At 49.2% G+C, this 57,671-nt stretch carries 48 protein-coding genes (2 of these 48 only partly in view); 23 read left to right on the forward strand and 25 right to left on the reverse strand.

Annotation, left to right across the window (positions count from 1 at the left end; all coding sequences use genetic code 11):
* From ACYVJQ_RS06515 to ACYVJQ_RS06565, 11 genes are all read right to left on the reverse strand, one after another.
* Window positions 1–1,125, reverse strand: partial view of a UxaA family hydrolase gene (locus tag ACYVJQ_RS06515; RefSeq protein ID WP_460892261.1) — the 5' portion only. It extends 522 nt beyond the left edge of the window; only the first 1,125 of its 1,647 coding nucleotides appear in the window; it begins with the start codon at window positions 1,123–1,125; its stop codon lies beyond the left edge, outside the window.
* Window positions 1,126–1,472: 347 nt separating this feature from the next.
* Entirely contained in the window at window positions 1,473–2,462 is a 990-nt protein-coding gene (locus tag ACYVJQ_RS06520) for a Gfo/Idh/MocA family protein (protein WP_460892262.1), read from the reverse strand.
* Window positions 2,463–2,586: 124 nt separating this feature from the next.
* Window positions 2,587–3,015, reverse strand: a complete 429-nt coding sequence (locus ACYVJQ_RS06525; RefSeq protein WP_460892263.1) for an HD domain-containing protein — start codon at window positions 3,013–3,015, stop codon at window positions 2,587–2,589.
* Window positions 3,016–3,039: 24 nt separating this feature from the next.
* The gene (locus ACYVJQ_RS06530) at window positions 3,040–3,219 is read right to left on the reverse strand and encodes a hypothetical protein (protein ID WP_460892264.1); all 180 of its coding nucleotides are present in this window, start codon (window positions 3,217–3,219) and stop codon (window positions 3,040–3,042) included.
* Window positions 3,220–3,239: 20 nt separating this feature from the next.
* Window positions 3,240–3,872, reverse strand: a complete 633-nt coding sequence (locus tag ACYVJQ_RS06535) for a carboxypeptidase regulatory-like domain-containing protein (protein ID WP_460892265.1) — start codon at window positions 3,870–3,872, stop codon at window positions 3,240–3,242.
* Window positions 3,859–4,446 carry an RNA polymerase sigma factor gene (locus ACYVJQ_RS06540; RefSeq protein ID WP_460892266.1) on the reverse strand — a complete coding sequence of 196 codons (588 nt, stop codon included), beginning with the start codon at window positions 4,444–4,446 and terminating at the stop codon, window positions 3,859–3,861. Before ACYVJQ_RS06540 ends, ACYVJQ_RS06535 begins: the two co-directional genes overlap by 14 nt.
* Before the next feature lie 473 nt (window positions 4,447–4,919).
* Window positions 4,920–5,813 carry a universal stress protein gene (locus ACYVJQ_RS06545; protein ID WP_460892267.1) on the reverse strand — a complete coding sequence of 298 codons (894 nt, stop codon included), beginning with the start codon at window positions 5,811–5,813 and terminating at the stop codon, window positions 4,920–4,922.
* A 21-nt stretch (window positions 5,814–5,834) separates the two neighbouring features.
* Window positions 5,835–6,842 (reverse strand): universal stress protein, encoded by a 1,008-nt coding sequence (locus ACYVJQ_RS06550; RefSeq protein ID WP_460892268.1) that lies wholly within the window; start codon window positions 6,840–6,842, stop codon window positions 5,835–5,837.
* Window positions 6,843–7,152: 310 nt separating this feature from the next.
* Window positions 7,153–8,304 carry a L,D-transpeptidase family protein gene (locus tag ACYVJQ_RS06555; RefSeq protein ID WP_460892269.1) on the reverse strand — a complete coding sequence of 384 codons (1,152 nt, stop codon included), beginning with the start codon at window positions 8,302–8,304 and terminating at the stop codon, window positions 7,153–7,155.
* Between the two features lie 92 nt (window positions 8,305–8,396).
* Complete coding sequence (locus ACYVJQ_RS06560) at window positions 8,397–9,278, reverse strand: universal stress protein (protein ID WP_460892270.1); 882 nt, start codon at window positions 9,276–9,278, stop codon at window positions 8,397–8,399.
* Window positions 9,279–9,547: 269 nt separating this feature from the next.
* Window positions 9,548–10,387 (reverse strand): universal stress protein, encoded by an 840-nt coding sequence (locus ACYVJQ_RS06565; protein ID WP_460892271.1) that lies wholly within the window; start codon window positions 10,385–10,387, stop codon window positions 9,548–9,550.
* 223 nt (window positions 10,388–10,610) lie between these two features.
* Here ACYVJQ_RS06565 and ACYVJQ_RS06570 point away from each other — a divergent pair, with 223 nt between their 5' ends.
* The 6 genes from ACYVJQ_RS06570 (at window position 10,611) to ACYVJQ_RS06595 (ending at window position 16,863) form a co-directional block, all read left to right on the forward strand.
* Entirely contained in the window at window positions 10,611–12,155 is a 1,545-nt protein-coding gene (locus tag ACYVJQ_RS06570) for a PAS domain S-box protein (protein WP_460892272.1), read from the forward strand.
* 11 nt (window positions 12,156–12,166) lie between these two features.
* Entirely contained in the window at window positions 12,167–12,622 is a 456-nt protein-coding gene (locus ACYVJQ_RS06575; protein ID WP_460892273.1) for a response regulator, read from the forward strand.
* Window positions 12,623–12,896: 274 nt separating this feature from the next.
* Entirely contained in the window at window positions 12,897–13,436 is a 540-nt protein-coding gene (locus ACYVJQ_RS06580; RefSeq protein ID WP_460892274.1) for a GNAT family N-acetyltransferase, read from the forward strand.
* Window positions 13,437–13,795: 359 nt separating this feature from the next.
* Window positions 13,796–14,254 carry a GNAT family N-acetyltransferase gene (locus ACYVJQ_RS06585; protein WP_460892275.1) on the forward strand — a complete coding sequence of 153 codons (459 nt, stop codon included), beginning with the start codon at window positions 13,796–13,798 and terminating at the stop codon, window positions 14,252–14,254.
* Window positions 14,255–14,572: 318 nt separating this feature from the next.
* Entirely contained in the window at window positions 14,573–15,805 is a 1,233-nt protein-coding gene (locus tag ACYVJQ_RS06590) for a sensor histidine kinase (protein ID WP_460892276.1), read from the forward strand.
* Window positions 15,802–16,863: a response regulator gene (locus tag ACYVJQ_RS06595; RefSeq protein ID WP_460892277.1), complete on the forward strand. Its 1,062-nt coding sequence runs from the start codon at window positions 15,802–15,804 to the stop codon at window positions 16,861–16,863. The genes ACYVJQ_RS06590 and ACYVJQ_RS06595 overlap by 4 nt, the downstream gene beginning before the upstream one ends.
* Window positions 16,864–17,379: 516 nt before the next feature.
* On the opposite strand, the gene ACYVJQ_RS06600 is transcribed toward ACYVJQ_RS06595, so the two are convergent.
* Both ACYVJQ_RS06600 and ACYVJQ_RS06605 read right to left on the reverse strand, forming a co-directional pair.
* Window positions 17,380–17,538, reverse strand: coding sequence for a hypothetical protein (locus tag ACYVJQ_RS06600; RefSeq protein ID WP_460892278.1), 159 nt, complete (start codon window positions 17,536–17,538; stop codon window positions 17,380–17,382).
* A gap of 69 nt (window positions 17,539–17,607) precedes the next feature.
* Window positions 17,608–19,251 (reverse strand): amidase, encoded by a 1,644-nt coding sequence (locus ACYVJQ_RS06605; protein WP_460892279.1) that lies wholly within the window; start codon window positions 19,249–19,251, stop codon window positions 17,608–17,610.
* 209 nt (window positions 19,252–19,460) lie between these two features.
* On the opposite strand from ACYVJQ_RS06605, the gene ACYVJQ_RS06610 reads away from it, so the two are divergent.
* Together ACYVJQ_RS06610 and ACYVJQ_RS06615 are read left to right on the forward strand one after the other, a co-directional pair.
* Window positions 19,461–20,597 (forward strand): DmpA family aminopeptidase, encoded by a 1,137-nt coding sequence (locus ACYVJQ_RS06610; protein WP_460892280.1) that lies wholly within the window; start codon window positions 19,461–19,463, stop codon window positions 20,595–20,597.
* Window positions 20,581–21,429, forward strand: coding sequence for an aminotransferase class IV (locus tag ACYVJQ_RS06615; protein ID WP_460892281.1), 849 nt, complete (start codon window positions 20,581–20,583; stop codon window positions 21,427–21,429). Before ACYVJQ_RS06610 ends, ACYVJQ_RS06615 begins: the two co-directional genes overlap by 17 nt.
* A gap of 82 nt (window positions 21,430–21,511) precedes the next feature.
* On the opposite strand, the gene ACYVJQ_RS06620 is transcribed toward ACYVJQ_RS06615, so the two are convergent.
* Window positions 21,512–22,564 (reverse strand): aldose epimerase family protein, encoded by a 1,053-nt coding sequence (locus ACYVJQ_RS06620; RefSeq protein WP_460892282.1) that lies wholly within the window; start codon window positions 22,562–22,564, stop codon window positions 21,512–21,514.
* Between the two features lie 589 nt (window positions 22,565–23,153).
* Here ACYVJQ_RS06620 and ACYVJQ_RS06625 point away from each other — a divergent pair.
* The gene (locus ACYVJQ_RS06625; protein WP_460892283.1) at window positions 23,154–24,041 is read left to right on the forward strand and encodes a DUF3078 domain-containing protein; all 888 of its coding nucleotides are present in this window, start codon (window positions 23,154–23,156) and stop codon (window positions 24,039–24,041) included.
* A gap of 20 nt (window positions 24,042–24,061) precedes the next feature.
* Here the strand turns inward: ACYVJQ_RS06625 and ACYVJQ_RS06630 are convergent, their stop codons facing one another.
* Both ACYVJQ_RS06630 and ACYVJQ_RS06635 read right to left on the reverse strand, forming a co-directional pair.
* Window positions 24,062–24,826 (reverse strand): oxygenase MpaB family protein, encoded by a 765-nt coding sequence (locus tag ACYVJQ_RS06630; RefSeq protein WP_460892284.1) that lies wholly within the window; start codon window positions 24,824–24,826, stop codon window positions 24,062–24,064.
* Window positions 24,827–24,990: 164 nt separating this feature from the next.
* A complete protein-coding gene (locus ACYVJQ_RS06635; protein WP_460892285.1) occupies window positions 24,991–25,347 on the reverse strand; it encodes a SpoIIAA family protein in 357 nt (118 codons plus the stop codon).
* Window positions 25,348–25,652: 305 nt separating this feature from the next.
* Between ACYVJQ_RS06635 and ACYVJQ_RS06640 the strand changes: the two genes are divergently transcribed.
* The 3 genes from ACYVJQ_RS06640 (at window position 25,653) to hemA (ending at window position 28,797) form a co-directional block, all read left to right on the forward strand.
* Window positions 25,653–26,558 carry a S66 peptidase family protein gene (locus ACYVJQ_RS06640; RefSeq protein WP_460892286.1) on the forward strand — a complete coding sequence of 302 codons (906 nt, stop codon included), beginning with the start codon at window positions 25,653–25,655 and terminating at the stop codon, window positions 26,556–26,558.
* 70 nt (window positions 26,559–26,628) lie between these two features.
* A complete protein-coding gene (locus tag ACYVJQ_RS06645) occupies window positions 26,629–27,351 on the forward strand; it encodes an N-formylglutamate amidohydrolase (protein ID WP_460892287.1) in 723 nt (240 codons plus the stop codon).
* Window positions 27,352–27,528: 177 nt separating this feature from the next.
* On the forward strand, window positions 27,529–28,797 hold the full coding sequence (gene hemA / locus ACYVJQ_RS06650; protein ID WP_460892288.1) for a glutamyl-tRNA reductase: 1,269 nt from the start codon (window positions 27,529–27,531) through the stop codon (window positions 28,795–28,797).
* 280 nt (window positions 28,798–29,077) lie between these two features.
* Here hemA and ACYVJQ_RS06655 read toward each other — a convergent pair whose 3' ends face one another.
* From ACYVJQ_RS06655 to ACYVJQ_RS06675, 5 genes are all read right to left on the reverse strand, one after another.
* Window positions 29,078–29,935, reverse strand: a complete 858-nt coding sequence (locus ACYVJQ_RS06655) for a universal stress protein (RefSeq protein WP_460892289.1) — start codon at window positions 29,933–29,935, stop codon at window positions 29,078–29,080.
* A gap of 256 nt (window positions 29,936–30,191) precedes the next feature.
* The gene (gene pbpC / locus ACYVJQ_RS06660) at window positions 30,192–32,534 is read right to left on the reverse strand and encodes a penicillin-binding protein 1C (protein WP_460892290.1); all 2,343 of its coding nucleotides are present in this window, start codon (window positions 32,532–32,534) and stop codon (window positions 30,192–30,194) included.
* Window positions 32,535–32,972: 438 nt separating this feature from the next.
* Window positions 32,973–38,408: an alpha-2-macroglobulin family protein gene (locus tag ACYVJQ_RS06665; RefSeq protein ID WP_460892291.1), complete on the reverse strand. Its 5,436-nt coding sequence runs from the start codon at window positions 38,406–38,408 to the stop codon at window positions 32,973–32,975.
* Window positions 38,409–38,767: 359 nt separating this feature from the next.
* Window positions 38,768–39,235, reverse strand: coding sequence for a hypothetical protein (locus ACYVJQ_RS06670; protein WP_460892292.1), 468 nt, complete (start codon window positions 39,233–39,235; stop codon window positions 38,768–38,770).
* 341 nt (window positions 39,236–39,576) lie between these two features.
* Complete coding sequence (locus ACYVJQ_RS06675; protein WP_460892293.1) at window positions 39,577–40,059, reverse strand: ankyrin repeat domain-containing protein; 483 nt, start codon at window positions 40,057–40,059, stop codon at window positions 39,577–39,579.
* Between the two features lie 199 nt (window positions 40,060–40,258).
* On the opposite strand from ACYVJQ_RS06675, the gene ACYVJQ_RS06680 reads away from it, so the two are divergent.
* The 9 genes from ACYVJQ_RS06680 (at window position 40,259) to ACYVJQ_RS06720 (ending at window position 50,602) form a co-directional block, all read left to right on the forward strand.
* Complete coding sequence (locus tag ACYVJQ_RS06680) at window positions 40,259–40,642, forward strand: hypothetical protein (protein WP_460892294.1); 384 nt, start codon at window positions 40,259–40,261, stop codon at window positions 40,640–40,642.
* 184 nt (window positions 40,643–40,826) lie between these two features.
* Complete coding sequence (locus tag ACYVJQ_RS06685) at window positions 40,827–41,684, forward strand: glycosyltransferase (protein WP_460892295.1); 858 nt, start codon at window positions 40,827–40,829, stop codon at window positions 41,682–41,684.
* 308 nt (window positions 41,685–41,992) lie between these two features.
* Window positions 41,993–43,120 (forward strand): glycosyltransferase, encoded by a 1,128-nt coding sequence (locus tag ACYVJQ_RS06690; RefSeq protein ID WP_460892296.1) that lies wholly within the window; start codon window positions 41,993–41,995, stop codon window positions 43,118–43,120.
* A 29-nt stretch (window positions 43,121–43,149) separates the two neighbouring features.
* Complete coding sequence (locus tag ACYVJQ_RS06695) at window positions 43,150–43,524, forward strand: hypothetical protein (protein WP_460892297.1); 375 nt, start codon at window positions 43,150–43,152, stop codon at window positions 43,522–43,524.
* Window positions 43,521–44,411, forward strand: a complete 891-nt coding sequence (locus ACYVJQ_RS06700) for a glycosyltransferase (RefSeq protein WP_460892298.1) — start codon at window positions 43,521–43,523, stop codon at window positions 44,409–44,411. Before ACYVJQ_RS06695 ends, ACYVJQ_RS06700 begins: the two co-directional genes overlap by 4 nt.
* A gap of 77 nt (window positions 44,412–44,488) precedes the next feature.
* Entirely contained in the window at window positions 44,489–46,891 is a 2,403-nt protein-coding gene (locus tag ACYVJQ_RS06705) for a glycosyltransferase (protein WP_460892299.1), read from the forward strand.
* Complete coding sequence (locus ACYVJQ_RS06710) at window positions 46,891–49,059, forward strand: glycosyltransferase (RefSeq protein ID WP_460892300.1); 2,169 nt, start codon at window positions 46,891–46,893, stop codon at window positions 49,057–49,059. Before ACYVJQ_RS06705 ends, ACYVJQ_RS06710 begins: the two co-directional genes overlap by 1 nt.
* A gap of 6 nt (window positions 49,060–49,065) precedes the next feature.
* Window positions 49,066–49,863: an ABC transporter permease gene (locus ACYVJQ_RS06715; protein WP_460892301.1), complete on the forward strand. Its 798-nt coding sequence runs from the start codon at window positions 49,066–49,068 to the stop codon at window positions 49,861–49,863.
* 145 nt (window positions 49,864–50,008) lie between these two features.
* Window positions 50,009–50,602: an ABC transporter ATP-binding protein gene (locus tag ACYVJQ_RS06720; RefSeq protein WP_460892302.1), complete on the forward strand. Its 594-nt coding sequence runs from the start codon at window positions 50,009–50,011 to the stop codon at window positions 50,600–50,602.
* Between the two features lie 23 nt (window positions 50,603–50,625).
* On the opposite strand, the gene ACYVJQ_RS06725 is transcribed toward ACYVJQ_RS06720, so the two are convergent.
* The 3 genes from ACYVJQ_RS06725 to ACYVJQ_RS06735 all read right to left on the reverse strand — a co-directional run bounded on the left by ACYVJQ_RS06725 (window position 50,626) and on the right by ACYVJQ_RS06735 (window position 54,029).
* Entirely contained in the window at window positions 50,626–51,771 is a 1,146-nt protein-coding gene (locus ACYVJQ_RS06725; protein ID WP_460892303.1) for an O-antigen ligase family protein, read from the reverse strand.
* A 499-nt stretch (window positions 51,772–52,270) separates the two neighbouring features.
* Window positions 52,271–52,702, reverse strand: coding sequence for a hypothetical protein (locus ACYVJQ_RS06730; protein WP_460892304.1), 432 nt, complete (start codon window positions 52,700–52,702; stop codon window positions 52,271–52,273).
* Between the two features lie 208 nt (window positions 52,703–52,910).
* Complete coding sequence (locus ACYVJQ_RS06735; RefSeq protein ID WP_460892305.1) at window positions 52,911–54,029, reverse strand: acyloxyacyl hydrolase; 1,119 nt, start codon at window positions 54,027–54,029, stop codon at window positions 52,911–52,913.
* Window positions 54,030–54,626: 597 nt separating this feature from the next.
* Between ACYVJQ_RS06735 and ACYVJQ_RS06740 the strand changes: the two genes are divergently transcribed.
* Both ACYVJQ_RS06740 and ACYVJQ_RS06745 read left to right on the forward strand, forming a co-directional pair.
* Window positions 54,627–54,869 carry a hypothetical protein gene (locus ACYVJQ_RS06740; RefSeq protein WP_460892306.1) on the forward strand — a complete coding sequence of 81 codons (243 nt, stop codon included), beginning with the start codon at window positions 54,627–54,629 and terminating at the stop codon, window positions 54,867–54,869.
* 337 nt (window positions 54,870–55,206) lie between these two features.
* Window positions 55,207–55,569: a hypothetical protein gene (locus ACYVJQ_RS06745; RefSeq protein ID WP_460892307.1), complete on the forward strand. Its 363-nt coding sequence runs from the start codon at window positions 55,207–55,209 to the stop codon at window positions 55,567–55,569.
* A 224-nt stretch (window positions 55,570–55,793) separates the two neighbouring features.
* On the opposite strand, the gene hrpB is transcribed toward ACYVJQ_RS06745, so the two are convergent.
* Window positions 55,794–57,671, reverse strand: the 3' portion of a protein-coding gene (gene hrpB / locus ACYVJQ_RS06750) for an ATP-dependent helicase HrpB (RefSeq protein ID WP_460892308.1). 561 nt of this gene lie beyond the right edge of the window; only the last 1,878 of its 2,439 coding nucleotides appear in the window; its start codon lies beyond the right edge, outside the window; it ends in the stop codon at window positions 55,794–55,796.

Raw genomic sequence — 57,671 nt, forward strand, 5'->3', positions numbered from 1 at the left:
CATCAAAGACACAAAGCGGTCTGCGGACTCCCCGCGCTCACAACGGTTGATCAATTCCTGCTCCACACCGCACAGCTCCGGGAACTCAGAAAGAACAGTTTTACCGCCCAATGCCACCAGAATATCTGAAGTGTGGCCAATGGCCGGGTTGGCCGAAATACCAGAGAATCCGTCAGAACCACCGCACTCCAGACCAATGGAAAGCTTGCTTAAAGGCGCCGGCTTTCTGGTTTGTTTGTCAGCCTCTATCAGACCCAGGAAGGTCTGGCGGATAGCTTTTGACATCAGTTCCTCTTCGGTGCCTTCCTTCTGCTGCTCCAACACAATCAGGGGCTTATTGAAATTAGGGTTGAGGGCGTTGATCTTGCTTTCCAGAATACCCACCTGCGCGTTCTGGCATCCCAGGCTCAACACGGTGGCACCGGCCACGTTAGGGTGATGGATATACCCGGCTAACAGGGCGCACAGCATATCAGAATCTTGTCTGATACCGCCGCAACCGCCGTCATGGGTCAGGAACTTGATACCGTCTACGTTTTCAAATACGCGGCGCTGCACAGGGGCAGTGGTTTTCTGCAGGGTAAGCGTGCCAATGGCCTCGGTATTGCCTGACTGGTACAGGTCAACCATCTGCTGCACGTAAGACTTGTACACATCGCGCTGCCCAAAGCCCAGTTCATCCAGGAACGCCTGCTTGATGATGTCCACGTTGCGGTTCTCGCAGAACACCAACGGAATCACTAGCCAGTAATTGGAGGTACCTACCTGGCCGTCTTCGCGGTGGAAACCATTGAAGGTTCTGTTCACCCATTTAGACACGTCTGGCGCGGTCCAGCCAATGGTTTTGGTTTTGCCGGTGAAGCCGTTTACCTGGTGCTTCACGTTGGAAGTGCTCAGGACGCCGCCCGCCGGAATGTCATACACCGCCTTGCCCACCAGGGAGCCGTACATCAAAATCTCATCTCCGGCGGCCAGCGGTTGCTGGGCAAACTTATGCTTGGCCTGGATATCATCAACCAACACAATGGCGCTGCCGTTGTAGTCAACGGCCTCGCCCTTTTTCAAATCCGTGAGTGCTACCAGCACATTGTCGTTCGGATGGATCTTTAGGAATCTGTGTAACATATCTAATTAATAGGCAGAATGTGCAATCGATTGCGCAAGATATCAATATTTGGCATAAATTGGAAAAATTACCAACATTTCTTTTTTAAAATGCGAGAACGTCAAGCGACTTGGTTTTAAGGTAGTCGGATTTCCATTTTTGAAAATGAAAGCCGGCAAAATCTGGGGTTGGGGGAGGTTTCTTTCTGATGATTAGCCTAAGTGTTGCACGATGCCCATAAGGCCGGGAAACAGGAGTTTCATTCTGTTGGAGGCAAAAAGCAAAATCCTGTTTTAGGCCTGTTTTCTAAAAAACAGGCCTAAAACAGGATTTTGCACGAAGGAATAAAAGCTAGTGCTAAACTTATTTACCGCCCTACAATCTGATCCATCACCCAAGCGGTTCTGGCGGCAGAAACCCCAGTGCTGGGGCAAGTACCGGTGCCGGTCAACTCCTCCACTATGGTCTGGATGAAAGGCTGCTGCACGTGCGCCGGCGGCGGAAGCCAGAACTCCTCTAAGCCCGCACTGGTCTCCAGTTTGATGGGTTCGGGCGCGAAGGCTGGGAACGTGATTCTGCCCTGGCTACCTATGATCTCCATCTCGTCTTTGAATTGCGCAGGGTCCACGGTGAAGCACCAGACGCCGGTACCCAGGGCACCGCTGGCAAAAGTGAACTGGGCAGTGACCAGATCCTCGGCGGGGTAGAGGCCGGCCTGGTTGGCGGTTTGCCCTGTGGCCTTTGAAATAGGACCCAGCAGGAAATCAAGGTAATCTAATTGGTGGGAGGCAAGGTCAAAGAAAAGACCGCCGCCGGCAATTTCGGGCTGCACCCGCCAGGGCAGGTTGTCTGGCTGGAGGTCTTTCTGCACCGGGTGAAATAGCTTGATGTTCACGCACCGTATGTCCCCGATGGCCCCGCTGTCCACCAGTTCTTTCACCTTTAGAAAGGAGGGAAGGCAGCGGCGGTAATAGGCTACAAACAGCGGGACCCCGGCTTCGGCGCAAGCCGCTACCATTTCCTGGCACTGCGCGTGGTTGAGGGCCATGGGTTTCTCTACGTACACGGGCTTGCCGGCGGCGGCCACCTGCAGCGCGTACTCCAGGTGCGAGCCGGGCGGGGTAGCAATGTACACGGCGTCCACCTCAGGATCGTTTATCAGGTCTTGGGCCTGGTCATACCATTTAGGTACCCCATGCCGATGGGCGTAATCCTGGGCTTTGGCCCCATCGCGGCGCATGACGGCTACCAATTTGGAGTGAGGTACTTTCTGAAAGGCGGGCCCGCTTTTTACTTCGGTGACGTCACCGCAGCCGATGATGCCCCAGTGGATGGTTTTAGTAGATGTATTTGCCATAGATAGGTGGTGCCAATTTGCCCTGTGATGGGAGTAATTTTGCCGTTCTTTTAGGAGTCCAGCCGCAAGGTAGTAAATCTTGTTTTAGGCTTGTTTTCTGGAAAACGTGCCTAAAACGGAAAAATCACTCCCGGTACAGCAACTCCATTTCTTTTTCCATGTTTTCCCTGGCAGACGCCTCTAACCGGGCCGTAAAGTCTGGGGTTTTGAAAATGCTATCTTGATGCAGGAAATGCTGAAGGACTTTCTTGCGGCCATTGCGGTAGAGATAGTCTGAGAACTGGCGGTATACTTTCCTGATCTGGTGGGTGTACGTGAGATACTCAGGCCAGGGAACACCCAGAATAGACAGGTCAAAATCAAGCAGCAGGTTTACGTCTTGGCTAGCGGAAGGCTGGTGGCTTTTGGTGGCCAGAATCATCTCTGTGACTGCCGCTATTTCCGGAGCGGGAATCCCTAAGGTAGACAGGCGGTCGTGGGCCAGCTGGGCACTTTTCTCCTCATTGTCAGTTCTGGTGGTCACGTACACCACGTCATGGTAGAAGATGGCCAACTTGAATGCGGTGGGTTGGGCAATCTAGGGCAGGTACTGGTCTGCCAAGTGCAACAAATGGGCCACGTGGTGCAAGGTGTGGTAATGCCGGTCGGGGTTTGTGTAGGCCTTTTGCAGTTCTTCCCACAGGTGCGTGGCCATCTGCGGGTCCTGGGAGTAAGGTGCGGTTATTTCTTGCCAGGATTGTTTTAGAAAAGTGTCCATTCACACACAACTAAGCGTTTTTAATGAGCCCTCTCCAGGGTGATGGTTAGGGGGGTAGCACTTGGCTTTACCGTAATTTCTTTGGGTTGAAACCCGGGTTTTGAGAAAAGCAGATCAGTTCCGGCTGATGACACATTAAGTTTAAATTGGCCTGTACCGGCGGTAAGGAAAACAGAGTTAGTTCCTTTTACCTGCACTTTTACTCCTTCCAAAGGGTCGGCTTTTTCGTCTGTCACAATGCCTGTTACTTGTTGGGCGCTTGAGGCAGGGGAGACCTGTTGGGTGTTTTCTGTAAAATGGCCAGGCCGCGCGAAATAGTGGTGGTAGATCACCTCGGCTATAGCAAAGGCCAGCACCAGCAGCACGGCGGCGGTCTGCCAGATAGGCCACTGGAAAACTTTTCTCTTGCGCTTTTTCTGGGCCAGCAGGTGCTTGAGGCGGCCATGCGTCTCGCGGACCGCTAGCCGCACGCGGGCGGGGCGGGCAATGGCCATGCCCTCCACCATGTCTGAGCACAGTTCACAGGACAGCAGGTGCCGCTCCACCTGGTGGCGAAGGTCGGGGGGAAGGGTGCCGGCCTGGTACTGCCGCAGTGTTTCCATGGGCGGATGTTCCTCCAGACCCCACTCAGCGGGGAGGTTATTCCTGCTCATAGTTCTTATTCATGTAAATTTTGAGGTTTCTTTTCCCGTTCTGTATATGGCTTTTCACCTTAGAGACATCCAGGCCAGTTAAGGCCGCTATTTCTTTGTAGCTCTTTTTCTCCAGGTAGAAAAGCTCCACGCAGGAGCGCTGCTCGGGGCTCAGTTGCTCCAGGCTTTTGGTGAGCATCTGTAACTCCAGTTCCTGGTCAGTCTCTTCCAGGGGGTAATGCGCACCGGCCTTCTCCACCAAGGGGAGCACAGCTTCGTCCAGGGGGGCGGTTTCGTGCTTTTTCTGGCCCCTTAGCTGCAGCAGGCAATGGTTTTTGGCCATGACGTGAAGCCAGCTTTTGAAATTTGTGACCTCATGTTTTTTAAGGGCCGGAATGAGGTTCTCAAAGATCTGCATGGTGGCGTCTTTGCTTTCCTCTTCGTCCTTCAGGTATTTAACGCACACTAAATACACCATTTCTGTATAGCGCTCAAACAACTGACCCACCAGGGCTAAATCTCCGGTCTCCTTGTACTGCTGAATCAGTTCAAGGTCATTGGGCGGCTTGGAGCGGGAGAATAGTTTTAGAAACATACCGGGGCAGTAGTCTACGCTTTTATAAATAAAGGCAAATGGCTGCATAAAGCAATTAGCCCCTGAATAAATTACCCGGCAGAGCGCTGGGCCTCTTTATGCAGCCCTAACCTGATCGGTAATTTTCAACATGATGCGTTTTGTGCCTGATTTGCACAGATGGGGCAGCAAATAATTTGAGGTGGCAAGCCCACTTCTGCTGGCAGACATTTGACAAAAGGTGAAAACGTGTTGTGCCATGAAGTGTTACCCAAAAGTTTAATGCCAGGAAACCAGGGGTTTGCCGATAGAAGGCTTTTCAAAGAATCGCTACAAAAGGATTTTAAGGTTGGAAGGTACTGCCAAAAAAAAATCTGCGTTTTGAGCCTGTTTTTACTAAAACGGGCTCAAAACGCAGGTGGGCAAATGGGTATTAAGTGCTTACCTTTTAGGTTGCAAAATAGGAGAGGTTAACCCCAGTAATTGCCCACAATTTATAAAGTGGAAGGTGCCTTGCGAGCTTCGGCTAGGTTTTCGTGCGCCACCTTCTGCAGCAGATCCAGTTTCTTGCCGTTTTCTGGAATGACCAGCATGGGCAGGTGTAAACTCTGAAGAAGTTTCACGGTCACGCTGTCCAGAAAGATGCGGTCCCAGAAATCATGGTGCAGCATTGTAAACGCCAACAGGTCGGTGGGGTGCGTTTTTACATAGGCCATAATACCGGTGGCAACGTCTTCTTCGTCAATGGTGTCAAACCTGAAGTCTTCCTCCGGAAACTCCACCCGCAGCTGGGTCTTAATCTCTGTGTCATCCACCAGATCCAGTTGGTCTTCACTGTTCACGTGCAGGATGGTAAGCTGGGCTTTGAACGCGTTTTTTACCTGCAGTAATTGGTACATGGCCAGACTCTCATCATGTTCCAGGGAAGAAGAATACACTATGTGTTTAACCGGTTCCAGGGAAGCCTGTTCCGGAACGGCCAGCACCGGGCAGAGGCCCCGTTTGGCCAATGATTCTGTGTTGGTGCCCAGGAATTTCTTCATCTGGCTATGGGCTCCCTGGGTCCCCATGACCACCAGGGCCACATTGTTCTGTTCAATGAGCAGGCAGAGCCTATGGATGATATGGCCTTCCTTGAGGATGAAATCCAGGGGAACCGTCAAATGCTCATTGATAGGCACATCTTCCAGAAAGGCCTGCATGCGTTGCAGGGCCTGTTGGCGCACCTCCTCGCTGGTGGTACCACTGCTTCCTACCATGGCCTTAGGCGACGGGTACACATGGGTAACCAGAAGACGGGCGTTACTTCTGTGCGCTAAATCAAGGGCAAAGAGCAGGGCCTTTTTGGCGTGCAAAGAAAAGTCTGTGGGCACTAAAAAGATTTTCATGGCTGGGCAGGTAAAGGAAGTCTAGAATGATTCCTGAGTTTTGGGGTAGGAGCTTACACTATCCTGGGTGTAAGCGGTGAGGGAGGAGGGCAACGTGAGAAGGGGCAGGCCCACGTGGGCCGAGAGCGTACCCGTGATGCTTTTTTTAAGGATGATGTCCAGGTAAGAGTGTTTGTGGGGCGCCACTACCAGCATGTCTGCCTGGTGGTCGGCGGTAAATTGTTCAATAGCTTCCAGCACGTTGCCAGACGCCTTGAAAAAGACGGTAAAGCTCACCGCAGCCAGGCCGGTATCCAGGTGGAGGAGAGATTCCTGCACGTGCTCCAGCTCCTGCGCCTTGTCTTCCTGGTACAGGTGCAGCAGTTGAAGGGTAGCCGAGTATTGTTGGGCCAGGGCCTGCAGAAAAGCCAGGTGCTGCGGGTCTGGAGGGGTCTTCAAATCTATGGCAAAGACAATGGTAGACAGCCCCTGATACCGTCTGTTGAGGGGAACTGCCAGCACGGGTACGTTGGCCCGCAGCATCACCTCCGTAACCACACTTCCCAGCAAGGCCCGGCCCATGGTCCTGGCCCCGCGCATGCCCATAATCACCAGGTCAGCGGAATAGGTCTGAATGGCTTCCAGGATTTTCTGGGAAGAATCGCCAAATTTTGCGACCGTTTTAATAGGTAGGGTGGCAAGGGCCTCTGCGTGGGGAATCGCCTCCAGGTAGTGGAAGCCACCCGGGGTAAGGGAGTATCCAGAAAGATCGCTTCCCTTGATTTCCTGGGGAGTATGGAACTGAAAGGCAAAATCCTTGGAAAGTTCTTCCTGCATGTGCTGGGCATACTGTTCCTGGTCTCTGGTCTTCTTTTCCTCCAGATGCCCGATATACTCTTCCAGGTCCAAAGAGGCAGACAGCGGAATCTGCTGGTGGAACACATGCAGCAGGATGATTTCTGCCTTGGTATGGATGGCCATTTCCAGCGCGTAGATCAACGCATTGCGGGCTTCAGCGGAATGGTCTGTGGGAACAAGGATGGTTTTCATAGCGGTAAGGAATAAGAATAACCGGCAGTTGATATTGAAACTGGCGGAACAACAACTCAAAAGCAGCAGAAGGCCGGACACTCGTAAGGATCTTCGGCCGGAGGGGATTACGCTATATTTAAGTTTACCTCAAAAGAAGGATTAGGTTTCTATAGAGCACCTGCCAGCCACTCGCAGAAGTTCCTTAAAAAAAGCCTCTTACTCCTGGTTGGAGGCCTGGTAATCCTTATTCCTTTTTTCAACCTCTCTTGGCCCTAAGGACCCCCTATACCTTTTTGCCTGCCAACAAAGCGCGGTAGTGCCATACACGTTACATGGCCTCTTCAATGGTGATATCTTTCCTGTAAATATCTGGTCTGAACTGCAGCTCTCCGGCATCATTCACCCAACAGGTAAAATAGGCGATTTTAATGGCCACCGGGCTGGGTAGAAATACATTCTGTTCCCGCTTGCCCAGGGGTAATAAAGGGTAGGGTTTAGGCAAAGATCCGTTCCAGTTCTGTTTCATTAAGAGCGCGGCCAGCATTTCGGGGTGCTGCACCCGTACGCAGCCGTGGCTATAGGCCCGGGCTGGATGGTTAAACAGCGACTTAGCGGGGGTGTCATGCAGGTAAATATGGAAGGGGTTGGCAAACAGGAATTTTATGCGGCCCAACGCGTTGTCTATTCCCGGTTCCTGGATTACCTGCATAGATTCATCACTAGGGTCTAAGGTGAACCAGTTAATAGAGTTGGGAGAAACCACGGTGCGGCCGGCGCGTGTAACTCTGTAAACCACCATGTTGTTGCGGGCCAGGTAGCCTGGGTCGGTTTGCAGGATAGGGATGATCTCGCGCCAGATAATGCTTTTAGGAACGTTCCAGGTGGGGTTCAGTACAAAGTAGGTGATTTTGCTCTCCAGGGGCTTGGTATGGAATTCCGGACCTACCTGGCCTACCACCACGGGGGTCTGCCAGATGGGCTGGCCGGTTTCCCTGAGCACATACAGGGTGTAATCCGGAATGTTTACCAGCACCAGCGGCCGGGGGGCTAAGGCCGAATCTGCTTCCCAGCGCCTTAGGTTCAATTCCATCTGCTGAATGCGCCTGGGCAGCGGCACGTTGAGGGCGGCCAGGGTTTGGTTGCCTACCATGCCATCAGGTTTAAGGCCGTGCCGCCGCTGGAACCTTTTTATGCCTTCCGTCAACTGCTTCTCAAAAGTGGCTGAATCTTCTGGAACAGCGGAAAGAGGTAGATCGCCAGTGAGTTTGAGGTTAAGGTAGACGTCTGGCAGGCAGTTGTCTGGTTCACCAGACTTGAGGCAGGATTTATCTGGAAAGCTTTTCCATTGCGGATTATGTTCCAGGGCCTGGTAGTATTTTAGAACCACTCGCAGGCGCGCCGCCTGTACCTGGGGGCTGAAGTTGGTGGTCTGGGCAAAGGCAGGCTGGTAGACACTGGAAAGCCAAAACAACAAAAGCATGGCTGGCAGAAGGCCTGTTCTTCTGCTTAAGAGTCCTGCTTTATGTTGAAATGATGGCATGGGGCCAGTTTAAAAATAAACGGCGGCCCTGGTTAAAGGGCTTGTAAAGGCTTTTTCTCTCCGTTTTTATGGGCCTGGAAGTGGTAAGGGTTCTTGGGCAGGGCCAGCAACGGGACAAAGGCCTGGTATGCCAGGGCCTGGGTTACGCTGGAGTGCAGGAGGTTTTCCACAAATCCTCTTTCCTGAATGGAAACCGCCAGCACATCTATGTTATTTTCCTTCACAAAGGATTTTATACCGGCTACCACGTCATTGTTCAGCAGTTGGGCCACGTTGTAAGCATTCTCCGGGAAGTGTTTGTTCAGGGTCTTGAGTACTTGGTGGTCAGATACGATGTTGAGTTGTTTCTCTGATTTTACGTTGATGATGCTCACTTCAGATCCAAAAGGCGAGGCAAATTGGAAAAGCTGTTTCAGGTACACGGTTTCATCCGTCTCAAAGTCTGAGGCATAGGCAATATGGGACAAGCCATTATAGGTAGCGTGCCCCGGCACTACCAACACCGGGCATTCTGCCTTCTTGATAAAGCTAGCCGTGTTGGTGCCCAGTAGCCTATCCAGAAAATTACTGGCTCCCCGGGTTCCCATCACAACTAAATCGGCGGCCTGCGTGCTGATAAGCTCATTCAGGTGCGGGATAAGCTCGCCGTACAGGCAGATGGTTTTTACCTCAAACGCATATTCATGTTCCTCCTGAATGGCAAGGGCAAGTTTCTGCAAAGCCTCCTCACAATCCTCAATCTGCCTGGGGTCGGCGGGAATGGAAACAAAGCCCTGTGGTGCCGTAGTGGCCGGGAAAATAAGCGTATGCACTAAAAGCAGTTTTCCCCCTCCATGTAAAGCTATTTGGGAAGCGTACCGTATGGCGTTGGCGGCATTCTCAGAAAAATCTGTAGGTACAATTATGGTCGGCATGGAGGTAGCGTTAAAAGGTGTAACATCAGATGTTATTCTCTTTTACAAAATTACCTAACCTGCCACTGGGTGAAAATGACACTGGTCAAAGGGTAAAGTGATGCTTGTCAATGAAAGAATCACTTGCCGGGGGGCTATATAGAGGTTATACGAATATAATGAAAGAAAGAAGGGAAACCAACCTCCTGCCTACTCTAAATATTTCTTTGGGCTACGGATGAAGCGTTTTTAATTGATGGAACGGCTCTCCTGCCAAGTATATGAAAGCCTTATTTTTTGTATGGAAGCACCAGCACGGGGAGAAAAGCATGGGCGGCCACTTTCAAGGCCTTGTTTTCCAGGAATAAATATTGCCAGAAGTTCATGTTCCGGGAGCCCATAACCAGCACATCAGCATTCTCCTGAAAGCAGAACCGGTTTATTCCTTCCTGTATACTATTGTCTTTTTCTAAGGCATACGTCACGTGCGGGTAATTGGAGCGTTTGCAGAGGAGTTTAAGCCCCCGCTCCGCAGCGGCCTGTTCTTCTGGGCCTGCTTCAGGCAACACGTGCAGAAACGTAACCTGGGCCTTGAAAGCCGTGGCCAATTCTAGCACAAAGGCCACGTCGGTAAAGGCATCACCCCGCAGATCAGTGGCAAACACAATCTTCTCCAAAGGCCTAAACGCAACATGGGGCGGGATGATGAAAACCGGGCAGGGCGAGTTCCTAATAATTTGTGAGGTAAGGGAGGCCGGGGAAATATCCTGCATTCCCTCATGGCCCAGCACCAATAGATCGGCGTCTGCCTCTGCGGTAACCTGTGGCAGGGTGGCCGTGACGGTACCTACCCGCAACTCACTCTCAAACACGTTAAATTCTTTGGCCAGGGAAAAGAGTTTTTCCTGGGCCAGGGAAATCTGCTGCTCGCGCACTTTCTTCTCTGCCAGATCTGGGATGGGCTCCATGTAAGGTACCCCGCCCACCGGTGCGTAGGCCTCTTTTTCTGGCAGGGGCACGCTATGGAAGAGCAGGGTTTTGGCCTGCAGGTTATGGGCAAGCTCTTGGGTGTAGAGGAGGGCGTTTCTGGCGTAGGTGGTGAAATCTGTGATACAAAGAATCTTTTCCATGGCTTTTGGTGTAAAATCATGCCGTTGCTACTATCTTTTACTCTTATTCAAAAATTGAGATGTGTTTTGGGGGCGCTTGTTGGCTGGAGGCAAAGCTTTTAGCCAGACGGGGCGGTTAAAAAATGACCTTCGTCATCCTAGTCCTGTATTTTGTCATTGACAATGGCAACCAGAGTCCCTACTTTGCGTGAGGAGTTAGTACATTTACTATAAAGCATTACCCTTGGAACAACCTGCACAGCCCTCTTCTAATCAACTGGATGACCAGGCCCGCCTGAAGGCCATCATTGACGCAGCCATTGACGGCATCATTACCATTGATACCCGCGGCATCATTGAAACCATGAACCCAGCTGCCTGCCGCATTTTTGGGTATGGTCCGGAAGAGGTCATTGGCCAGAATATTAAAGTCTTAATGCCCGAGCCTGATAAAAGCCAGCATGACGGCTACCTGGAGAATTACCACAATACCGGTGTCCGGAAGATCATCGGCATTGGCCGCGAGGTGATTGGGCAGCGGAAGGACGGCAGCGTGTTCCCGTTCCTGCTCAGCATCAGTGAGGTAAAGCTGCAGGACAAGGTCATCTTTACCGGCATCATCCATGATATCTCCAGGCAGAAACTGGCGGAGAACAGCCAGCGTGAGAGCGAGAACAAGATCAATTCTATTATTCAGGCGGCCGTAGACGGCATTATCACCATTGACAGCCACGGCATCATAGAAATGGTGAACCCCTCTGCCGCCAAGCTGTTTGGGTACGTAGAGGAAGAGCTGCTGGGCAAAAGCATAAACATGCTCATGCCAGAGCCAGACCAAAGCAGGCATGACGGGTACATGCACAACTATGAGCGTACCGGTAAGAAAAGGATCATAGGCATTGGTCGCGAGGTATCCGGACTCAAGAAAGACGGCACTATCTTTCCCTTTTTCCTGAGCATAAGCGAGGTGCAACTGGAGGGCCGCCGGCTTTACACCGGCTTTGTACATGACATCACCAACCAGAAACTGACCGAGGAACGCTTGCGCCGCTACGCCGCCGAGCTGGAGCGCAGCAACGCCGAGCTGCAGGACTTCGCCTATGTTTCTTCCCATGACCTGCAGGAGCCCCTACGGAAGATTCAGGCCTTTGGTGACCGGCTCAAAACCAAGGAACAGGCCCACCTGAGCGACCAGGGCAAAGACTACGTAGACCGGATGCTCAACGCCGCCGTGCGCATGCAGAACCTTATCAATGACCTGCTGGCCTTCTCCAGGGTAACCACCAAGTCCAAGTCCTTTGAGAAAGTGAACCTGGACACCATTCTCTCTGAGGTGCTCTCAGACCTGGAAATCACCATTGAACAGACCGGTACCGTTATTGAACGTTCCACTTTGCCCAGCATTGAGGCAGAACCCACCCAAATGCGCCAGCTGTTCCAGAACCTAATCAGTAACGCCATCAAGTTCAGGAAAGAAGGGGTAACCCCGGTGGTGAAGATTTACCATGAGCAGCTGCAGCGAACCGCGCACCTGTTGGGCACCCCCGGCGACCTGCAGATTGCCATCTACATTGAAGACAACGGCATTGGCTTTGACGAAAAATACCTGGACCGCATCTTCAACATCTTCCAGCGTCTGGAAGGCCAGAAATACGAGGGGTCTGGCATTGGCCTGGCCATTTGCCGTAAAATAGCCATCAGACACGGCGGAGACATTACCGCCGAAAGCAAACCCGGGCAAGGCACGCGTTTTATCATTACCTTAGCCACCAAGAATTTACAATACTAGAATCCAACCCCATGAGCCGCAGGAAAAGAACCATTATCATTCTCATAGCCGATGATGACGCTGAAGACCGTATGTTGGTGAGAGATGCCCTGGAAGAAAACCGACTTACCAATGAAGTGCAATTTGTAGAAGACGGCGAGGAACTGATTGATTACCTGCACAATCGCGGGAAATTCACCGATAAGGAAAAATACCCTACCCCAGGCCTCATCCTGCTGGACCTGAACATGCCCCGCAAAGACGGCCGTGAAGCCCTGAAGGAAATAAAATCTGATGAACACCTGCGCGTGATTCCGGTAGTGGTGCTAACCACCTCCAAAGCCGAGGAAGACATTCTCCGCACTTATGACTTGGGCGTAAGTTCTTTCATCACCAAGCCAGTCACCTTTGTAGCCCTGGTAGATGTCATGAAAACTCTTACTAAATACTGGTTTGAGATAGTTGAACTGCCCACACCTGAATTATAAACCAAACCTTCCGTTCTCATTAAAAGACCGTTGCCCTGCTTTTCTAACTGGTGTGGTTTCTTAGAGAAAAGGAAGAAAGCCTACTGCTAAGTGCAAGTTTCTGTTTTGGGCCTATTTTAGCCAAAACAGGCCCAAAACAGAGATTCCCGCTTACTACATTGGGTTTGTTTACATAGGTGCAGACCCAAAGGAATAAAGCGTGAATAGCAGTTGGAGGACTGGCAAGGTGATTTCTTAAAGAGGCAGTGGAAAGCAAAGTGCTGCTTATTTTACCATGGAAGAAAAAATACTCTCCGTAAGGGAATTGCAGGCCCGGGACATTGCCCCGCTCAGTGACTATTGGTTTTCGGCAGACCCCGCCTATCTACAGGGCATGGGCGTTGACCTGGCTAAAATACCCGCGCAAGACCAATGGCAGGAAATGCTGGAGGCGCAGCTAGCGCAGGGGTATGAAGAGAAACAATCCTATTGTCTTATCTGGGAGGCCAATGGCCAAGCCATTGGACATACCAACGTCAACAAGATTATTTTTGGCCAGGAAGCCTTTCTGCACCTACACCTCTGGAAGCAGGACTTCCGGCAGAAGGGAATGGGTACGGCCTTAGTGAAGAAATCACTCCCGTATTTTTTTACCCATCTACAGCTTAAAACCCTATACTGTGAGCCCTACGCCCTAAATCCCGCCCCTAATAAAACCCTGGAGAAAGTGGGCTTCACATACCAGAAAGAATATATAACCACCCCTGGCTGGATAAATTTTGAGCAGCCTGTTTGCCTATGGGCCCTTACCGAAGAAACCTTTAGAAACCTTTGAAACCAATTTCGCTTGCTTAAGGCCCACGAAGGTTTAAGAAAAGGGCACCGCTATAAACAGAGCCAGAAAATAGGAAAGAATAGTTGGTAGAACCGTTAGGACTGTAAGAAAAGGAATGCCAGGATGACGACTGAACCGTACTGGTAGAATTCTGTTTTGGGCATGATTTCTTAAAAACAGGCCCAAAACAGAATTCTACCAGAAATACCTGCACTTGGCAAGAGCCCTTGAATCTAACCAACCTTCAATGGTAATTGTGGGCAATAGCGGCAGGCTCAATTGAAGGCCATGCTATTAGGTCTAACCCCAGAAATCAGCTAAAAACCCAATCAAAATAATCATAAGCGTTACCCTTCACAATGGTAGAACTAGTAAGAACCAATTCTGATAACCAGGAATTTAGAGGCCTGGTGGAGCTGTTAGATGCAGATTTGAAAAAGAGGGACGGCGAGGACCATGCCTTCTATGCCCAATACAATAAGGTTGACCAGATAAGCCAGGTACTGGTGGCGTTCTATGAAGGCGTGCCGGTAGGGTGCGGGGCCATCAAGCCCTACAAAACACACACGGCAGAAGTAAAGCGCATGTTTGTTAAACCCGAATTCAGGGGGAAAGGGATTGCTACCTCCATTCTCCAGGAATTGGAACGGTGGGCCACAGAACTGGGCTATAACGCCCTCATCCTAGAAACCGGCAAAGCCCAACCCGAAGCCATAGGTCTGTACACCAAAAAAGGTTTCCACCGGGTACCTAACTATGGGCAGTATGCGGAGGTAGAGAACAGCGTGTGCATGCAGAAATCAGTCGCCTCTGAATAGGCAATAACCCTAATTATAACCGTCATTCGTTTCTGTTTTACCGGCGTTGCTGCAGTTGATTAGACCCAGTTGGTTTTAGCAAGTATACTGCCATGTATACCCATTCGCCAGGCCTAGATTTTGCTTCGGTCTGGCAAAAAGACAAAGAGCAAACCTATTTGGGAAGAAACCCTGCCCGTGATAGGCCATAAAACTTTAGATTGGCTACGGTTTTTTATTTTATTCGCTTAAATTAGCCTTTTATGGGACCCCTGCACGGCCGTTTTAAAAACGGAAAAGCGGTGCTGTTACAGAGTCTTAGGCTAAAACAATAACTCAATGCCCGATAGCATCAGGATACTTTTGATTGATGATGATGAAGATGATTTCGTGATTACACGGGACATTATTCAAGACATTCAAGGCAGAAATTACCTTATTGATTGGGCGTCTTCTTTTGAGAAAGGGCTTAGCTTGATCAGGGAGAAAACCCATGATGTGTACCTGGTAGACTTCTTTCTGGGGGCCCATGACGGGTTAGAACTGATTACCAGAGCAGTAGAGGAAGGTACCACCGCCCCACTCATTCTGCTTACCGGCCAAACCGATCGCGAAACGGATGAAAAGGCCATGCGGGCCGGTGCCCTTGACTTTTTGGTGAAAGGAACCCTCACTCCCTATGATCTGGAGCGCTCTATCAGGTACAGCATTGACCACGCCAAAAGCCTGGCCGAAATCCAGTCGCTTAACGCCCAACTGGAGCAGCGCGTGGAGGAACGTACCCAGGAGTTGGCCCAGGCCATTCAACAGCTGGAGCTAACCAACCGCATTCTGTATGAGGCCCAGCTGGATATTGAGAAAGCCCTGCAAAAGGAAAAAGAACTCAATGAATTGAAATCACGGTTTGTGACCACGGCTTCGCATGAGTTCAGAACGCCCTTGAGTACGGTTTTATCCTCGGCCTCCATCATTGCCCGCTACAAAACCACTGAGGAAGATGACAAGCGTCTCAAACACGTAGAGCGCATTAAATCTGCGGTGCAGAACCTCACCGTGATCCTCAATGACTTCCTATCCATGAGCCGCATTGAAGAGGGTAAGGTGTACAACGTGCCGGCTGTTTTCAACCTGGTTTCCTTCTGCAAAGAAAACGTAGAGGAGATGGAGGCGCTGGTAAAAGAAGGGCAGCAGATTGTCTACAGACATGAAGGTATCCAGGAACTGGTGGAACTGGACAAACAACTCCTGAAGAACATTCTCATCAACCTGCTGTCTAACGGCAGCAAATACTCCAATGAGGGTAAAACCATTTACCTGGACACCAAAATTACCCATGAGGCGGTCACCATCACGGTGAAAGACCAAGGCATAGGCATTCCGTCTGCAGACCAAACCCACTTATTCACGCCGTTTTTCAGGGCCCAGAACGCTACTAACATTCAGGGCACGGGTCTGGGGCTGAACATAGTAAAAAGATACATAGAGGTAATGGAAGGCTCTATGCAATTCAAATCCGTTTTGAACAAGGGTACTACCTTTACCATTATTTTCCCAAAAACAGCTAAGAAATGAAAAAGATACTTCTTATTGAAGATAACCAAGACATTAGGGAGAACACCGCTGAAATTCTTACTCTGGCCAACTATGCCGTAGTAGAAGCCGAAAACGGAAAAGTGGGGGTAGACCTGGCCCGCAAGGAGAAACCAGACTTGATCATCTGTGACATCATGATGCCCCAACTGGACGGCTACGGCGTACTGCACATGCTCAGCAAGAACCCCGAGACTTCCAGCATTCCCTTTGTGTTTCTGACAGCTAAATCTGAGAAAGAAGACTTCCGCAAGGGCATGAACCTGGGTGCCGACGATTACCTGGTAAAGCCTTTTGATGACCTGGAACTGCTGGACGCCGTGGAAATGCGCCTGAAAAAGAATGAGATTCTGCGGGCGGAGTTCAACAAAAGCGTGGAAGGCCTGGACGAATTCATTCAGGAAGCCAGGGGGTATGAGGACCTCAACAAACTCATCTCAGATAAGCGCAAGGTGACCATGTTCAAAAAGAAGCACAATCTGTTTCTGGAGGGCAACTACCCCAACGCGCTGTATTTCCTGAGCAAGGGCAAAGTGAAAACCTACAAGGCCAACGAGGAAGGCCGCGAGTATATCACCAACCTCTACAAAGACGGCGATTTCATTGGTTACCTGGATTTATTGGAGGAAGGCCCGTACCGCGAATCTGCCATGGCTCTGGAAGATTCTGAGGTGTATCTCATTCCCAAGGAAGACTTTTTTACCCTCCTGCACCAGAACCGCGACGTAGCCAACAAGTTCATCAAAATCCTGTCAGATAACCTCGCCGACAAAGAAGACCGCCTCCTCAAATTGGCCTACAACTCGGTGCGCAAGCGCGTGGCGGAGGCCCTGATTCTGGTGGAGAAGCAGTACCAACAGGAAGGCAAACCCGCCACCGAGATGTCCATCTCCCGCGAGGACCTGGCCAGCATTGTGGGCGCCTCAAAGGAAACCGTGATCCGTACCCTGGCAGACTTCAAGGACGAGAAACTCATTGACACCCGCGGCAGCAAGATCTTCATCCTAAACTCAGACAAGCTCGCCAAAATGCGCAACTAAGGCGTTTGGGTATATTTTTGAAAATGGCCTGTTTTGTGAGAAACAGGCCATTTTTGTTAATGGGCTTTTTCTGATGAGGCGTGGAGAAAGGAGCCGTTGGTACAGATGCTTCCAGTCTTTTTAGCGGGCACTCCTGCGGTGAATTAGGAAAATGTAGCGGCGTTACACGTAACGCGGTTTTGCTATGGAAAAGGAACTTATACTGCGGCGATTAGCCTTTCAACACAGCAAAAATCAGTTGTCGCAATTAAGGTATTCCTTGATTAGAAATGGCACTGCTGCGTAGAACCACGGCGTTACGTGTAACGCCGCTACATGCTGCTTCCTATAGCTGGGTAACAGTCTTATCCTGCGCACGCTTTTCGGGATTGATAAATCCGAATGAGCGGAGGAATGCCCGCTTGTTTTGTAGGGCAGTATCGCATACGCCCTGCGCATTGCCCTCTTCCTCGTCCCCCTTTGAAGGGGGTAGGGGGATGACCAAGACGGTTCCAAACTCCCTTGCTAAACAAAAACCTACGCCTCCTCATCCAATCCTTTTCCATTGAGGATAAAGAACTCTGCCAAGGCGTTTTGAAGCCATTTCCCAAAAAACAGGCCTAAAACAACCTGCCACAATTTTTTAATCCCTGAACCGAAATCACCAGAAACCACCGCCACAAATAAAAAGGGCACTCCTGCAAGAGTGCCCTTTCCATTCTCATTTCAAGCTCATATTTGCTAAAACAGTCCTAAACCAAGAGCCTAAGAAGATACGGCAGATTTTCTGAACATAGGCGGTTTTCTCAGTTTTGAGGCCTGTTCATAGGCATAGGCAATCTTGAGCAGTTCTGGCTCAGCATAAGCCTTCCCGAAGAAGGACAGCCCGATGGGCAGATGCTGCACCTGGCCCATGGGCAGGGTGATGTGCGGGAAACCAGCGAGAGCGGCCGGGGTGGACAATCCGTAGCCGGTAGAAGAGTCGCCGTTCACCAGGTCAATGCACCAGGACGGACCGTAGGAAGGGCCAGTGATGGCGTCCAGCTTGTGTTCCTCCATGAGTTGGTTGATGGCCGCGCGCGAACCAGCTACCTGTTTGGTCACGGCCTCCTGGTATTCTTTGGTATTCAGGTTGCCCAGTTTCTCAGACATCTCCAGAATCTCCTGCTTGAAGAAAGGCATGGCCTGGGCTTCGTTGCGCTTGTTGAATTCTATGACCTCTTTCAGGGACCTCACTTTGCCGTTAGAAGTAGCCAGGTATTTGTTGACGCCGTCTTTGAACTCATACTGCAGCACCAGGAAGCTTTTGCTAGACACCTCCCGTATCTTCTTCATCATCTCTACTTCCACAATGGTAGCGCCTTTGCTTTTCAATAAAGTCAAGGCCTGTTGTAGGAGCTCGTCAATGCCCACGTGACCTTTCAGGAAAGATTTTTCTACGCCTATGCGCTTGCCTTGCAGGCCGTTGGGGTCTAAGAACTGGGTGTAGTCTGCATAGGCTTTGCCTGTGCTTTCCTTGGTCACGGCATCTGCCGCGTCTACCCCGGCCAGCACGCCCAACAGAAGGGCGGCATCAGTGACGGTACGGGCCAGCGGACCGGCGGTATCTTGGGTGTGGGAGATGGGGATAATGCCAGAGCGGCTTACCAGTCCTACGGTAGGCTTGAAGCCCACCAAGCCGTTCACGGCCGCAGGGCAGACAATAGACCCGTTGGTTTCCGTACCCACAGCCACCGTGCACAGGTTGGCGGCCACGGCCACGCCAGACCCGGAACTGGACCCACAGGGCGTGCGGTCCAGCACGTAGGGGTTGCGCGTCTGACCACCCCGGCTGCTCCAGCCGCTGCTAGATTCGGTAGACCGGAAGTTGGCCCACTCGCTCAGGTTGGTTTTGCCAATCAGGACGGCGCCAGCCGCGCGCAGGCGGGCTACAATAAAAGCGTCCTTACTGGCTTTGTTATCGGCTAGGGCCAGGGCGCCGGCAGTGGTGGCCATTTTGTCGCCGGTATCAATGTTGTCCTTTACCATTACCGGAATACCGTGCAGCGGTCCGCGTAGTTTACCGGCTTTACGTTCCTGGTCCATGGCATCGGCTATCTTAAGGGCGTCTGGGTTCACCTCTATCACCGAGTTGATTTTGGGCCCGCTTTTGTCAATTGCCTTTATGCGGTCCAGGTACATTTGGGTAATTTGGCGGGAAGAGAGCTCGCCTTTCTGCATCTTCTGCTGCAGTTCCTGAATGGTGGCCTCATTCAGTTTGAAGTCATCCTTGAAAACCTCTGGAGCAGCAGCGTTGGCCTGAGCCTCTGGCGTAGTAGCAGTGGTGCCGGTGGCGCAGGCGCTAAGCCCCAGGGCCGAGATAGTGACTCCCGCCAAAGAGCCGGTTCTTATAAAATTTCTACGGTTCATTTTTATCCAATTTGAAGTAAGATACTGGTCTGTCTCTCTAATTAAAAGGAATTAACCGCAAATTTATAAAGGGTCTTTCCTGATTTTTGGCTGGCATGTTTTGGGCCTGTTTTTCTAAAAACAGGCCCAAAACATGAATGGCGTATTTCTTGCACAAACCCTGTCATTATTAGCCTTTTCAGAATACATTTGGGAAGATGTCTTAGCCTATGACCAGATACCTGCTGTTTTTCCTTTTGCTTCTTTTGGTGACCAACGTAGCCGGCCAGTCGCGCGGCCGGGCCCGGGACTACGGCTTGAAAATAGGCGTGCTGCCCACCGGAAAAGAAAATGCCATCACAGATGTACCCGGGGTAACGGTGGGCCACACCACGGTGAGACAAGGAGACCAGATACGCACCGGGGTTACGGCCATTTTGCCCCATGCAGGGAATATCTTCCAGGAGAAAGTGCCGGCGGCGGTATATGTGGGCAACGGGTTCGGGAAACTGGCTGGCACTACGCAGATACAGGAACTGGGTACCTTAGAAAGCCCAATTATCCTTACCAATACCTTGGCGGTGGGCACAGCCCTCAACGCCGTGGTGGATTATACCCTGCAACAGCCCGGCAATGAAACCGTGCAGTCTGTGAACGCAGTGGTAGGCGAAACCAATGACGGCACCCTGAACAACATTAGGGGCCGGCACATCAAGGAGGCCCACGTTCTGGCTGCCCTAAAACAGGCTAAAAGCGGCCCGGTAGAAGAAGGGAACGTGGGGGCCGGTACAGGAACGGTCTGTTTCGGGTTTAAAGGCGGCATTGGTACCTCTTCCCGGGCCCTGCCCCAAAGCTTGGGCGGCTACACGGTGGGCGTGCTGGTACAGTCTAACTTTGGCGGGGTATTGCAGATAGACGGGGCCCCGGTAGGCGAGGAACTGAAGCAATTTTCGTTTAGTAAACAGGTGCTGGAGAAAGCAGACGGCTCCTGCATGATGGTGGTAGCCACCGATGCTCCCCTGGATGCCCGCAACCTGGAACGGCTGGCCAAACGCGCCATGATGGGCCTGGCCAAGACTGGCGGCATCGCGTCTAACGGCAGCGGCGATTACGTGATTGCTTTTTCGGCCAACGCTGCGGTAAGGGTGCCGCATGTGTCTAAAGAGAAAACCCAGACCGTAACGCTCTTGCGCAATGATGAAATTTCTGCCTTATTTCTGGCCACTATTGAAGCCACCGAGGAAGCCATTATCAATTCCTTGTTCAAAGCCGAGACCCTGCAGGGTAAAGATAAAACCGTTGTTCCGGCCCTGCCGTTGGAGAAAACATTAGATATCTTAAAAAAGCACTATGTCCTTAACCCCTAGTTTATACGCCTTTCTAAATGATGAATTCCTGCCCCAGGAAAGTGCCTTCCTGCACGTAAGTGACCTGGCTATTCTGCGGGGGTATGGCGTTTTTGATTTCTTTAAAACCCAGGAGGGGAAGCCCCTTTTTCTGGAGGATTACCTAAACCGGTTTTACGGCTCGGCCCTGCTCATGGGGCTTAAGGTGCCGTTGTCTGAAGAGGAACTGAAACTGAAACTGGAGGAATTAATCCAGCGGAACGGGCTATCAGACTCAGGGGTGAAGATGGTGCTGACTGGCGGCTATTCTGAGAACGGCTATGACTTGGGGGAGCCTAACCTGATTATTCTGCAGCAGCCGCTCTCCATGCCCTCAGAAGCGCAGCTAGCCACCGGCCTTAAGATCATCACCCATGAATACGTGCGCGATCTGGCGGCGGCCAAGACTATTAATTACTCCATGGGCATTAAGTTGCTGCAGCAGGTGAAAGCGCGGGGCGCCGATGACGTGCTGTACCACCAGAATGGGGTAGTGTCTGAGTTTCCGCGCAGTAATTTCTTTCTGGTGAAACAAGACAACACCGTCCTCACCCCGGCCCAGGAAATCCTGCATGGCATTACCCGCAAGAACGTACTGGAACTGGCCCGCAAGAAATACCCGGTGCAGGAAGGTACGGTTACCTTAGAAGACATCGCGCAAGCGAAAGAGGCTTTCATGACCAGCACCACCAAACGCGTGTTGCCCCTGGTTGAGATAGACGGCCAACCTATTGGCAACGGAAAACCAGGCGCCGTAACCCTAGACCTCCTGCAGGACCTGGTGGACCTGGAAAAACAGTACCTACAAAAGTAACCCCGTTTTAAGCCCGTTTTTGAGAAAACGGGCTTAAAACGGGAAAGGAATGTGGTGGACAGAAAGTAAAACTACTCCAGCATTACCTTTTGGCAGAGAATTTATAGATGGTCCGTTGCTGGTACACCTCGCCGGGCTGTAAGATGGTAGACGGGAACGAGGGCTGGTTGGGCGAATCTGGGTAATGCTGTGCCTCCAGGCAGAACCCGGCGTGGTTCTGGATAGGCTGCCCTTTGTCATTGGTGATTTCCCCTTTCAGAAAGTTACCGGAATAGAACTGCAGGCCGGGCTCTGTGGTGAATACTTCCATTGTGCGGCCACTGGTTTTCTCATAGACCGTAGCGGCCAGCTTAAGGGTGCCGTCTGCGTCGTTGAGTACGTAGTTGTGATCATAGCCGCCGCCCGGCATTTGCTGTATGCGTTCGCCAATCAAGTGGGGTTCCCTGAAATCCAGCGGGGTACCTGCCACCGGGGCCAGTTCTCCGGTTGGGATTAGGTTCTGGTCTACAGCTGTGTAGTAGTCGGCGTGGAGGAGGAGTTCATGGCCCAACACGTCTTCCTGTCCGCCGGTTAGGTTGAAGTAGCTGTGCTGCGTAAGGTTTACGGGCGTGGCCTGGTCTGTGGTGGCCTGGTAGTCAATGATGAGCTCGTTCTGAGTAGAAAGGGTATAGGTAACCGTTACCTGTAAGGTGCCCGGGTAACCTTCCTCGCCGGCCGGACTGGTATAGGAGAATTGGAGGGTGTTTCTTTCCGGCATTTCCTTCGCGGCCCATACAACTTTGTCAAACCCCTTGCGGCCACCATGTAAATGGTTGGGACCGTTATTGGTGGCCAGGGTATATTCCTGGTCGTTGAGTTTGAAGGTACCCCCTGCAATACGGTTGCCGTAACGGCCAATCAAGGCCCCAAAATAAGGTTGATTCTTAAGATAGGCCTCAGAGAGGTAGCCGTCCAGATGGTTAAAGCCCAGCACTACGTTTGCCAGTTTACGGTCCTTGTCTGGTACCAAAAGCGAGGTTACAATGCCCCCGTAAGTGGTGATGGAGGCGGACATCCCATTTTCATTTATGAGGGTGTACACCTGGACTTCTTCCCCTTCCAGGGTTTTTCCAAATGGTTTTTTCTCTATATCCATACATCAGATGTTAAAGGCAGATCCAAACGTAAGAATACAAATTCTTCTGTTTGAATAGCACTGTTTTTAGGGCAGGCCTGAAAATGTTTTTAAGCTCTAGGGTCCTGGCAAAATTATTCGTTTAGTCTTCAGGTTAGTGTTTAGCCTTTTCGGGAAGCCTTAAAACGGATTCAATAGAATCCTGCTTTGGCAGTTGCCGCCAGGAAATACCAAGCTCCAACCAGTTATTGACCCATTCCAAAACCTCCTCTAAAAGCATACGCCTGAACCTGCAGGGTGTTCCCTGGCCAAAGCCAAATTCTGGTTCTATCCCATTAAGTACTTATTTTGGCGCCAAAGACTTTTACCTGAATTTTCTACCAGGATTTGCGACTGTTTCTTAGGCTGGAAGTAATTCAGGGCCGAAGGAAGGAGGGTGACCCAGGATGCAGTGTGCTATGGAGAAGAGTTATCACTTGGCCTTCAGGGAGAATAGGTTAGATGGCAATTTTAAAGGCAAAGCTATCTGTCGTTACCACCTTATGGTGATTTACGCCTACTTTTGGAGAAACAGTTCTAGCCGAATTATAGTACTCAAATCCCCCATCACATGCGTAGACTTTTACTTTTCTTAGGACTCCTTCTTTTTGGGGCTAACCTGGCCCAGGCGCAGACCCTTGCAGACACAACCTGGCGAAGGTCTTTTGCCACGGGCCTCAACCTGAACCAGGCCTCTTTCAGTGATAACTGGAAGGCGGGCGGAGTCAACTCCATCGCCCTTAATACCTTCCTGAACGCCCGCGCCGATTATAAATTTGAACGCCGGTCCTGGGATAACAGCCTGCAGCTACAGTATGGCTTTCTGAAAAACAAAGGGGAGGGCCTGCGCAAAAGCCTGGACCGGCTGTACCTGGATACCAAATACGGCGTGGGTTTCTCCAGTGACTGGAACGCCTTTGTGGCCCTTAACTTTCTATCACAGTTTGCCAGGGGCTACGAATATAATGTTGACGATACCGGCCAGGACCGGCTAATTTCCAATTTCCTGTCGCCGGGCTACCTGACCTTTGTGCTGGGCGCTGAGTACAAGCCTACCCCTAATTTCTCCTTGCGGCTTAGCCCATTTGCGCCAAGGTTTACCTTTCTGGTAGATGACCAGGTAGGGGAAAATGAGCGCTACGGGGTGCCAGAAGGAGACGTAGTCCGCACTGAGATCCTTTCTGCCCTGGTGCAAGCCGATTACCAGAAAGACATTGCCACCAACGTAAACCTGAGGCTGAATTACGTGGCGAATATCAATTATCAGGAGCTAACCCTAAAGCGTATAGACCACCGGTTAAACGCGGTGTTTACCGCCAAAGTGAACAAGTACCTTAATGTGAACCTGATGGGTAACCTTATCTATGACTATGACCAGGACTCGGCGGTGCAGTACAGCCAGTCTCTAGGCTTAGGGCTCATGTATACGCTGCAAGGATTTACCACTATCACACAGTAAGTGAGCCCAAAGTTCTGCGCTCAGGCGGGTTCTATGTCCAGGTCCTTGATTTCCTTTTTGTAGGCCGGCGGAAGAATAATGGACTTGAGAAACCAGTCCAGTTTAAAAGTGCGGGTGACTTTATAGGCCTGCAGCAGGGGGGTGATGAGCGAGGTTTTCCTGAACCCCAGCAGGCTTTTCACGTGGTCGGGCACTACCATTACCTGGGCTTCCAACAAAAGGCGGTACCTTATCAGGCCCAAGTGCTTTTGGTACTGTTGAAACAGGTCATGGGTATAATGGCTAGGGATAAGGTCTTGCAGTAAGTGTTCTTCGCGCATCTGCAGCCAGGCAGGGTAAGAAGTAGGAAGACCCGTCAATCCCATTCTAAGACCTACCCGCGTGAATACCTCAAACACTTCCTCTTTCTCCTGAGAGGTGAGCTTCCGTTCCAGCACTTCATACGCCCTAATGGAGTAGTTAATGAGCATAAACAGAACATCGCGGTAGGCCCAGTCTGGAATGGCGGCCCCGCGTTTGCCTTCCACGGCGGCATGAATATGCGCCATGCTGTCTATGGCCCGATGGGCTCCTTCCAGAGAGGAGAACACAATGCGCCGGGCATAGCCTACGGTAGAGAAAAGCCGGCCCAAGGGATCGGTGGGGAGCCGGCCGGTAAAATAAAGCCAGTCTACGGCCTTGTTGAGGGCAAACTCAGCGGCCGAACCCGCAAAAATAAACAGGATGGTATCGCCCTTACCCCAAATCTCGCGCACGATTGATCCTTTCTTTACAAAGAACTCCATGGCTGTTGAGGGTTAAGGGATAAAATAGCTTTAAAATGCTTGTGATGTGCCAAGGTAGCCAATTAGAACGTGCGGCCAAAAAGGCAGGTGAACCAATCAGCGTTTTAAGCCCGTTTTTACAAAAATGGGCTTAAAACAACGGTAACAGCTTGGGCCTGTTTTTTTTATAATCCTACCCATTCGCGGGCTTCGTCTCGGTTCTGGTGATCAAAGTATTTTACCTGGGCGCTGGTGAAGGGTTTCATTAAGGCGGTAAGGTTCTTCTCCCAGGCTTTGTCACCTACCAGGGCAATTTTCAGGAAACTGTTCACGTGCTTCACGTCAAACTTCAGGTCTTCCCAGAGTCCTTCGGCTGACCAGTGGTCCAAGCCGGTCATCTCCCAATACAGGTTCAGTTTGCCGTGTTCCGCAATTTTTTCTTCCAGGGCCGGCAGCATTACCTCATACTCGGCCTTGCCTAACGTGCCCTTTACCCAAACGGCAAAAACCGTGGGGTTGTCGGTTTTTATTATTTCTACCATCGCCTTGCCTTTTCAATTTGGTACGCTATTACCGGTCGTAAGTTAAAACTAGCGGGCTATTTTGGGCCTCTTTTTCTTAAAACGGGCCCAAAACGCAAAGTTCTAGAGAGGCAAACCGGTGGCCTTGGCGCTTGACCTTTTTTGGATGGTTTATAGTAACAGGCCGTTTTGAAAGATAAAGGCCCATCTCCAGAAAGGCCCTTGGTAGAAACACGGAAAGGCCATTGTGTTAACTACCAGATTTTACGGGGGCCGTAAACAGACAAGAAACATTTCCCGTTGCGGGGTAAAACGCATAACAGACCATGACACTACCTCCTTTTCTTAAAGCCGGTGATAAAGTAGGTGTGATAAGCACCAGCAATTTTACAGAGCAGCCATACATTGATGGATTAGTCAAGATCCTGAAAGACTGGAAACTGAAGCCGGTGCTGGGCAAAACCATAGGGCCCCGCCAGGGCAGCTTTGCGGGGTCAGACCACCTGCGCCGGCAAGACCTGCAAGAGATGCTGGACAATGATGAGATCAAAGCCGTGCTGGAGACCATGGGCGGCTACGGCATTGTGCGGGTCATTGAAGACGTAGATTTCAATAAATTCAAATTCCACCCTAAGTGGCTGGTGGGCTACAGTGACACTACCTTCCTGCACAGCCATGTACAGGGCCTGCTGAGCACGGCCACCATTCATGGCACCATGGCCAGCGACCTGGAGGCCGGGTTTAAGGTAGAATCCTGGGAAAGCCTGCGCAAAGCCCTTTTTGGGGAGAACCTGGAGTATTCTATAAAAGCCCACCCTCTAAACCGGTTTGGGAAAGCCGAAGGCACCCTGGTGGGCGGCACCATTAGTATTCTGTGCAATGCCAAAGGCACTAAGTCTGAAGTGAACACCAACGGCAAGATCCTGTTTCTGGAAGACGTGGGGGAACAGCACTTCCGGTTAGACAATTACCTGCTTTCCTTAAAGCAGGCCGGCAAGTTTGAGTATGTGAAAGGGCTGTTGGTAGGCCAGTTGGTGGAAATCAAGAAAGATGACCCTCCGTTTGGGAAAACCCCCGAGGAGATTGTCCGGGACGCGGTGAAGGAATATGACTTTCCGGTTTGCTTCGGGTTTCCGGCGGGCCATGGCGGGGTGAACAAGGCCATGGTCTTTGGGGCGCCGGTGAAAATGGAGGTAACCGGCAAAGGCACTTCGGTTAAGTTTAATCTTTAGGCAAATAACCTGAAAACGTGTTTTAAGCCTGTTTTTTCAAAAATGGCCCTGAAACGGAAACCTGAGGAATATGGAGAAATCAAAGCCCACTTTTCTACTGACCTGTGAGCACGCAGGAAACGAGGTGCCAAAAAAATACCTGGCGCTTTTCAAAGGGAAGGAGGAAACGCTGTACTCCCACAAAGCCTTTGACCCCGGGGCGCTGCGGCTGGCCCGCCACCTGGCCGCTGCCTTAAGATTACCGCTGTACTTTACCTCCGTTTCTAGGCTACTGGTAGAAGCCAACCGGTCTCTGGATAGCGATGAACTGTTTTCAGACTTCAGCAAAAGTCTGTCTGAGAAAGAAAGAAAAGCGGTGTTGGACAAGTTTTATTTCCCGCACCGGCATGAGGTGGAAGAGCATATAACCAAAATCACCGCTGTCGGCCAACGGGTATGCCACCTGGCCATCCATACTTTTACCCCAGCCCTGGACGGTGAGGTGCGCAAGGCAGATATAGGCGTCTTGTTTGACCCGAAACGGCCCCTGGAAAAGGCCATTGCGCAGCAGCTGCGGGAGCAGTTAAAAGAGCAAAACCCCACTCGCAAAGTCCTCTACAACTCGCCCTACCCGGGCACCGATGACGGGTTCCCAACCTACCTGCGGGGTAAGTTCAGCAAAAACCAATACGCCGGGTTTGAGCTGGAAATAAACCAAAAGTTTTTCCTGGATGGAAAAGAAGAAGTCTGGCAGGCAGTGGTAGACGAGTTAACCAACGCCCTGCGGCATACCATGGTAGAAAACTATCCCTGAAAAAGCGGGGCCAGGTTACCTAGCTGGAAAAAAAGCCGGTTTTCAGGCAGTCGCCTTAGTCTGTTTAAGTGCCCAGGGAAATACCAGAACTGATAACTTTCCCCTACAAAAGTGACCTACATCATCTTTCTGCTGAGCGGTTCTTGCGAAATTTGCAGTGCATTTTGACCATTGACCATGCAAAACCAGTTCAAAGTACTTACTCTATCTTACAAACAAGCCCCCATCACAGTGCGCGAAGCGGTATCTCTCAATGAGATAGCCTGCCGAAACCTGTTAGATAAGATAAAGGATTTCACCCAAGCGCAGGATGTGTTGGTACTTTCTACCTGTAACCGCACCGAGGTGTATTATTCAGCGGAGGCAGACTATTCCCGGGAGCTGGTGGAACTGATCTCCATTGAGAAAGGCATTTTTGATTCTCAGCAGGTTTCCTCTTTTTTCAGGCATATTACCCAGCCGCAGGAAGCGGTACAACACCTTTTCCAGGTAGCCTTAGGCTTGGAGTCTCAGGTGGTGGGGGACATGCAGATCATGAACCAGGTGAAAAATGCCTACCAATGGGCCTCAGATGCCGGCACGGTGAGTCCTTTCCTGCACCGCCTGTTGCACACCATTTTCTTTACCAATAAGCGGGTAGTGAATGAGACCGCCTTCAAAGACGGCGCTGCCTCTGTTTCATATGCCACGGTAGAGCTGGTGGAAGAACTAACCAGGTACATGGTGGAGCCTAAGGTGCTGATGATTGGGGTAGGGGAGATTGGCGCCAACGTGTGCGATAATTTCCAGAAATCTACTCTGCAGCACATCACCATTGCCAACCGCACCCACCACAAGGCTGTGGAGTTGGCCGCCAAATGCAATGCCAGAGCCATTTACTGGGAGAACGTGTGGGAAGAAATGGCCCAGGCCGATGTCGTGATTTCATCGGTTCCCGGCGATTGCTTTTTTATCAGCAAGGAAAAAGTGGTGAAAATGGGTGAAGCCGCCCCGTCTTTCTTTGTGGACCTTTCCATGCCCCGCAGCATAGACAACAACCTACAGGAACTGGCAGGAACTAAGGTGTACAACATTGATAACATCCGGAACCGGGCCACCCAAGCCCTGGAAATAAGATTGGCCGCCATTCCGGCCGTACAGCAAATTATTCAGGAATCCATCACTGAATTTGAGACCTGGACCAAGGAGATGAGCATGTCGCCTGCGCTACAGCAATTTAAAAACCGTCTGGAAGAAATACGGCAGCGGGAGTTGGCGCGGTACGTGAAATCATTGGGTGCCCAGGAAAAAGAATTGGTGGAGACCATTACCAAGAATATCCTCAACAAAATTGTGAAGATGCCAGCCCTGGAACTGAAGGCCGCCTGTCAACGCGGTGAGTCTGAGGCTTTAATTGAGGGCCTGAGCGCCTTATTCAATCTGGAAGCCGAGCCGCAGAAAGCATAACGTCGCTTGCTGCCTCACCATGGGGCAGTAACTACTTTAAGTTATAGAGTAGCCACCCTGGCACAAACCATATTACCAGGTAGGTTTCAGTAAAAATCAAGACTTGAAAGCAGAGAGAGCTGGGCAATTTGTCCAGCTCTCTCTGCTTGGGCAAGATTCCTTATATACGCACTATAATTCTAATCTTGTGCTTTCAGGAACACCCTAGCTCAGATAAAGCAAATGGCCCCAGGAAATTAAATCTCCTGGGGCCATTTGCTTTATCTAAGGTTAAGGCTCTTTAAAAAGGAATCTTTCTGGCATGGATGACCATGAGCGGCAAGTGCGTACGGTACGTGGGCGCCTGCGCCTCCTCAGCCTGTAAAAGGTGTTGCCAAGGATTGGTGGCATGGGCCCCTACCACTAGCATGTCTGCCCGCTGGTTCCGGCAATACTGGCTAATGCCCTGCTCAACGCTGGTGTTCACCTCCACATGAATGGAGACCCGTTGGTAAGGTAAGCGCTTGCTCAACCGCTGGAGTTCTTCCTGGGCAAACTGCCGCGCAGTTTCATCTTCCTTAGAAATGATGTGCAACAGTTCAATCTGCGCGCCAAAATAGTTGGCTAATTTAAGCACCATGGCCGTGTCAGATAGAGAGAACCCGCGTAAGTCTGCCGCCAGCACTATCTTCCTGAGGGGACGGAACGTGGCGTTCTCCGGAATAATGAGGACAGGGCAAGGCCCGTGGTTAATGACCTGGCCAGCCAGAGAATTCACTACTATCTCCTTGATGTCATCTGTAAGGCCAGAGCCCAGTACAATAAGGTCAGCGTTCTCATCCTGCGCCAATGTGGTCACATTCTGGTGGGTTTCACCATACCCCACCCTGGTTTCATAAGACACCGGAATCCCCCATTCGGTGCTTTCCAGATAGGTCTGGATACGCCGCAGTTTCTTAAGCTGCTTTCCTTCCAGGTCCATTTCCTCCGCAGACGGGTAGGATTCTACCTCCCCGGCGGTAGCTTGTACCTGGGCAGATTCCGTGATACTATGGAATAGGATGATACGGGAGTTCATGCGCTGGGCAATCTCATCAGCGTATCGAATAGAATTCTCAGATTTGTTGGTGAAATCTGTTGGGCAAACAATGGTTTCCATAGCCAAATAGTTAGGATACTTTATTTGATTAGTAAAGGTGGGGGAGTATGGACTGTGTTCTTATGACCCATGTCAGCCTTAAAGATGACATAAATCAAAATGCAGGATAATTCTATGATAAATTATATCCTTTTCAAGCATCACAACGGAGGAGCTAGGCTGGAGGTTCCAGAAAGCACGTTTTTATTTTCAGGAAAGAAAGAAGGCTTGTTTAAAAGGAGAAACGCTGGATTTTCCTGAAGGTAATCTAATTCTTCTACTCCAGGAACCTTACAGTAACATAGGAGTTGGTATTCCGGCCCTGGTCGTCCAGGCAGGAGATTTTAAGCTTGCCGGCCTTATCTGGCGCAAAGAAAACCGATTCATTGCCGGGCGCTGCCTTCAGGAACTGATCGTTCACATACCAGTAGACTTTCTTCACTTCATTGTGCGGCGTGCACTGCAGCATGAGTTGTTGGTGTTCAGCTTTCTCCAGTAGGTACTCCATGCCCGCCGTGGGCGATGCAATGATAGGGGCATACTCCTGAAATATGCGGCTGCACGCCGGGTTGTGCGGGGGCAAGGCCACATAGGGCAGTTGCTGGGTCACAAAATAGGTCAATATCTCTGGCGAATGGTTGGGGTACCATTTCTGGGCATACCCGCCCTCTGGCAGGCAGGCAGTGCAATAGGCGTATTGGCCATCTAAAGACACAGGCACTTTTTTAAGATGCGTGCATTTTACCGCCGAAGAGATGCCGGGCAGAAACGTGTCTACCACCAAATCCTGGCAGAAGCTGTTGCCGGGCCGGCCGCTTTCGGCGCAGACGCTGCGGGTACCTACGCTTTTAGGTGCGGCATACCATTGGTTGGGGCTGTTGTAGTCAATAGTGTTAAAGATAGAGAACAGGAGTGGGGTAGCGGTATCGGTACCGTTCAGTTCAGGCACGCCTTCGCCAGAGAAATTTCCTACCCACACACCCACCGTGTATTTCTGGTTATAACCTATGCTCCACGCATCTTTGCGTCCGTAAGAGGTGCCGGTTTTCCAGGCGATTTTGGGCAAATGGCCGCTGTTGTCTGCGTTGTGAGGCAAGTCTGGTCGCTGCAGTTGGGTCAGGATCTGGTTGACCATAAACGTGGCACCTGGTGATAACAACTGCTTTTCCTGCCGAGCGGAGTCTTCCTGTAGCCACCGCAACGGCGCATAGGTGCCCTGGCGGGCGAGGGCCGCGTACAAGGCCGTGAGTTCCTCCAGTTTCACGGCGCATCCGCCCAGAATTAAAGACAAACCCAATTGGTCGCCGTTCTTTTTCATCTGGGAGAAATCTGCCAGTTTCAGCTTGCGCACAAAAGTGGGTACGCCCACCTGGTCCAGCAGCTTTACCGCCGGGATATTCAAAGAAGTAGCCAGCGCCCGCTCTATGGTAATGTTGCCGCTATAGGTGCCAAAGTAGTTTTCGGGCCGGTACCCGCTGTAGTTGATGGGCACGTCTGCAATAATGGACTTGGGGGTGATCAGTCCTTGCTCAAAAGCGGTGGCGTACAAAAAGGGCTTTAACGTGCTGCCCGGCGACCGCAGGGCCCGCACCCCATCCACCTGGCCTCCATGAAGCGCATCTGAGAAATCGGCGGAGCCGAGGTAGGCCTCTACCGCCTGCGTATGGTTGTTGATGACCAGCACCGCCGCGTTATGGATGTTCTTGTATTTCAGCTGCTGCAAATAGTTATAGGCCAGTTGCTCTACCTTTTCCTGCACCGCCAGGTTGAGGGTGGTCTTGATGATAGCCTGGTTCTGGTGCTGCCGGTACATACGGTACGCGAAATGCGGTGCCACATGGGGCGCCGCCATCCGGCGGGCCTCCAATGGTTCCAGCAGGGCATCTTCAATAGCGTCTTCCGGGAAAGCCTGCTGCCGAGCAAAATGTCGGAGCCATTTATTCCGGAAGGCTACAATCTGCTGGTTCTGGACGCCTATCCTGAGCGAGGAGGGTTTGTTGGGAATAACCGTAAGAGCCACCGCCTGCGCCAAGCTCAATTGCCGGGGAGACTGTTGGAAATACAGAACCGAGGCCGCCTTTACACCTTCTATGTTTCCGCCGTAGGGCACCAGGTTCAGGTAAAATAAGAGAATCTCGTCTTTGCTGTACATCCACTCTAACTGCAACGCCCTGAACACCTCTGTAAGTTTATGCCAGTACGTGCGTTCCTGAGGATAGAGCAGCCTCGCCACTTGCATGGTAATGGTAGATGCCCCCGACGTGGTTTTCTGGTGCAACAGGTTCTTGACCAATGCCCGGCCCACCGCCACCACATTTACCCCGGGGTGGTAATAAAAGTACCGGTCTTCTTTCTGGAGAATGGCTTCCCTAAGGGTAGGGCTTACTTCATCAGGCTCCAACTGCATGCGCCATTTATCATCTTTGCTCAGAAAGGAATGCAGAATGGTGCCATCAGAAGCAGTGATTACGGGGGAGTAGACAATGTTCACCTGCAGCGGAAAGAGAAGGTTGAGCAGGAGAAAAACCGCTAGAATAAATGCCAAGAATCCACCCCCAGACCAGAGTCTCACCTTGCCTTTTTGCAGAGGAAGCGCGGCGAAGTAAATACGTCTGGTCATGGAAAGCGGCATTTAGGGTAAAGGGTAATTAAGTAAAGTTTGTAATAGGTGGCTTTTACTTTTTCGTCCCCCTTTGAAGGGGGGAGGGGGATGACTGCTCTTGCTGTTTTGGTATACCCGAGATTCGTTTTTAACTGTTCCCTTGCTGTAACCTATGGCTCTTCCGTCTGGCCCTTTTCATCCCCCTACCCCCTCCAAAGGGGGCGGAGTTTATGGCGATTGTGCTGCTGTTTTAAGCCTGTTTTGGCTAAAACGGCTCTAAAACGCCCCACCTAACCTGATATGCTCAAAAGCAGCCTGGTGTTCAGTGGGGCTTTCGCCCCACTGAAGTTGGAACTTTCACCTCATTGTAGGTCCAAGTTGAAAACTTGAACCAGGAAAACCGCCCGCCTTCCTAAGCTGTTTTAAGCCTGTTTTTGCCAAAACAGCTCTAAAACGTCATCGCACCTTAACCACCCCGGCGCCATGGTAAGAATGATACTCGGCATTGTACATAGCGTCTGCGCCCACGGGCCCCATTTGGAAATCTCCTTTGTTGACGGCCCTGATCTGGTAGAAAAAGTACTGCGTTTTAGGCGTAGCAGTGGCGTAGAGGTTAAGACGGTCATCCCGGATGTCCATATAATCTGGGGTGGCCGGTTTCATGGCTTCCAGCCAGCTGAATTCCCGGGAAGCCAGAAGCCGCGGGTTCTCAATCTCAAAACCGGCCGGAAGCAGATCAGTGATGGCCACGTTAGGAATGGTACGGCCGTCCAGAGACTGCAAGGCCAGCCGCACTACTACCAGGTCGTTTTGTTTGAAGGTAGCGTTGGTAATAGACTTGCCGTCACGGGTGAAGAAGGCTTTTCTAATCTTTAGGAAGTTGTCTTCCTGCTTATAACTTCCGCTCTGGCTGATGCCTTTCAGCTCCCAGAAATAATACAGAGTGCCCTGGCCTTTGCTTTGCAGGGTGATAGGACCGCCATTCAAAGCATTAGCCAGCGTTAAGTCTTTACCGTTAAAAGCACCTATGGCTTTCCCGTTTTGCAGCACCTGGGCCGTAACGTTTCCGTCTGTCCGTCTGGCTTGTTTGCCCAGGGCCAGCAGAGCGAAGGCTCTTTCCTGGGTGTTGTACCAGCGACTTGACTTCAGTTCCTGTGACAGGTGCCGGGCCAGGGTTACCACCTGCGGGTGGTCTGGGTTAGCTTCCAGAAGGCTGTTCAAAGAGATGGCCATATTTCGGAGCGGCGAGTAAAAAGAGCCATCTAATGCGCGCAGCGAAGTCTCACCCGCAAAAGACTTAGGCAAGAGCAGGTTAAAGCTCTGCTGGCCACCGTTCATGCCGTAGGTGCTGGCCAGCAGGTAGCGGGCGTCTATGGAGAGCAGTTCCGGTTTGGCCTTGTAGTAGTTCATGGTGGACCAGTCGGGTTTATTGGCCAGGCTGAGCACGTAGAGTGAATAGGCAGTTTCATGGGCCGCAATGTATTTGCTCTTCACCTTGCGGGCCGTGTCATAATAGCGGTACACCTCGGTGGCCTTGGCTTTCACTTTCTTCTGCAGATACGCCAGGGCTTTGCTGACCACCTGCTGGTTTACCGGGAAGCCGGCTTTCTGGGCTTCCAGCAAAAAGTGGGTGGCATAGGTGCTGCTCCACCAGTCGGTGTGGGGTTGGCCCGGCCAGTAGCTGAAACCGCCATCATACTGCTGCATGCCTTCAATCTTGGTGATAGCTTCCTGCACCAGGTAATTAGGATTGAAGGTGCGGCCTTTCTGTTGCTGGTTCAGGGACCGAGCCAGATCTGTATAGTACAGCAATGGAAACGCGGTTGAAGTGGTCTGCTCCAGGCACCCGTGCGGATAGCGGAGCAGAAACGTAATATCATCTGTAAACTGCACCAGCGGCGATGTGCTCACCACTAATTTTGAAGACACGGAAGCCGGTAGATAGTCGTGCACCGGTTTGATCTGCGCACTGCCCGCATTTTTCAAAGTGCCTGACCCCGTCATCTGGGCCAGGGGCGCGGCCGGGCGCACTGTTAATTCGGTGGTATTGCTGAACTGCTCGCCCAGCGCCTTCACGGCTACTTTCACGGTGGCGGCCCCAATGGCAGGACTGGCCACCAGGCGGTACACCACCTGCTTTTCGGCGTTGGCGCCCGCTTGCGCGGAGGTAGTAGCAACGCCCACTATTCTCAATGGACCGGTCACCGTGATGGAGCTATTGAAGGAAGCGTTTTTGGCAGTGGTGTTGCTGATGGTCACGGGCACCAGCAGCGTGTCTTTCGGGCTCAGGAAACGGGGAAGGGCCGTACTGATCACCATAGGATCTGCTACACGCATGAGTTTCTCCGCGGAGCCGAAGGCATTGCCTTTGTAGGCCACTGCCATCACGCGTACCGCCCCTGAGAACTCCGGAATTTTCACCCGTACAGAGGCTTCGCCGCGGCCATTGGTTTTCAGGCGGCCACTCCAAAGGGAGACCAGCTTCACGCGTTTGGAGGTGAGGGGGTTAATGCGTTTCTCCAGGTCATAGCCGTCACCGCCGGTGCTGGAGCGGGTGCCGGTCAGTTCGGGGAACAGGAAAGGGTAGAGGTCAAAGGCTAGCACCTCCAGGGCCCGTTTCTGGTAAAAGAACCCGTGCGGGTCGGGCGTCTGGTAATCTTTGAGCTGCAGAATGCCTTCGTCTACCACTGCCAGGGTAACCTCGGCGTTAGGGGCGGTTTTGATGCTTACCTGTTGGGTGCGGTTAGACCGGGAGGCGTCTGGGGCGGTGAGGACCACTTCCAATTTGGTGCTTTTCTTGGTCACGGCCAGGGGTTTAAAACCTCGGGCAATGGTGAGCGGCATCTGGTTGTTTTTGATTTCCCGCAGGGCCACCGCCGAAATGTAAATGGTAGGCAGATGTTCGTCTTTGATGGGCAGTTTAAGGGAAGCGGCTTTCTTATCAGTCTTGAGGTAATGGTAGCTCAATACCTTGTTCTGCTCTACCGTCACCAGAATCTTGCCCGGGAACGGCGACTTGAACAGAATCTTGGCATCATCGCCTACCTCATAGCTTTCCTTGTCCAGGGCTATGTCTACTTCGCCTTCATTGTTCACCTCAAAAGACGTGCTCTCTGTGTCTCCCCAGCCATAGGCGTAGAAGCGTTGGGCCACGTAATTATAGGCACCGGGGCGCATGACCCGCAATTCATACTCTCCGGAGGTGGAAGGCACAAAACGCACTGCGGTTCCTTCTTTGGAAACCTGCAAGGTGGTGTTAAGCAAGGTGCTGGCCCGGCGCTGGGAATTGTAATTGTAGTCTTCGCTGTGGCGCTCCACCACGGTCTCATACGTGAACCGCACCAACTGCACCTGCACCGTGGTGGCTATGGGTTGGCCCTGGGCGTTCAAGGCAATAAGAGGGACCTGCATTTCCTGCCTAGTGCTCACGTACGAGTCAAATTTCCTGATGCCGTAAAACGCCTGCTGGGTACTCACGGAGAACCGGTTCAGGCGGTTGACCGGCCGACCGGTTTCGTCAAAAACAGTGGTAAAAAGCGAGCCCTCCAGCAGACCAACATCCCGGAAGTTATTCAGTTCAAAGGTTTCCTGGGCCTTGCCCTCCGCATTGGTTTCGCCTTGGCGCACGCTGTTTTGCAGGTTCACCTCCTGGGCGTTGTTTAGCTCAAAGGTGTAGTCTGGGTAGCGGGGGGCTTCAAAGGCTTTCTTCTTCAGGCTGAGCTGTACCTCGTAGTTTCGGCCGGCGGCCGGAGGGCCAAACAGGTTCTGCGCTGTCAGGTTCACGGTCACGTTCTCACCAGCCCGGTATTCGGTTTTGTTCAGGGTGGTGGTGACTTTGAGGCGGTCTGGCATGAATTCCTCCACGCCAATTTTGCGTGAGTTCAGCAGCACGTCATTGCCGGAATACACCTCCAGGGTGTAGGTGCCGGTCACTACTGAGGTACTAAGTACAAAGGTAGCCTCATAAGAACCTTCTTTGTTAAGCGTGCCTTTTTGGCTGCGGTACTCCTTGCCGTTGGGCAACAACAGTTTTACTTTAAGCGGTAGGCCCGAAACGGTTTTCCAGTCTGGAGTGCGCACCAGGGTATTCACGTGCACGGTGTCGCCGGGGCGGTACAGGTCGCGGTCGCCGTAGATAAAGGCGTCATAGTTGAGCTGGTCCAGGCGCTTGCCACCCACTTCAAAGCGCGAGGTGTTGACCTGGGTCTGGGAGTAGGGCAGGTAATTGAAGTCATCGCCGCGGCGCGCCGTAATAAGTCCCAGCTTAAAACCCGCCGCGGTCTTGGCCATCTGAGGGAAGCGCGCCACGCCGTCACTATCAGTGGTGGCCCGGTGCACCACCTGGTTGTTGGTACTGATAAACCGCATATCTACCCCAGACAAGGTCAGGCCGCTCCGGATGGAGTTGGCAAAAACCAGCACTTCGTCTTTGCCCTGTTTGGCAATAAGCCCGATGTCTGACACCGAGATAATTTTGGAGTCTTTGAGCCAGTTATTTTCGGTACTGGCCACATTGATCACGTAAAGCCCCTTGAAGTTGCTGTCAAAGTCCAGGTCATCCAGCGCCAGGTTGAGAAGGTGATTCTTGCCTTGCTTGCGAAGGATTTTAGTGTCTAGCTCGCGCTCAAAAATGGTTTTGCCGTTGTTCTCATTCACGTCATAATAAGAACTCTCGAAGTATTCTTCTGACTCCTCATCATAATGCCCGTCATAGGTCTGGCCGTCTTGCAGGTAGCGCAGGATGTTGTTCTCAAATACCTTACTAATGCTCACCTTTACCCGGGGCACCTGCGTGAGGTTCAGAGCAATGTTGCGGGCGCCCTGGCTGCTCAGGTAAATGCTTTTTTGGTTAACAAAAGCCACCGTGGGCTTATCTGATTCAAACGTGACCGGGTGCAGGTAGGGCTTCCCAAGGGGCTTGCCCACCACGCCGCTGGCCTCCCCGGAAAGGGTAAGGGTATAGGCCTGCCCGGCCGTGAAATTGCCGCTTAAAACCAGGCCGTTCTCCAGGCGCTCCACGGTAAATTCGCGGCGCGGGTTTAACGTCACCAGCGCCGTCAGGTCTGGGTTGGTGATGGGTTGGGTGGTGAGCACGTATATCTTGTCCTGGCCTTCTTCCTGGGCAGTAATTACCTCCATGACCATCAGGCGGTCGCGGCTGGGCAGCACTACCGTTTGCTGCGTGGGCTGCGGGGGCTGGTACGTGCTGCCGGGGGTAGATAAGCCTTTGGCCAGAGTGACCCGAAGTGGGATTTCACCGGTACTGTTTTGCTCCAGGCCTTTTACCCGTACAGAGAGGCTCTTTTTGCTGGCGCTTATGACCTGCACCGGAAGGGGTGTATTGCCTTTGTAGACCTTCAATCTATCACTTACTGTTTGGGCAGCAACAGGGTAGTTGAAGTCAAACACCATGTTGGCCATCATTTCAGAGGGGTTGTTTTCGTTCTGAGTCCAGTAGGCTTTATTGCCGGTAAGTTGGAGGTAAGGCGTGTGGAATTTGATCTCCTGCCCTGCAGGGATCTTGAGTTTGGAGCGCGTGTGCTGGAGTAAATGCGTAGTAAGTTCGGCCTGGTAATTAGTGCTGGGGGCAAAGGGGTTGACCGGCGAGAACACCAGCTCATTAGGCGCGGTCCACTTGAATCTACCCTCCACCTTAGGGGTGAAGGAAAGGTAAGGCACGGTGTCCCATTGGTTCAGGAGGGAGTCGGTGACCAGGTCTTTGTCAAAGGTGAACACCAGGTTCTGCTCCTGGGCAATCTCGGTCTCAAAGTTCTTTTTCTCCAGCCGCAGCTCATCTGGGTTGCCTTTACAGCCTAAGAGTTGGGATAGGGCTATAACACTAAAGAGGGCCTTCAAAAAAGGTCTGACCTGGGCAGAAAGTGGGGAAGTCATAGGGGGTGGAAGAAGTGGTGTCTTTCTTTTCTAAACTTACTAATTGTTTGAGTGGTAAAATATAACCGGCCTAATATATTTAATACGCATTATGCATAGACCAACTACTGCCATTTGGGCAAGGGCCTTCGGTTCCAATAGGCCTTTATTTGGGCCTTCCAGATAAACATTTTCAATTCCTGTTTTGGGCCTGTTTTAGATAAAACAGGCCCAAAACAGGATAGGATTAATAAGGATAGAACTTACTGAACCTAGAAAGCCGTAAAAGAAAAATTTCCGTTTTAAGCCTGTTTTTATGAAAACAGGCTTAAAACGGAAATGAGGCTGCCTTTTGAGGAGGGAAAAGAGCCAGAAGTTGGTCAGTTGAGGGGAGAACCCAGCGGTTGCCCTTGGGTAGAGGGACTAGCAAAGAAGTCTGAAAAGAGCCAGTTAAGGGCGGCGTCTTTGTTAGTGAAATTCTCTAGTTGGGTTTCCGCTTCTTCGGGGAGGTTGGAGGAAATACGGTGGATGTCTAGCATGCCAATGCTCTGCTTAGTGGTGAGCCGGGCATACTTTTTCAGGGGGGAAGAAAGTATAAGCGGAACAATATCCCGAAGGATCCAATTCTGGTTGGCAAAATCAAGGTAGGGAATGCTGCGGGCATCGCTTAGCCAATATGTGCACCCTTTATCTACCGCAATTTTTACCGCAAAATGGAACATGCGTCTGAACGTTTCTCCGTCTGGCGGCTGCAGCCACTCCAGGTAGAAATAGCCCACTTCTTTATCAATCTCAATTTTTATGTGCGCATCTAAGTGCACTACCTCAGGATTTAGGTCTATGCGCATGTAAACAGGGTTTTGGTTATAGTTTTGGTCACTTACAATTGTCAAAAGCTAGAGAGCGATCCTTTGCTCCGGGGGACTACCTTAGACATGGGTAATCTATTCTTTTGTCTGGCTTGTTAAAAGTAATTTAACACATTTTTTTTATTATTCTTTTATGATTTTAAGTTAGGCTGGTAAAAGGTTTGTTTTCAGGAGGTATTGCGATTTATTTAGGCTTTTTCTCTTTAGGAAAGTGTGATTTTGTTGCGTCACAAAGTCATGATTATGAAAGAATAACATGTAGCTCCGGGCAAGTGCCAGCGCCTGTGAACTTATGGAAAGTGATTAACTGAATGCCTTTTTTACGCCAGAACGTTTAGGGCTTCCTGGTTGCCAATGTTATGGGCCATTTCTACGGCGGTAAGGCCCCGGCTATCTCTCAGGCTTTGATCAGCGCCTTTTTGGGCCACTAGTTTCATAAGTTCATGGCGGCCAAACATGGTGGCAAACATGAGGGCCGTGCCACCGCTTCCGTTCTGCAGGTCAAGGTTGGCTCCGTTGGCAATAAGGAGTTCAGCAATGTCGGCGTAGCCTTTAAAGCAAAGGCCCATTAAGGCCGTATTACCGGCAAAGTCCTGGGCGTTCACATCGGCGCCAGCCTCCAGTAGTACTTTGGTGGCAGCCAGATGGCCCTCATAGGAAGCCAGGATAAGGGGCGTGAAACCACGACCGTTCTGGGCGTTGATGTTCACCCCTTCAGAAAGAAGTTGCTGAATGGTGTCTACGTCTCCTCTGCGGGCAGCGTCAAAGAGGAGATCTTCTGGGTTAGAGGAGGTAAAATTCATTCGGCTAGACAGTTTAGGGGTTAGGTACCTTTAATGTAAGAGTTACCGGCATGAAAGACAAGAGGTTTCCTGAATTTGCCGGTGAGAGCCTGACGGTGCCGGAAAAGAAGAAAAGGCAGTTGATATGGTTTTGCCTTCTGGTCAACCTCTATCCCCAGTTATAAGTATGTAAGGGATAAAGTACCTTAACCTACATTTTATGGCAACCAGTAAAACGTTTGACGAGCTCCTGAACACCAAGCAAAAAAAGCTCTCCTTTTTCCAGAACCTGATTATAGTTGCCACGGCAGACCGGTACCTGGATGAGCAGGAAAGTGACTTTCTGGTGTCTATTGGGCAGCAACTTGACCTCACTGAACAAGATACCCGTCCCATTGCCGATAACCTGGGCGTCTTGTCTTTTATTATTCCGGAGGACGGAATGCAGAGAACCCTGGAACTGCAGACCCTGGTATTGATGATGCTGCAAGACGGAAACCTGGCCGAAAGGGAATACCAACTATGCCTGGAATATGCCCGCCGGGTGGGCTTCCCCCAGCAAATGCTGGATGACATGATCCGGCAACTGCAGGTAGGGCAATAGGCGTTAGACTAAATGCCGACTGCTTTCTTCAGATTCTGGTAAGTGCGCAGAAGACCATTAAATCCCTTATTTTTGTCAGGGCACCCAGCACCGCTGGCCAAGAGCAATAGGGTTACCAGCTGTTTTGGGCCTGTTTTACCAAAAACAGGCCCAAAACAGCTGCCTGCGCAAGTTATAGGACTACATGGAAGCAGCAGAAAGAGGCGATTTGGAATTTCAGGACAAGGACAGTCTACACTCTTTGGATGTGTGTGTCCTGATCCCGAGTTACAATAACCCAGAGGGGTTAGCCAAGTCTTTGCGCAGTATTGCTTATCTCCCTGGTAAGCTTTGCGTGCTGGTGGTAGATGACGGAAGCGCCCTGCCGGTCACCAAGCAATTAATACGGGCCAATCTTTCTGCCAGCTATCCGTTCCATCTGCTACGTCTGCCCCAAAACGCCGGTATCACCCAAGCACTCAATGCCGGCCTGCGCTGGATCCAGGATAATCTGACTGCACGCTACATAGCCAGGTTGGACTGCGGGGATGTTTGTCATAAAGACCGTTTTTTGCAACAGGTACGTTTCCTGGACCAGCACCCGGCCGTAGGGTTGCTGGGCACCTGGTGTACCTTCCAGTCTCCTGATGGTGAGGTTAACTACTCTTACACTACCCCCACCGCGCATGACGCCATCATCCGGGAAATGCACTCCCGGAATGTGTTTATCCATCCCACTGTCATGTTTAGGTCCGAACTTGTGGCGGTTATTGGCAGCTATCCTTCTACTTTCCCCCATGTGGAAGATTATGCCCTCTTCTACCAGATGCTACACCGTATGCAAGGTGCCATCTTAAATAAGTTTCTAGTTACCTGTGAAATCAACGCCAATGGCATTTCTATGGCCAACAGGGCGGCCCAACTAAAAGGGAGATATCAGGTGGTGTCGGCCTTTGGGAATAGCCCTTGGCTGAAGAGGAGAGGCCTACTCAAGCTATCTTTGCTTCAAATGGTGCCTTATTCCCTTGTCTTGCATCTAAAAAGCCGCCGCCGGTCTAACTAAAGGTTTTTGACGCGCCTTTTTTAGAACTATCTTTATACTTATACCCAACTATAGGTATTGTATTGGGCATTTAATCAACAGGCATTAGCCCATTCTATTCTTAGCAAGCGTGGCACGATAACGGGAATTTAGCTTTAGAATTGGGCTGAGAACGCTAAATCTTTTCATCTATCAGAAAAAATCTTCCTTTGGGTAAATAAATGGTTGTTCAACAGGTAGATAAACTTAGGGGTCTGGAAAATATAATTATCTTTGCTTTTATAAGTTTCCTTAAAAAGAATAAAGTATAACTGCCATTCCCCAGGCTAATGAAAATTGTCCACGTCATAGAACCATTTGCTTCTGGGGTTGCTGTTTTTGTGAAATCGCTCACGGAAACCATGCCTGAGGACCTTCATATTATTATTCATGGGGAGCGCAAGCAGGTGATGTCTGCCAAAGATGTAAAACGTACCTTTCCTAAGGAAAACGTCCGGTTCCTCCGCTGGAAGTCTGTACAGCGTTCTATCAATCCCTTCAAAGATTTTTTGGCCCTTTCAGAGCTTCACCATATTCTTAAAAGGCTCAAGAAAAGAGGAATGGTAGATGCCGTGCACCTTCATTCCTCCAAGAGCGGTCTTCTGGGTAGACTTGCCTGCAGGCTGGCAGGTATAAAACGGGTGGTCTATACTCCTAATGGGGCACCTTTCCTTTCCAATGCCCATCCTATAATGAATTTTCTGTTTAAACAACTAGAGCGGGTAGGAAATATAATTGGCGGTGAAGTAGTTTGCTGTTCTGCTTCAGAGCAGAAAGAATACAGAAAATTAGGTATAAAGGCTACTTATATCAACAACGGCGTTTCCCTAAAACAGGCTTCCGCGGTTCCGGAATCGTTGAAGAAAGTGAAAAATAAATTCACCGTAATTACCACCGGGAGAATAGAGGAACAGAAAAACCCAGCTCTGTTTAATACCATCGCGTCTTTCCTGGAAGAATTTGAACAAATTGAATTCATTTGGGCCGGTGACGGCAAAGCCAGACATTTATTATCGTCTTCAAACATAACAGTGACCGGCTGGGTAGATCCTGCTACAGCCTCCGCGCTAGTAGCCAAGGCTGATATCTTTCTTTCCACCTCAGTTTTTGAAGGTTTGTCCTTTAGCGTCCTGGAGGCCTTGGCATTGCAAAAGCCGGTTTTATTGAGTGATTGTGTTGGGAACCGCGATATCATCCGCACTGGATTAAACGGAGACGTGTTTCAAACTGACATTGAAGCCATAGGGAAAATCCTCAATTACTTCAATAACCGCGAGATGCTGGATGTGATGGGACAGTACTCCCTGGATATTTGTGAAAATAATTTCAATGTTGATTTAAACTATAAGGGGTATAGAACTGTCTATAAGGTTTCTTGCCCCCGGCCAGATGAACCTGGGTTGGCTGCTGCTAGTTAGAGTACCAAATGCCTTATTAAATATTTTATATGAGAAACGCCTTACTATTACAAGATTACATTCCCCCCTCCGATCACTTAGAGCAAATCAACGGCTCTTTACGGCACATCCAAAAACATCTTCTGCAAGAGCTTTCCTATAAGCAAGATTCAATTGAAGCAAAAGACCAGGAAATCCAGGCCTTGAAAGCTGTGCTTGAGGAAAAAAACAACTTAGTAGAAGAGTTGCAGGCAAAGGTGGTGGCAATTGAAAGAAACAATGAAGGTAATAAGCAGCTTAACAAAAAGTTGATTAGTGAAATAGTGCGCAAGCAGCAGGATATAGAGTGGTATAAGCGCACATTTGAAAGTAGAAGTTTACTGGGAACATTAAAAGAAAAGATTTTTAGAGGGGTGAAAAAATGATACCTAAAATAATTCATTACTGTTGGTTTGGAGGGGAAGAAATTCCAGACAAGTACTTGGGTTATATACAGGAGTGGAAAGAATTCCATCCAACTTGGGAAATTAAGAGGTGGGATGAAGGTAACTTCTTAGATGAATCATTCTACTATAAAAATGCTCTGTCTAATAAGAACTGGGCTAATGTCAGCAATTATGCAAGATTAAAAGTTCTTTCAACCCATGGCGGTATTTATTTGGATACGGATGTCAAAGTGGTAAAGGCATTTGATGATTTGCTTTTATATGATTGCTTCCTAGGATTTGAGAATGGAAGCCTTACTACAACAGAATTTTGGCTTAATAATGCAGTAATTGGAGCGGTTCCTAGGCACCAATTTATTCACCGGTGTCTAAAAACCCTTAATTCAAGTTTTGACGGCACTGAAAGGGCGAATGAATCTTCTCCTAAACTTGTGACCAAGGTTTTAATAGAAGAATATAATTTAAAAGGCTATGGGGAGCAGGCATTAGCAGATGGAATTAAGCTTTTTGAAACTAATACTTTTTATCCTATCCCTTGGAATCTTGCCAAGGAGACTACAAATTATAAGGTTTACCTCACGCCTCAAACCTACGCAGTTCATATGTGGGGAAGAACATGGTTCACAAAGGACATGTTGTTAAAAATGTTAGATGATGTGCAATTTGCATTGCATCAACAGAATGGGCTCATCCAAAAATTAAAAACTGAAGTTCTGGAATTAAATCATGAACTAATTTTGGCTGATGATGAAAGTAAAAGGAAAGAAGTTTTACTAGGGCAGTTAACAAAGGATGTAGAGAAGCTTAAAAATAGTTTGATTGTTAAAGAAGATATTATTAAATCTATGACAGAAGGAGGGATTTAGTTAAAAGAATAATGTATTCTAACAATACAATTAAAAATATTGAATGCTTAATACAGTAATATAGAAGTGTGCTTTTTATGAATGAGAATTACTTCGCAAATCATGCGATTAAGAAAACAGTTTATTATTTTAATGAGAATAATAAACAAACTTTCGGAATAGAAAAATTAAATAGATCTAGGTTTGAGGAAAATGGTGAAAATTTAACTATATGCTTGTTAAGCTTAAATAGGGTTAAGCTCACTATAAAGCTTTTATCTTCCATAGAATATTACTTTAATAATTTTCAAGGTAGAATCCTGATAATTGACAATGCGTCTTCTGTTGATCAACTTGATCAATTAAAGGAATTTGTTGAAACTTCTTCTTTGCAGATTTCTATTCATGAACTTGCCGAAAATCAAGGTGTTGGAAGGGCTAGGAATATTGCTGCCAGTATTATAGAAACGGATTGGATAATGTTTCTTGACAATGATATGTACTTTGTCAATAATCCTCTTAGGTCAATTCAAAAAACGTTATATGATTTAGGTTGCCATTTTTTAAACCTTCCATTAATAAACTATGATAATAAAACGGCATTCGCATTAGGAGGCGCCTTGTTTCCTTATGTCTGGAATGAAGGTTCCTTTCTAGGGGCAGGTAGTTGTTTTAATTTTAAGAGGAAGGTAGAAACAAGTGATATAAAATTAGAATCTCCATTCTTTTCAGATTTTCTTTTTGGGGGAGCAAGCATTGTAAACAGAAAGACATTTCTTAATCAAGGGGGCTTTGATTATGATATGTTTGTTGGTTTTGAGGATGTGGATTTTTCCCTTAGAATATATAATAATGGGTTTAAAGTAGGGAATGTGCCTGGGTTCTTCCTTGTGCATAACCATAAACCGTCTGAAAATGTAGACGATATTAAAGCAGAAAAGAAAAGGTTTGCTAGTGATGTTATTAAAAAGTCTGCTGATGCATTCTATAGAAAAAATGGTATCTCAGTCTATGATGATAGTACTGAAGAATGGCTTAAAATCAGAGAAAATGAACTTAATATCTCTGAGGAAAACAAGGTAAATAAAGTAAAGACAAATATTTTAAAGGCCAAGCCAAGAGTTGCTTTAGTAGTGGATATAAAGGATTGGGCATTTCATAATATTTCGAAGAATATTGTGAAAGAGCTGTCCAGTAAATATGAATTTGATATTTATTTTCATGCTGATTATTCCTATGAAAAATGGCTTGATTTATATCCAATTTTATTTAAGAAAAAGCATGATATTATTCTTGTATTCTGGAGGCCAATCTTAAAGCATCTTTTTAGTTTAGATTTAAAAAATTATTTAGAGTATAAATTTAATATCTCTAGAGAGGATTTTCAGAACTTTCTAAATGATACTGTAATTCTAACTGGGGTGTATGACCATATCTTCCTTAAAGAAGATGAGATTAGAGAGAATAAAGATATTTTCACAAATCACGTTGATGGTTATTTTTTAGCATCAAACCTACTTAAAGGGATTTATGAAAACATCACTGATTATCCAAGCCCTTATACAGTTATACAGGATGGAGTATCAAAAGAGTCATTTTTTAGAAAACCAGAAAGGCGTCTTTCACATGGAAATCAGCCTCTAATTGTTGGCTGGGCAGGCAATAGCAAGTGGAGATGGGATGATGATGGTGTAGATCATAAAGGCTTTTTAACTATTATTAAACCAACTATTGAAGAACTTAAAAAGGAGGGGTATAATATTGAATTGGTTTATGCTGATAAGCAGGAACCTAGTACCCATATCTCCCCAAATAAAATGAATAGTTTCTATAATGGGATAGATGTTTATGTTTGTGCTTCAGATATTGAAGGCACGCCCAATCCTGTATTAGAATCAATGTCCTGTGGGATAGCAGTTATCTCTACTGATGTTGGTATTGTTACTGAAGTTTTTGGAAAAAAACAAAGCCAATTCATATTAAAGGAAAGAACAAAACAAGAATTAAAAGAGAAGTTAAAAACTTTAATTAATGATAGAGATTTACTTGAACAGTTAGCAGAAGAGAATCTAATAAGAATTAAACATTGGACTTGGGAAAGTAAATGTGAGAGGTTTGATGAGATGTTTGAATATTATTTATTTAAGCAATCTAGTAAGTTAAACCATTTTAAAAAGTTTCCTTTTTCATCATCTCATGACTATGTTGAGGTGCCCCACTTACAAAATGAAACTAGTGATACTCCTGGGGGGACGCTTTCTGATGCAGAAGTTTCATTTTATGAAGAACAGTTAACTGAGTTTAAAGAAAAACATGATTCTTTAAGTTTTCAATATAACGAAGTTATTAATAAATTTTCTTTTTATGAAGAGAATTACTATGAGTTGAAAAAATGGTACCATAAAGAGTATGAGGTTTTACCTGTTTGGTACAAAAGAATTGGTCATATAATTAAAGCTTTGAAAGGGGAGAAGACGTTCAAGTCTTTGGTGAAGAAATAGTGGAGTACTGGATTTTAACTACGGAATATCCTCCATTCTATGGAGGCGGCATAAGCACTTACTGTAAGTTTACGGCCGAGATGCTCAGTAGTAAAGGGCATCAGGTGTCAGTGTTTATCCAGGATTTCACTGTCTCTGATATTTCTGAAGAACTAATTAATGGGGTAAGGGTCATCCGGTTTCTGCCCCAAAAAACAAAGACAAACCGGTATTTAGGTTATAGCGCCCAATTGAGCTATGAGTTTGCCGAAGTAATTCGCAGGTTCATGAAGCAGGAAGGAGTTCCTGATGTGTTGGAGGCTCAAGAATACGGTGGCATTGCTTATTATGTGCAACAGTTTAAGTTACTTGGCTATCCCCTCTTTAGGGATTTAAATATTGTAATTACCTGCCATGCACCTGGGTTTATTTGCCTTGAATATAACCAAGTCCCTATCTATCAGTTTCCTGAATATTGGACCGGGCAAATGGAAAAAGCCTGTATGGCATCAGCTGATTTACTTATTGTTCCTAGCCGATTCTTTGTTGCAGAAGCACAGAAACGAATGCCTTGGGGAGACATACAGGAGGTGTATTTGGCTAATCCAATGCAGCTTGAGGATGGGGCTTGTAAAGAGGGACCTGATTTTAGCCCCCAGCAAATTGTCTGCTTTGGAAAGTTAGCCCCCTTGAAAGGTACCTTTGAATTATTGTGCTACTTTGAGAAAATGTGGCAGTACGGCCATGCCTTTCAACTTAGCATTGTGGGTGGTGTAGATCTTCTTTTTCATCCGGAAGGGCGCACCATGGGAGATTTGGTTAAGAAGAAGTATGGCAAATACATAGCCAATGGTCTCTTAAAACTGCATGGTGAATTAGCCCCTGACAAGGCTAGATCACTTATCCAACAAGCCCATGTAGTGCTGGTGCCTAGTCTTTTTGACAACCTCCCTTACACCGTTCTGGAGGCTATGGCTTGGGGAAAGGTAGTATTAGCCTCAAAGCAAGGTGGGCAAAATGAAATCATTGAAGATGGTGTAACAGGGTTTTTGTTTGACCATGGTACCTCAGGGGAGTTTGAGAAGAAACTGCTGCAAATCCTTGGGTTATCTGCTCAGGAAATAAGGCAAATTGGGGGTAGAGCCATCACAGCGATTAACCAACGATACCACCCGGAGGTGATCTACCCCCAGAAGATGAAATTGCTGGAGGAGAACTTGTTTCGGAAACAGAGAGTCAAAGTTTTCCCTTTCGTTGAGCCTCAACAAGAACCAACCTTCTTTATCCCTGAAGTGAAGGAGAATAGTGATTTGCTATCTGTTGTCATCCCTTATTACAATATGGGGGCTTATCTTGAGCAATGTATTAAATCTATAATAGATTCAGATTACCCTATAAAGGAAATCCTGGTCATTGATGATGGAAGTACAGAGCCGGAGAGCCAGGAAATGTTGAGGGTCCTTCAGGAAAAGTATGGCTTTACAGTATTCTCAAAGGAGAACGAGGGTCTTTCGGCTACTCGCAATTATGGAGCTGCCAGGGCAAAAGGGCAATATCTGGCTTTTTTAGATGCTGATGATGCAGTTGAAAAAACCTATTACTGCAAAGCCATTTCTGTGCTTAAAGCTTATCAGAATGTGCACTTTGTAGGTTGCTGGGTACAGTATTTTGAAGGAAATACAAGTTGTTGGCCTTCTTTCAATCCTGAGCCCCCTTATCTTCTTTTGCACAATATGGTGAATAGTAGCGCTTTGGTGTATAAGAAGAGCTCTTTCCTGCAAGCCGGATTGAACGATCCAGCCTTGGTATACGGTATGGAGGACTGGGACAGTGTGATTGGTTTAGTGGAAAATGGGTTTAGAGGGGTTGTATTACCTGAGTTATTGTTTTATTACCGGGTCAGGAAAGATTCCATGACCAGAAGTTTTACTAGAGTTAAGAAATTGTTCCTGCACAAACATATTGCAGACAAGCATGCCAGCCTCTACCGCAGGTATGGTTTAGAATTATTGCACCTTAGTACCAGTAACGGAAGTGGGCTAGGGTTTGACAATCCTACTCTTAGAGGAACGGGTGAAAGTGGAACTCGCTCGGTTCAAGCACGCCTGAAGGAAAAGTTTGGGGAACGGGTGAAGAGGAGCCGAAGCCTGAGAAAAATTGCTTATTTCATTTATAAAAAAATTAATTGATTTTTTATGCTTAACCAAACCGTCAAAGGTTTCTTTTCTGGAACCAACAGGGTTGAAAGATTATGGCTTTTAGCCAAGATTGAATTCAAACTTAGATACTATGAAAATAATTTAGGGTTGCTTTGGGCTTTGCTCAAACCTTTAATGGATGTCGCAATCTATTATATTGTTTTCAAGACAATTTTAAAGACAGATTTGGAGGCTTTTGCTTCGTACCTTTTCATAGGTTTAGTTCTTTGGAATTTTTTCTTAGAGAGTACATCAGGTACTATTCAGATACTGCAAACTAAGAAGTATTTGTATGAATATAGTAACATGAATAAGTTGGAGATTTACCTGTCTGCCCTTATTAGCAATGGTATTGGCTTTTTCTTCAACCTCACCATGTTTATTGTCTTTCTCAATTTCGTTGAGACGGACATGATGGGGTTAAGTATTTTGAACCTATGGATAATACCAATCTTCTTAAACTTGTTCATTCTTTCATTTGCTTTGTCCTTAATTTTATCCTGCATCTTTGTGATTGCAAAAGATATTACCCAGATATGGCAAGTCTTTACCTCCATCCTCTTTTTTCTTTCGCCAATTTTCTATAAGCTAAGTTTGTTTAAGCAGGCTCTTCCTTCCTTTGACTTTGTCAATCCAATAGCAGGTATCATCATCAACGCACGCCAAGTAATGATGTATAACCAAATGCCTAGTTTTGAACTGATGGCATTTGATTTTGGATATGCAATATTCTTGTTATTTGTAGGTTTTATTTTTTTAAACAAGCTGGGGGCCAAGGCCGCAGAGAAGTTATAGTGACATGGGAGATAGCTTAGCTATAAAGGCAAGAAATATCAGTAAGACCTTTCAAATTTCAGAAGATAGCCATAACACGGTGAAGCACCGGTTATTTAATGTGTTTAAACCTTCAAGAAATAAGTATGTGCCAGCCGTAAAAAGTATGTCACTGGAAATTATGAAGGGGGAATGTATTGGCCTATTAGGTCGTAACGGATCTGGCAAATCAACCCTGGTGAAACTGTTGGCCGGCGTATTTCCAACTGACAGTGGTTATGTACAGGTTAAGGGCTCTACTATGCTCATGAACCTGGGTGTGGGCATGAGCCATGAACTTACTGCAAGGGAAAATGTGTATGTTTCCGGGTCTGTACTTGGCTTACGCATTAAGGAAGTGGACGCCATCTTTAAGGAAATCATTGAGTTTGCGGAACTGGAAGAATTTGTGGATACCAAAATCAAATTCTTCTCCTCAGGCATGGTAGCGCGTCTGGCCTTTTCCATTGCCGTTAAGGCCGGTGCCGATATTATGTTCCTGGATGAGATTTTTGCTGTGGGTGACGTGAAGTTCCAGGAGAAAGCGATCAAGGTATTTGAAAGTTCCTGGATTGAAGGTAAGACCGTGATTCTAGTAAGCCATAGTATGGACGTGATCAGGCAGTATTGCAACAGGGCTTTATTCCTTAAACACGGGGAACTGGTTTACATAGGTGATACCGAGAAAGCCATAGAAATGTATATGGAGGACAACCACTAAGTGGTATCCTGCTATCTTATTTTTTACAGCCCGGTTGGTTCTTCCAGCTGGGCTGTTTTGTTTTCAGTAGTGAAAGTGAGGATAAACGGGATAAAGAAACCAACCAGCATCGTGCCGAAGTTCTTCCCGAAATAGACCTCTGTGATCCAGGCAGTGGCAAAAGTGAGAATGACAACGGTTGCCAAGCCGTTTCTGGTTTTCCAGGCTTGGCGCAGAGGGAGAACCACCCAGGCCAGCAGGAATACTAAAAAGCCTAGTACGCCGGTAGAAAAGAGCACGTCCAGGTAATTGCTATGCACGTTCTTATCGGTTTTAAGGGCCATGTGGAAGTTCTTTTCACGGTACTTGTCGCGGAGCACCTTATCTTTGTCGCCAACGTTCACGCCTAGGAGTGGACTGCTCTGGAATACTTCCAGGCCACAGGTCCAGGCGGCTAGCCTGAAGTTAGCACCATTCCACTGGTCAGGCGTAATCTCCATATTGTAGTGGCTCTCAGGACCTGTACTTTCAAAATTGAAGTTCTGGTAGGCGAGTTCTTTGTAGCGGTTGAAGGTGGAGGGCATCATCTTATGGATCACGACCGTTCCTATAACCAAGCCTAAGACCAAGGTGGCGCCTTCCAAGTATTTGCGCTTTTGGAATGTATAGTAGAAACTGAAAAGAAGCGCTGTTGCCAGGAGTACTGCAAACATTATCCGGCTGGCCAATAAATAATTAACCACAAACAGAAACAACACGGCCAGTACCATCAAGCCTTTTTGGGTGTTTTTCCCAAAAAAGATCACCTCTGCGAAAATGAAAATTGCCAGGTTAACGGCCAGTGCCACATAAATGGATTGTTGCCGGATAAACCCTGAAAGGGCATCATTATAGAGGAACTCAGGCCGTTGGAAAAACTGGGAGGTTTGGAGGGCTGTGCCTAAGCATAAAAAGCAAACCAGGGTGGTAATGACAGCGAAGGATAGCAAAATCTTTTGCTTAAAGATTGGAGTGAGGTGTAGCAGGCCTAAGCTGATGGGGAACACAAAAAGGGGCAGTCGTATTTTCAGGTGATGGAGGCCGGTGGCATGGTCTTCCGAGAGGAGGGCGCTAAAGACCAGAACTAGAAAGAATAGAAGCATAGCCTGCAGGTCGCGGCGCTGGAGGAAAGTATTCCATTTATTCCGCAAATTCTCCACGAAAAAGCTATAGAGAACCATCAGACCTGCCAAGATAGAACTGACCGCACTTAACTGAGCAAAGTAAAGTGTCCCAAGGAATAGGAGCAGAAGTACGTATAGACCTTTATCTTTTGGGCTAAGGGTGGTAAGGAAAGGAGTCATGCTGGGGATTACGATTGATTGGCCAGGGCCGGAACAAGGAAATAGCAAAATAAACCATTAAGCTACTGCTCTATAAATTCAATTGATTGCAAAAGTAAGAAAGGAAAACTGGTAAACCCGAAGATTCCCTTTGACTTTGCCTTTTCCTGGAAAGAACAAGCTTAAAATATTATCAGCTAAAGGCGTATCTCTTTACCGCTTGGAAGAGTTATATGGAACCTAATGGAACAGGATAGGAGAAGGTCATGGAAAGGATTTGTAATTCGCATGCATGACCCCACGGCGCAAAAAAAAAGCCGCTCCTACCTTAGCAGAAGCGGCTTTTACATCTTGTTAAAAGTCTATCTTAGTCTAACCAAGCATTCCAGGGAATGCGGCTCAATACCAAAATAAGGCCTAGGCCAAAGAAAATAGCAATGGTTTTGAAACCGCGGTTGGTCCCTACCTGGCGCTTGGCCTTTGAGTAGCCCACCGTGATTAAAATCACGGCCAGTACCATCATTAAGGGGTGCTCCAGGAAATAAAGGCGGGAAGTAGCGTCTTTCATAGCCGCGCCAGATGCATTGGAAATGCCCAACGGAGACACAAAGTAAAGGATGATCCCTACCACTACCTGCAAGTGGGTGGCTATTAGCCCAAAAAGGCTGAGTTTGCGGTCTTTGTCGGTAAATGTTCTGTTGCCAGACAAGCCTACCAGGGCAGCGCCCAAGGAGATCAATAATCCCAGAAGCACCAGGTAGCCCATAAAGGAGTGAAGGTGCTGTAATCCTGTATACATAGTTTCAGAGGTTGGTTGCAGAGGTAAAGATAAGCAATACCTTCATACCAAAGGGAAGATTACCCCAGAAGTAATGGTGTCTCCTTCCATAGCATTCGAAGCGCTGCCGCAAGTAATTGGTTTGAGCCTGTTTTCAGAAAAACGGCTTTAAAACGCTAAACGCCTGTTTCGGGTAAGAGTTGGCACCGCCGCCGCCAGATGCTCCTGGCTATAAGTGAAAGCCCAGGCCCCATTCAATCACGTTGGCGTGGCCGTCATGGGCCATGAGCAAGGCGCTGGCAGAAAGGTGTTCTAGGAGCTGGTACTTGAGGCCGTAGCGCTGGTAATAGTCTGGGAACAAGTGGTGGGGCTGGTAAAGGTAACGCCCCAAATGGAACACAGCCGCCAAATGCCCCACATGCAATTCATGCCCCACAAATACACCCGCCGACCGCTTGTCTAAATACCCCTCAGGATAATTCATTCCCTTATTGAGGTACTCCTCGCCAATGGCGGTATCATGGATGGCGTCTGCGCCCAGCAAAAAAGAGTTGGTCTGTGATACGCGCTTGCTGGCGAAGACAGACATCATGTACACGGGGTGTTTAAAATCATCGCGCAGCACTTCTTTTAGGCCGGTGGCCAGCCGCAGGTTCATGCGCACGTGCTTGTTAAGTTCAGGAGAAGTAACGTCCTGATCAACGGCCGGAACAACCGTCGGATTTAATCCATAGCGCACCCCCAGGCCCAGCAGCGGCATGTTCATGCCATTGTTGGATTGGTTCAGGCTGCCGTTAGAGAAATGCCGGAAGCCAAAAAGCACATTTAAAAACAGCCGTTCCTGCACCGGGTATTCATACCTTAGGTTACCCCTAAGCGAGAAAGTAATTGGACTGCCAATGGCCTTGTTGTTATCATTGGAGGTGGAATTGTAATGCATGGTGCTGTAAACCAACCCCGTGCCCAGGTTGTAGCGCAGGCTTCCCTTGCCAATTTTGGTAATTGGGCCATCCAGGTAAGAGGTAACCGTCACAGACTTTCCCAGTTCTTGGGGGACCATGTAATTGAAATAAGAAAGCGCAAACCCAATAGACGGAAGTTTATATTTCTGCTCCCAGAACCTTTTCCCTGAGGTTTGTTTATGGGCGTACAGTTCTACCCCGTGCAGGTGCGAGTAATTGAGCAGGGAAAGCCCAGACCTATACCTGAAATACGCCCCGTAATACCCGTTCACGCCATAAGACCAGGAACCCTTTGTCGCTGAAAGCGGATCCTGGTTCTGCGAAACAGCTGGCAAGGAAGAAGCGAGCAACAGGAAGAAAAAGAAGGCCCTTAAAGAACGGAGCATAGTGTGGTAAAGGTTTGACAATGGCAGGTCTTCTACTATGGATTGGATAAACGGAAAGACAATTTTAAAGATAATAAAAGGCCGAAACTATTCAGCATCAAAACCAGCCAGGCAAGGTCATAACCCAATTTTATTTAGAGAAGGGCCGATAAGTCATCAAGCCTGCGGGTTTTGCCAGAGGATACCTCAAAAGCGTTGATCTAAGAGTAGTCTCCCTGATCAGGTAGCCCGAAGGCAACGTTCTTTAATGGACTAAGACCTACTCCTGGAAGAGGAAGGGTTGAATATTCTTGGACGTTCTTCCTTGCATCTGTTTTAAAGCCATTTTTCCTAAAACAGACCCAGATCAGGATGAGAGACACGCTTCACTTTTTTGGGAGGATGGATTTATATAAATGCTATAGCCAGTCCCAGCGACAAGAAAAATAGGAGGCAGCCCTAAAAAGGGAACATGTTAAGGTGGGGCAGTAGCCAGGTAGAACCTTTGCGTGAAGGTAGAATCTTCCTAAATAAGTTAAATGCGCCCTTCTAATGAAACCTCCTGCTACCAGAAGGGCTATAAATAGTCTAGGGATGTTTCACTTAAAGCATATACATATGGAAGCGACTTGCAATCACTGTACCCACTGGGTGCAAGACCAGAAGATAGTTCAAGTACAAAGCAAAGACTTTGGGGTTTGTGATGAACTGACCGGCCAACACGCCATGGACCCGGAATATGTGCTGCCTCTGGTGCATGTAGACGCTACCCATGACAGTAAACCTAAACAGTTTGAGATGATCACCGGCGCCATGTTCGGGTGTAACCATTTTGATGAACGCCGCAGCTGGATTGAGTAACCACAATAACACGCAGATTGCCTTTGCCGTTTTACGCCCATCCTGTAACTGGGTGCGGAAAAGTAATGAACGTAAAGGCCAGAAGAGGCCGCGGCAAAGGAAAGGCCGCGGCCTCTTCAGTTTTTGGGAGGCTAGTGGCGGAAGGTAAGGCCTGCGGCGGCACCTGAGTCAGCTTTTCTGTGAAGGACTTCTTCATAAAGATGGTGCTGCTCCTAAACCAATAGGTGGAATACCTGATCTGGGGTTGAGTAATGAGGTTTGGTTTTACCTAAGCAGGCATCTTCTCCTTTAAAAACCGCGTATTCAACACCACTAACAAACGTTGATCATGACCACTATGGAAAATACCTTAGAAGAAAAATCATTAGCCCACCTGATTCAAAATCCGCATGAGCTTTCTGCCATCATCTCTGACCCGGGAAAGGCGGGGCTGGAATTTTACCAGTCGCTCAGAAACAAAGATAAATCTTACGTGGCGTTTGCCGCGGGCATAGGCCTGTTAGCGTATGGCCTCTATTTAAGCAGAACAGGTTCTGGCAGCAAAGCGGCAAGCAGCAGTAACCAAGGCGGAAGCTCCCAAGGAAAAGCACTGGCTGCCTCCAATGCCGGTAGCGGCGCACAAGGCAACGCATCTTCAGGGGAAGGAAACGCTAAGCCTACCAGCGATAAGGAACTGGACGTGAAAAAGAACAGGCACTAGGCTATAAAAGGCTGTATAAAAAAGGGGGCGCAGAAATTTCTGTGCCCCTTTTTTATACTTTGTATTTTCTGATGGGTAGCGTTTTAGAGCCATTTTTCAGAAAACAGGCTCAAAACAAATACTATCTAAAAACCTAGGCCTCACACCTTTTCTAAACCGCCCATGCCTTTGTTTTTGTCAACAATTAGCAATCAACAACCAACAACCAACAACCAACAATCAATTTATCGCCATTCCACCTTCGGGAAGCGGGCTTTCAGGGAGCCGCGCATGAGGCGGTATTCTTCCTGCCAGAAGTAATGCAGGCTGTTGACCACTTTCAGGGGCTTTAGGTCTGGGGTAAGCAAATGCAGGGCCACGCCTACGTCACCACCGTCTACGGTAGGGTTGTGCTCCCAGGCAAACACGTCTTGCAAGCGTATTTCCATGATGGGGGCCTGGGCATTGTCTGGGTAGTAGAGTTCCACCGCGTGGCCGTCGGGTAAGGTCAAGGTAGCGGGAGCAAGTTCTTCCAGGCGTTGGCGTTGCTCGGTAGAAAGCATGTTCTGGAGTAGGGGCAGCAGGTCAATGTCCAGGAGGTCCTGACCAATCTGGACGTCCTCCAGGTGATAGGCCAGCCACTCGTTGCAGGTCATGAGCAGGGTAGGGATGCTAATGTCGGGGAAGCCCTCGGTGGGGTGCCATTTTCTAAGACAAAGCACGCGGTTCTGGAACTGCTTTACGGCATCAGAGAAGTTGAGCCAATCCTCGCCTTCGCGTTTAATGGTTTCGCAGATGGCTTGCACCAGGAAACGTTCATCGGGCTCGGGGAGGGGCTTGCTTTGGAGCACGATGGAACCAATGCGCATGTCTCGGGAGGCCGTTAATTCGCCTTCCTCGGGGTCCCAGGAGACTACGTCTTTCTGCTTCACCAGCGGGGCCAGGTCTTTGGGGTTGAGCGGCGAGGCCAAGAAAATGCGGCCCGGACCGTCGCCGCCGGCGTGCAGGTGGGCAATGGCCAACCAGGGGTCATGGGCCAGGTCATCGCGGTGGCCCGCAGAGGCGTACTTGCCGTTGGCCAGCTGGAACTGGGCGTTGTTGCCGGGCCTCGCGTAGGCAATGCGTTCTGGGTAGCAGTTGGCCAGCAGTACGCCGGTCTCATAGGGGTCTACCGCAGAATTTTCGGGTTCAAGGTTAAACATCCGTCTATAACTGGCGGCAATCTTGTCAATCTTGGAGAAGCGCTTCTGGTGCAGTCCTTCTTGGCGGGTGCGGCGCAGGGCCTCTATGCGTAGGTTCAGGTCAATGCCGGCTTCGCGGGGCAGCGGGTCTCGTTCTTCCAGCAGGGCGGCAATGTCGGTGGCCAAGGCTAGTTGGTCGCTTTCCTGGGCGGCCAGGAGCATGTGGGCCAGACGCGGGTGCGTGGGCAGGGCGTGCATCTTGCGGCCATGCTCCGTGATGCGGCCATTCTCCAGGGCGTTGAGTTGGTGCAGGGTTTCCTGGGCGTAGAGCAGGGCGGCTTTGGACGGTGGCGTGAGCCAGGTCAGGGCCCTGATGTCTGAAATGCCCCAGGCGGCCATGTCCAGCACCAGCGGGGCCAGGTCGGCTTCCTGAATCTCGGGGGTGCGGTGCGGGGCCAGGCGTTCGTGCAGGGCCTCGGTCCAGAGGCGGTAACAGGTGCCCGGACCTAAGCGCCCGGCCCGACCGGCGCGTTGGTCGGCGGCGTCTTTGGAGATGCGCACCGTCTCTAGCCTGCTCAGGCCGGTGGCGGGGTCAAAGCGCTGGGTTTTGGCGAAGCCGGTGTCAATGACCACGGTCACGCCTTCAATGGTGAGGCTGGTCTCGGCAATGGAGGTAGCCAGCACCACTTTGCGCTTGCCATTGCGGTCTGGCATAATGGCGGCGTACTGCTTGCCGGGGGGCAACATGCCGTACAGCGGGTGAATGGCCACCTCGCGCAGGCCCTTCCGGAGCAGGGCTTCTACTTTTCTGATGTCCTGCTCACCGGGCAGAAACACCAGCAAATCGCCTTGCTGTTCTTGCAGGGCTTTGCGTATGGCGCGATCCGTCATTTCATGCAGCAGTTGGGCATCGGTCTCGCCGGCGTACTGCACGTCTATGGG

The organism is Rufibacter soli (genome assembly GCF_054781795.1).

Coding starts and splice junctions, on each gene's coding strand:
- ACYVJQ_RS06715 (WP_460892301.1), top strand. CDS start 49,066: ATGCTTAACCAAACCGTCAAAGGTTTCTTTTCTGGAACCAACAGGGTT.
- ACYVJQ_RS06545 (WP_460892267.1), bottom strand. CDS start 5,813: ATGAAAATCTTTTTAGTGCCCACAGACTTTTCTTTGCACGCCAAAAAG.
- ACYVJQ_RS06535 (WP_460892265.1), bottom strand. CDS start 3,872: ATGAGCAGGAATAACCTCCCCGCTGAGTGGGGTCTGGAGGAACATCCG.
- ACYVJQ_RS06730 (WP_460892304.1), bottom strand. CDS start 52,702: ATGTATACAGGATTACAGCACCTTCACTCCTTTATGGGCTACCTGGTG.
- ACYVJQ_RS06595 (WP_460892277.1), top strand. CDS start 15,802: ATGAAAAAGATACTTCTTATTGAAGATAACCAAGACATTAGGGAGAAC.
- ACYVJQ_RS06615 (WP_460892281.1), top strand. CDS start 20,581: ATGTCCTTAACCCCTAGTTTATACGCCTTTCTAAATGATGAATTCCTG.
- ACYVJQ_RS06630 (WP_460892284.1), bottom strand. CDS start 24,826: ATGGAGTTCTTTGTAAAGAAAGGATCAATCGTGCGCGAGATTTGGGGT.
- hemA (WP_460892288.1), top strand. CDS start 27,529: ATGCAAAACCAGTTCAAAGTACTTACTCTATCTTACAAACAAGCCCCC.
- ACYVJQ_RS06665 (WP_460892291.1), bottom strand. CDS start 38,408: ATGACTTCCCCACTTTCTGCCCAGGTCAGACCTTTTTTGAAGGCCCTC.
- ACYVJQ_RS06655 (WP_460892289.1), bottom strand. CDS start 29,935: ATGGAAACCATTGTTTGCCCAACAGATTTCACCAACAAATCTGAGAAT.
- ACYVJQ_RS06565 (WP_460892271.1), bottom strand. CDS start 10,387: ATGGAAAAGATTCTTTGTATCACAGATTTCACCACCTACGCCAGAAAC.
- ACYVJQ_RS06635 (WP_460892285.1), bottom strand. CDS start 25,347: ATGGTAGAAATAATAAAAACCGACAACCCCACGGTTTTTGCCGTTTGG.
- ACYVJQ_RS06700 (WP_460892298.1), top strand. CDS start 43,521: ATGATACCTAAAATAATTCATTACTGTTGGTTTGGAGGGGAAGAAATT.
- ACYVJQ_RS06675 (WP_460892293.1), bottom strand. CDS start 40,059: ATGAATTTTACCTCCTCTAACCCAGAAGATCTCCTCTTTGACGCTGCC.
- ACYVJQ_RS06695 (WP_460892297.1), top strand. CDS start 43,150: ATGAGAAACGCCTTACTATTACAAGATTACATTCCCCCCTCCGATCAC.
- ACYVJQ_RS06745 (WP_460892307.1), top strand. CDS start 55,207: ATGGAAAATACCTTAGAAGAAAAATCATTAGCCCACCTGATTCAAAAT.
- ACYVJQ_RS06690 (WP_460892296.1), top strand. CDS start 41,993: ATGAAAATTGTCCACGTCATAGAACCATTTGCTTCTGGGGTTGCTGTT.
- ACYVJQ_RS06685 (WP_460892295.1), top strand. CDS start 40,827: ATGGAAGCAGCAGAAAGAGGCGATTTGGAATTTCAGGACAAGGACAGT.
- ACYVJQ_RS06610 (WP_460892280.1), top strand. CDS start 19,461: ATGACCAGATACCTGCTGTTTTTCCTTTTGCTTCTTTTGGTGACCAAC.
- ACYVJQ_RS06625 (WP_460892283.1), top strand. CDS start 23,154: ATGCGTAGACTTTTACTTTTCTTAGGACTCCTTCTTTTTGGGGCTAAC.
- ACYVJQ_RS06585 (WP_460892275.1), top strand. CDS start 13,796: ATGGTAGAACTAGTAAGAACCAATTCTGATAACCAGGAATTTAGAGGC.
- ACYVJQ_RS06530 (WP_460892264.1), bottom strand. CDS start 3,219: ATGGACACTTTTCTAAAACAATCCTGGCAAGAAATAACCGCACCTTAC.
- pbpC (WP_460892290.1), bottom strand. CDS start 32,534: ATGACCAGACGTATTTACTTCGCCGCGCTTCCTCTGCAAAAAGGCAAG.
- ACYVJQ_RS06670 (WP_460892292.1), bottom strand. CDS start 39,235: ATGCGCATAGACCTAAATCCTGAGGTAGTGCACTTAGATGCGCACATA.
- ACYVJQ_RS06550 (WP_460892268.1), bottom strand. CDS start 6,842: ATGAAAACCATCCTTGTTCCCACAGACCATTCCGCTGAAGCCCGCAAT.
- ACYVJQ_RS06590 (WP_460892276.1), top strand. CDS start 14,573: ATGCCCGATAGCATCAGGATACTTTTGATTGATGATGATGAAGATGAT.
- ACYVJQ_RS06520 (WP_460892262.1), bottom strand. CDS start 2,462: ATGGCAAATACATCTACTAAAACCATCCACTGGGGCATCATCGGCTGC.
- ACYVJQ_RS06575 (WP_460892273.1), top strand. CDS start 12,167: ATGAGCCGCAGGAAAAGAACCATTATCATTCTCATAGCCGATGATGAC.
- ACYVJQ_RS06645 (WP_460892287.1), top strand. CDS start 26,629: ATGGAGAAATCAAAGCCCACTTTTCTACTGACCTGTGAGCACGCAGGA.
- ACYVJQ_RS06680 (WP_460892294.1), top strand. CDS start 40,259: ATGGCAACCAGTAAAACGTTTGACGAGCTCCTGAACACCAAGCAAAAA.
- ACYVJQ_RS06620 (WP_460892282.1), bottom strand. CDS start 22,564: ATGGATATAGAGAAAAAACCATTTGGAAAAACCCTGGAAGGGGAAGAA.
- ACYVJQ_RS06735 (WP_460892305.1), bottom strand. CDS start 54,029: ATGCTCCGTTCTTTAAGGGCCTTCTTTTTCTTCCTGTTGCTCGCTTCT.
- ACYVJQ_RS06555 (WP_460892269.1), bottom strand. CDS start 8,304: ATGCTTTTGTTGTTTTGGCTTTCCAGTGTCTACCAGCCTGCCTTTGCC.
- ACYVJQ_RS06705 (WP_460892299.1), top strand. CDS start 44,489: ATGAATGAGAATTACTTCGCAAATCATGCGATTAAGAAAACAGTTTAT.
- ACYVJQ_RS06605 (WP_460892279.1), bottom strand. CDS start 19,251: ATGAACCGTAGAAATTTTATAAGAACCGGCTCTTTGGCGGGAGTCACT.
- ACYVJQ_RS06560 (WP_460892270.1), bottom strand. CDS start 9,278: ATGCCGACCATAATTGTACCTACAGATTTTTCTGAGAATGCCGCCAAC.
- ACYVJQ_RS06740 (WP_460892306.1), top strand. CDS start 54,627: ATGGAAGCGACTTGCAATCACTGTACCCACTGGGTGCAAGACCAGAAG.
- ACYVJQ_RS06640 (WP_460892286.1), top strand. CDS start 25,653: ATGACACTACCTCCTTTTCTTAAAGCCGGTGATAAAGTAGGTGTGATA.
- ACYVJQ_RS06580 (WP_460892274.1), top strand. CDS start 12,897: ATGGAAGAAAAAATACTCTCCGTAAGGGAATTGCAGGCCCGGGACATT.
- ACYVJQ_RS06540 (WP_460892266.1), bottom strand. CDS start 4,446: ATGTTTCTAAAACTATTCTCCCGCTCCAAGCCGCCCAATGACCTTGAA.
- ACYVJQ_RS06720 (WP_460892302.1), top strand. CDS start 50,009: ATGTCACTGGAAATTATGAAGGGGGAATGTATTGGCCTATTAGGTCGT.